The sequence below is a fragment of the Burkholderia sp. AU30198 genome (assembly GCF_020419825.1).
Taxonomy (GTDB): Bacteria; Pseudomonadota; Gammaproteobacteria; order Burkholderiales; family Burkholderiaceae; genus Burkholderia.
The window spans coordinates 1-57,671 of the sequence record NZ_JAIZSA010000010.1; the positions used below are offsets into that span (position 1 = coordinate 1).

The window sequence follows — 57,671 nt, forward strand, 5'->3', positions numbered from 1 at the left end:
TCGACTTGCACCACCACCGACAGCTTAAAAGCCAGGCTGTAGTCCCGCTGCGTCCGCTTGATCCCTTGCTCCATCTGGCACCTCCTCGCCTCGGCGAAAAAGTGTCAACCTATTTCAGGATGGGTCAGGTGCAATAAAAAAAGCGTGGCGGGTGCCACGCTTTTTTTTCGTCCGGTGCCGCCGTTACGCGTTGCGATGCGAGACCGGGGTTTCGGGCGTCGGGTATTGCGCGTCGCGGAACGTATCGAGGATCGCGCGGTTGGTGTCGCAGTACACCTGCCAGTAGTTTTCCGGTTGCGTGGACGGGCGCACGAACAGCAGCGGGCCTTCCGGCGTGAACTGCAGCACGCCGACGTCCGGCGCCGGGGTGGTCAGCACGTTCGGGATCTGCTGGATCGACGTCTTCAGGCGGTTGATCGCGTCGACCGCATCGACGCCGTTCGCGATCTTCGCGGTCAGGTCGACACGACGGTACGACGTCGCGCTGTAGTTCGCGATGTTGTCCGAGAAGATCTTGTTGTTGCCGACGATCGTCACGATGTTGTCCGGCGTGATGATCGTCGTGCCGAACAGGCCGAGTTCCTTCACGGTGCCCGTGACGCCGCCGGCATTGATCACGTCGCCGATCTTGAACGGACGCAGCACCTGCATGAACACGCCTGCGGCGAAATGCGCGAGCAGGCCGCCCCAGGCGGTACCGATCGCGAGGCCGAGGCCGGCGAGCAGGGCGGCGAACGATGTCGTCTGCACGCCGAAGATCTGCAGGATCGCGAGGATCAGCAGGATCGTCAGCAGCACGCCGACGACGGAGGTCAGGTAGTCGGTCAGTGTCGGGTCGACCTTGCCGCTGCGGCGCACGACCTTGCCGAGCAGGCGGGTACCGATGCGGATTGCCCAGCGGCCGACGAACCACAACACGATCGCGGCGAGAAGGTTGAGGCCGAAGTCGAGACCGCGGGTCATCAGGAATTGCTGGGCTGTGGCGAGATCGATCATGCGTTCTCCGAAGTCGAGGGTAGAAAGGGCGGCGCATGCACCGGGTGGGTGGCGCTTTTATAACCTGACCTGTGACGGGCGGGCAACCTGCCTGACATTGCTTGACGTAATGGAAAACGGGCAGCAAGCGTGTGCTTGCTGCCCGTTATGGGTGCCGGTCGTGGCCTGTCGTGGCGCTTGACCCGGAAGGTGCGTTGCTTACGACGCTGCGCGGCCGTAGGTGTCTTCGAAACGGACGATGTCGTCCTCACCGAGATACGCACCCGACTGGACTTCGATCAGTTCGAGCGGGATCTTGCCCGGATTCGTCAACCGGTGGGTCGCGCCGAGCGGGATGTAGGTCGACTGGTTCTCGGTCAGCATGAGTTCCTTGTCGCCGTTCGTGACCATCGCCGTGCCCTTCACGACAATCCAGTGCTCGGCACGATGGTGGTGCATCTGCAGGCTCAGCTGCGCACCGGGGTTCACGATGATGCGCTTGACCTGGAATCGGTCGCCCTGGTCGATGCCCTCGTAGGAGCCCCACGGGCGGACGACGTGGCGATGCGTAACCGATTCGTGACGACCGGAGGCGTTCAGCCACTCGACGATTTTCTTGACGTCCTGAGCTTTGTCGCGATGCGCGACCAGCACGGCGTCGGCGGTTTCCACGATGACGATGTCGTCGAGGCCGATTGCGGCAACCATCCGGTGTTCCGCGCGGATGTACGAGTTCTTCACCGTGTCGGTGAAAATGTCGCCGATGAGCGCGTTGCCCTGCTCGTCGGAGTCTGCAATTTCCGCAAGCGCGCTCCACGAGCCGATATCGTTCCAGCCGAGGTCCGCCGCCGCGACGACTGCGGCGCGTTCGGTCTTTTCCATGACCGCATAGTCGATCGAGACGTTGGGGCAGGCTGCGAACACGTCCGCGTTCAGACGGACAAAGTCGTTGTCTCGCTTGGCGGATTCGAAAGCGAGTTCCGCCTGACGGGCGATCTCCGGTGCATGGCGATGCAATTCCTCCATGTATGTGGACGCCTTCAGCATGAACATGCCGCTGTTCCAGTAGTAATTACCGTCGTTCAGGAAGCGCTCGGCCGTCGGCGTGTCGGGCTTTTCGACAAACGCGTCGACCTTGTAAACCTGCTTGCCGTCGGCGACGGCCGGACCGCGGCGGATATAGCCGAAGCCGGTGTGCGCTTCCGTCGGCGTGATGCCGAACGTGACGAGGCGCTGATCTGCTGCGATGGCCGCTGCCTCACCGGCTGCAGCGATGAATGCCGGCTCGTTGAGGATGACGTGGTCCGACGGCAGTACCAGCAGCAGCGCGTCGGGCGATTCGCGCATGGCGAGCAGCGCCGCGATCGCGATGGCGGGCGCGGTGTTGCGGCCGACCGGTTCGAGCACGATCGACGACGGCGTGATGTTGACCTGGCGAAGTTGTTCCGCGACCAGGAAGCGCTGCTCGTTGTTGGTGACGACGATGGGCGCCGCGGCACTGGGAATGTGCTGAAGGCGAATCGCCGTCTGCTGGACGAGCGTCTGGTCGCCCGTCAGCTTCAGGTATTGCTTCGGATAGCCGCCACGCGACATGGGCCACAGGCGGGTGCCACTGCCGCCACACAGAATTACCGGGTAAATGTTCATAGATAGATGTCAGGCAGTGCAAGATCGAACAATTGATTCGCATTCTGCCACGCCGGGCTGTGCGAACGCTTTGTGGGCATCGGATTTTTACGTAATTTTTCCTTCAAATCCTTCATTCTCGTGACCGCAGTGTGACGTTGAAGCAAATACACAAGCTTTCAAAGAAACAATATTTTCGATGTGCGGGCCGCTTGCATACATGCTGGTCGAGGTGATTTGTCATTTCGGCAAGGTGCCTGAATGCAATGGTGCCTTTGCAGCGGCTACGGACTTGCCTGGAAAACCCAAGCGGCATGTCCAGCCTTGAGTGGCCGACCCGCCTGGGGCATGCCAGTGTGCGGCCTGACGGTGTTGAGCCGGGATTTCTCGGTGATCGACCGAACCACCCAGGCAGTAATTTCCAGAAGGAACGAACATTGAATTTTTCAGTATCCGAGTCCCCCTCGGTTCAACGTTGATTGGTCTACTTGCCATGAACCGAGCGAAATGTCCGTTGTGGCGTCGTGTTCGGTTGCGTTCGCCATTCAAAACTTTTCCGACATTGCCACGCGAGGTACCACAGGCCGTTTCTGCTCCAGCGGATGGCTTTACGCAACAGCCGCAGGCGGTCGCCTTCTATTTTTTCCAGAGGCCGAGACGCTGTACGCGCAAGCTGTCGCACGATTGCCTCCGGCGTGGTGAACAGACGGAGCGACCAGTCCCAGTAAAGGGGATATCGGAGCAGCACCCCGGCCGTCAGCATGTCAAGCGTGAGCTCGCGGGCGCGCCACGGTGGCTCGAGCGCGTCGTGTGTCAACCCCCAACCGGAATAGAAAGGAAGTCCATACGTATGGACGCGCTTTCCGCGAATCAGCGCCTCAAAGCCGGACAGCGACGAGAGCGTATGCACTTCGTCGGCGATCTCGATAAGGGAAATGAGGTCGGAGTCGCGATCTACGGCATTGGCGAGCGACGCCGCGTCGATCAGGCCGCGTCGATTGCCCGAGAGGACATCGGGATGCGGCTTGTAGACGATGAACGCGTCCGGGCAGCGCAGGCGTACTTCGTGCAGCAGATCCTCGGCAGTCGCGATGTGCTGCGTGCCAAGGCGGACAGCCGCGTCGTCGGCGACCTGGCCGGGCACCAGCACGATGCGCCGGTCGCGCGGGGCGTTCCACGTGGGGCGACGACGACCGAGGTTGTATTTGGTGACGCCCAGGTTGGCGATGTCGTGACGCAACTGGCGCGCGCGGGACAGTTCGGCGTCGGTGAAGTGCGCAGTGTTGAGGATGGCGGTCAGATCGCTCGGACGGGTCGCGTCGAAGTAGATGCCGCGCCGGTCGATGATCTGGCTGCACGGCGCTATGTGATCGGAGCCGAGGCCTGTCGAGTGAAGAAAACCGTCTTCGAGCCGGATCATGGGCGTGTCTTTCGGCAGCCCGGTTGCGCTACGTCCGCCCCATAAAACCGCGTGTTCATCCTTGCGCGTCTGCTCCGGCCTGTCGATCCAGCGCAGGGAGGCGCCACCGGCTGTCAGGTATGGCGTGGCGTAGGGGCGCTTCCACCATTGGAATCGGATGCCGGCGAGGCGAGGGAAGTCGGCGAGGCGCAGTATCGCCGCACGATGAGCTTCGATCGTGGCGAGAAGCGCGTCGAGCGTGCCTGGATTGCGCGTGACCGGATCGACGTGGCGCGCGAAGCGCAGGAATACGGTGGCGAAGAGTGTGTCCAGCGACGCCTGCGTGTTTCTCACCGGTTGCGGGACATGGTCGTGCGTCAGGCCCCACCCCGCGTAGTACGGGGTTCCGAACACATGCAACGGAATGCCGTGAAGCAACGCCTGCAGGCCTTCCCCGGCGGAAACCGTGTAGACGTGATCGAAGTGTGCGATGGATGCGCAGAGGGACCCGCTTGCGTCGAGTTGCCGAAGCCGCTTTGCCGGCAGGGAAACATGCGAAGAGAGGTATTCGCCAGCGCGTCGGACGCCGCTACGGGCGAGCCAGATTTCCGAGTCGGGATGTTCGCGATGAACGGCGTCCACCATATCGGCGAACTGCCTGATTCGCCCGGATTTCGAGCGGCTCAAGCTGTCCGGCAGCGGCTCGTCGATCAGGAGCACTCGCGTGGTACGGGTGGGTTCGAGCAGATCGGGGTGAACGCGCGGCGCAAGATCGGGCGGATCGAATACGCACGCATCGCGGAACCGCTCCATCAACGTGCGTACATCCTGGGGGGCGTGCGGTGTGCGGCGTTCGGCCAGAGCGGCGTCGATGCAGGCGATCCAGGCCTGCGCGGTTTGCTCGGCAAGCGGTGCGGCGAACCAGGACAACTCGGGGCCGGCTCGACGAGGCATGATGCCGTTCGACCAGAGATGCGGGCGCGAGCGGGTGGGGCCGAACGTTGCGACGTTCATTGGGAAAACGTTTCCAGAAAACGATCCACCTGCTCGAAATGCTGATGCCACGTCGGTGCCTGGAAGTGAGCGATACGAGCCAGCTGAGCTGTGCGCTCGGCACTGTCGCTTTGCGAATAGGCGCGAATCCGTGCAATCCAGCCCGGACCGTCGAGCGGGTCCAGATAATCCGGGGTGTCGCCCGCGATCTCGTGAAATACGCCGATATCGCTGGCCAATACCGGAACGCCCAACGTAAGCGCCTCGACAAGCGGCATGCCATAACCCTCGACGAACGAAGGGAAGACCAGCGCACGCGCGTGTTGCAACCAGGCGCGCAGACGTGTGTCGCTGCAACTCGATTCTTCGATGACGACACTTTTGATCGCATCGCAGCGCTCGAGCATGTCCACGACGTTCTCGCATTCCCAGCCGCGGCGCCCGATGACGACGAGCTTGGGTGCACGTTCACCGAGCGTTTCGACGAGCCGGCGCCAGACGTGCAGCATGAACCAGTGATTCTTGCGTGGTTCGATCGTACCGAGCATCACGAAGTACGGATCGTCGAGCGGAGGCGGCGCGTTGTCGCGGGAGGTAATGCCTGGTGCGAGCCGGGCCACGACGCTGGGCGGCAATGGAAGACCGGCGCGATTGGCCTCGGTTTCGAGTGCGCCCAGCGTGTCCTGGGAGTTCGCGATCAGGCCGTCGGCGTGACGTAGTGCAGTATGGATACGTTGGCGATGCGCCGAGTCGATGCCGGGGCGACAGTATTCCGCGTGAGTGAGCGGGATCAGGTCATGCACCATGAAGACCGACCGGATATTGCGCTGTCGCATTGCACGGTGGTAGCGGACGCGCTCCATGCCGCTGTGACTCGTATGCAACAGAACCGCATCGTCGAGTCGCTCGCGACGCGGCGCCAGGATGCCACGCATGACGAGCGTTCGAATCGTGGTGCGGGTCGGTGTCGGACCGAGCAGCAGATCGAAAGCGCGTTCAGAGTCTGCTCGCGAGAGCACTTTCGAATAGCCGAGTTCACTCAAAATCGCGCGGGCACGAGGTCGATAATGCTCGACATATGCGAGGCCGACGCGATCGACGCCAGTTGGCAACAAGCCGTCAGCAAGGCGCGACAGCAATCTGGATATATCTAGACAGATATTCAACACGGCGGAGTGTAATGTCTTTGTGAGCGACCTGATTGCAGGCCGGGCCGTTCGAATCCCGCCATTCTACGAATTCTGACTAAGAAACGCAAAATTAATCTACCTCGTGAGACAATCCGGGTCGCAATTTGAATGACGTGAACGGACCTCCAAAAATATGTCAAGTGTATATCGCAGTGCGTGGGCGACGCTTATTGCCGGTGGTGTGATAGGACTAAGCGCCTGTTCGAGTATCCCGACTTCGGGGCCGAGCCGCTCGCAGATCAGCGATGCCGGTGCGCAGAATAGTCCCCAGGGAATCCAGATCGTTGACTTGACGGAGGACGTCGCCCGCCGACTCTACGCTGACCGTAACAACGCGGATTTTGCGTCTGTATTGGGTGACGATACGTCATTTCAGCAGCAACTTGGCGTAGGTGACGTCGTGGAGGTGTCGATCTGGGAGGCGCCGCCGGCGACCCTGTTCGGGGGCAGCACGACTGACCTGGCCACCGGGAGTGTGCCAACCGGCGCGCGCGTGACCAAGTTGCCGGTTCAGGTCATCGATGGTGACGGGAACATCAACATCCCGTTCGTCGGAGCGGTTAAGGCGCGAGGTCGATCGCCGAGTGAATTGCAGGCTTATATCGCCGGTCGTCTGAAACCCATTGCGCACGACCCCCAGGTTCTGGTTCAACTGGCTCGCAACGAAACATCCTATGTCACGGTTGTGGGGGATGTGGTCAGCAGTACCCGTATGCAGCTCAGCGCGCGGCGGGAGCGTGTGCTTGATGCGCTTGCATCTGCGGGCGGAGCCAAGCAGCCTGTCGACAAGGTGTTGATCCAGGTCACGCGCGGTCAGGCGGTGGCATCGGAGCCCTTGCAATCGATCATCCGCAATCCCCGTCAGAACGTGCATCTCCGCGCCGGGGATGTCGTGACTGCGCTCTACGAGCCTTACAGTCTCACGGCCTTTGGGGCAACCGGCAAGAATGCGGAAATCAACTTTGAGGGTCAGGGCATAACCCTGGCACAGGCAATGGCGCGGGCGGGCGGTTTGCAAGATTCTCGTGCCGACGTCCAGGGTGTATTCGTTTTCCGGCTGGAGGATAAGCGGGCGCTCAACTGGCCGACCGAGCCGGTTCGGACGACTGTTGACGGAAAGGTTCCTGTCATTTATCGCGTTAACTTGAAGGATCCGAATTCCTTCTTTGTGGCGCAAAGCTTCATGATGAGCAACAAGGATCTTCTCTACGTCTCGAATGCACCGATCACGGAGCTTCAAAAGGTGCTGAACCTGGTGTTCTCTGTCGCGTATCCGATTGTGTCCGGCGTTCAGACGTTCAAGTAAGCAGGCGTGGTAGGTTGCCGGAAATTGGCTGAAAAGCGGAAAATATTTATCAAAGATCTATCGCGGACTGTTTATGAATTTTTTGCGGCGTATTAATCGGTTGTTTCTCTTTACGGTCGTGATCCCTACTGGAATTTCATTGGTATATTTCGGTATGATTGCAAGTGACGAATACACGTCCGTAAGCAGTTTTCTCATTCGCAGCCCGGCAACCTCCAATTCACCGACGTTGGGCGGGTTGCTGAAAGGTGTTGGAGGCTTCTCGCGATCGGCGGATGATTCGTATACCGTGCAGAATTACATCCTGTCTCGCGACGCGATGATGCTGTTGAACAAGGAGCAGAACATCAAGTCGGCGTTCCAGCACGGCCCGATCGATCTCTTCAATCGCTTCGCCGGGTTCAGCTGGAGCGATAGCCTCGAAGAGTTTTATCGTTACTACACGGAGAAAATTGTTGACGTACAGGTTGACGCAACCGCTTCAATCGTTACGCTCAACACTCACGCCTTCGATCCGAAACTCGCGTGGAATATTAATAAGCGCCTGTTGGATTTGAGCGAGCAAGTCGTCAATCAAATGAATGAGCGCGCCCGCCTCGACCTGATCAGCTCGGCTCAACGGGATGTCGACATTGCCAAGGAAAATGATCGTGTCGCGGCGCTGGCACTGGCGAAATATCGAAATTCGGCCGGAGTGATCGATCCGGAACGTCAGTCTTCGATTCCGTTGCAGCAAGTCGGCAAGTTGCAAGATCAATTGATCACGACGCGTGTACAAATTGCCGAAATGGAGCGGTTGTCGCCTGCAAACCCTGGGCTTCCCAATTTGCGAGAACGGGCGATTTTGCTGCAAAAAGCGATCGATCAGGTTAGTCAGCATGTCGCCAGTGAGTCTGGAAATTCGCTCGCGAGCAAGGCTGCGGAATTTCAACGACTGACATTGGAGAAAGAGTTTGCTGATAAAATTCTCGCCAGTGCCATCAGTTCGTTGGAGCAGGCTAGAACTGAAGCCGAGAGAAAGCAACTCTATCTGGAGCGAATTGCGGCCCCCAGTCTGCCTGACTACGCGATGTCCCCGCGCCGCGGCCGCAATATTCTTGCGACCTTCTTGCTTGGGTTGGTGTTTTGGGGAGTGTTGACCATCGTGATTGGTGGGGTGAAAGAGCATTATGACCGCTAATTCCCGTTCGCCTGTATTTCTGACCCAATTACGCATTCAGTGCCGGGTAATTTGGGCTCTGGTTATGCGTGAAATGATCACTCGTTTCGGGCGGGAAGGGATCGGTGTATTGTGGATGATGGCCGAGCCGGCGATGTTTGTCGTCGGCGTCATGTTGATTTTTAGTCACACCGAGAAGATGACGGGGTACTCGGTTGCCGAGTATCTTGCGGTTAGCTATCCGACCATATTGTTCTGGCGAAATACGGCGGCCCGCTTGTTGAAGGCAATTGAATACAATCGGGCGCTGCTGCATCACAATCCCATCCGGCCGATGGATATTCTCTATGCGCGCATCATTCTGGAGTTTGCAGGCGCGACTGCATCATTTCTCGTTTTGTATGCGGTGCTGGTCGTAATAGGGATTTGCCATCTTCCGGCAGACTTGCTGGCGATGCTTGTCGGGTATTTTCTCGTAATGTGGTTTTCATTTTGCTTTGTGATAACCATGGCTGCGTTGTCGGAGCTGAGTGAAAGTGTCGAAAGAGTGTCCCACGTAATCTTGTATTTGATGTTGCCGTTTACCGGGGTTTTCGTGCCGACATATCTTCTGCCGCCTCATATCGGCGAGATGATGATTTACTTCCCGCTGGTTGATGCGGTTGAATATTTCCATCACGGATATTACGGGGCGCGGATGCCTACGATGTATAACCTCGAATATACGTGTTTTGTGTTGTCACTTTTCACGCTATTCGCTTTGTCGATAGCTCATGTTGCCATCCGGCGCGTGCAGTTGCACTAGGAGTGCTCCATGATCGAATTGCGGAACGTCTATAAACGTTATCCCATACATCACGGGAGAGCGGAGCGCGAAGTGCTGAAAGGCATCAATTTTCGCGTTCAGTCCGGAGAGAAATGGGGGATCCTTGGTCGCAATGGCGCAGGCAAGTCGACGCTAATCCGGATCATCAGTGGATCGGACCGGCCGCATTCGGGTGAGATCGTCAAGACCATGTCGGTTTCATGGCCTTTAGCTTTCGGCGGGACATTCCAAGGAAGTCTGACGGGGAAGGACAACATACGTCTGATTTCGCGTGTCTACGATGTAGATTATCGAAAGACACTCGCTATGGTTGAGGATTTTGCCGAGCTTGGCGGATATCTCAACGAGCCGGTCAAGTCATATTCGTCCGGTATGGCTTCCCGTTTGGCATTTGCTATTTCAATGTCGATCGAGTTCGATTGCTTCCTGATTGACGAGGGCATGTCTGTCGGTGACCATCGATTCCATCAGAAATGTAATGTTGAATTATTTGAAAAGCGTGCCGATAGAGCCATGATCATCGTCGCGCACCAAACCGATCTAATTCGCAATCATTGTGACCATGCCGCAGTACTGAATAAGGGCGTGCTCGAGGTTTGCGACACGGTTGACGAAGCAATTAAAATTTACGAATCGCTCTAATTTTTCAAGAGGGGAATTTGATGGCTGGCAGTTATATTTATCCGCCGATTCCGCACGTGGCGGCAAAGAAGGCGCGACACGCATTGATCATCATGCCGTTTTTCGGCCCGGATGCTGCAAGCCTTATTTTTAATGAATTCTCTCGCGCACTGTATGATTTGGGCTACATTGTGCACGCGCTTACGTATAACGATGCGAGTTATCGTCCAGGCAACCACTATTGGCATCATGTCTATTGCCTGAAAGCCCAGTCGGTCGAGCTCTGGAAACGGCCGGCTGACGCCACAGCAGATTATTCGAACGGTATCGACGATTGGGCCGGTGAGGAACTGCCGTCGTTTGTCGAACAGCTCGATGCCGAGTTCGATTTTGATATTTGCGTCTGCAACTATATTTTCCTGTCTCGTGCATTCCTGGGGCTGAAAGAGAAAACTAAAAAGATTCTCTGTACCCACGACGTTTTCACTAACAGAAACAAGAAACTGTCGGATCGAGGGGTAACTAATCTCGATTTCTCGGTTACTCGTGAATCGGAAGCTGTAGCCTTGAATCGCGCCGACTATGTCGTTGCGTTGCAGCCTGAAGAAGCAGAGTTTTTCAGTAAGCTCGTGCAACAGGAGAAGAAGGTTGATACCGTCTACTACCTGCCGCCGAAGCGCTACTTGGATCTGCGTCCGGTCGACAAAAAACTTGTGGTCGGTTATATCGGGTCCAGCCACGCGCCTAATGTTGTCGCGGTACTGGATCTGATCTCAAAAATCGATTTTTCGCTGCCGATTAAATTTAAGATCGCCGGTTCGATATGCGCCTCGTTAAAAAACGAGACGCTGCCGCCGGAAGTCGAAATTGTCGGTCGAGTGGATAATCTTGCGGATTTTTATCGGGATTGCAATGTGTTCGTCAATCCCGACACCTTGATTTCCGGAATCAAAATAAAATGCATCGAAGCATTTTCATTTGGCGTTCCGTTTATCTGCACGAAACATGCAAGTACCGGCGTTCCGGTTTCCGCTCCTTATCATCAGGCTGATTCCATTAAGAGCGTTGCCACATTCATCGAAGACCTGGCGGCGAACAACGGTCAGCTCGAAAGCATGTGGCAAGAAAGTCGTGCAGTCTTTGATAATTTGACGAAAAAACTTTCCTTTGGAAAGTATGTCGAGCAAATTGCCGATGTGCGACCCTTGATCTCGGTGGTGATGCCGACTTTCAAGGTCGAGAAATATTTCGAGCAATGTATCGCGAGTGTTACCAATCAGACTCTTAGAAATATTGAAATTATCCCGGTCGACGACGGAAGTCCTGATCGCTGCGGCGAAATCATGGATAGGTTCGCGTCGGAAGATTTCCGGGTTAAGCCGATTCACCAACCGAATCGGGGATATGGCGCAGCCGTAAATGCGGGTTTGATGCAGGCTCGTGGCGAATACATCGCGATCGTCGAAACCGACGATTGGATTGAGCCGGATATGCTTGAGACTCTTTATGAGAAGGCAAAGGAATCCGACGCCAATATCGTGAAGGGCAGTTTTGCGAAGCATCACGATGGCAAGCCGCCCGCGGCTCATAATTTCCGGCACGTGGTTCGACCTGGCGAAAATTCGGTGAAACCGGTCGAGTCACTTGAATTGATGATCTATGAGTCATCGATCTGGTCGGCCATCTACAAAAAGAGCTTCCTGGATGAGCATCAGATAACGATGCTTGAAACCAGTGGCGCGGCATTCCAGGACGTCGTCTGGAAGTTCGTTACCTACGCCAGTGCTGACGAAGTGATCCTGGTTGATCGTCCTTTCTACAACTATCGAGTATTTGCTGCTGGATCGTCCAGCGCGGCTAACGGAAAGGAAAAGGCGCACTTTGTAAATTACGGAAAAATCAAGGATGAACTCCAGCGTATGGGGTTGTTCGAGAAATTTTCGAATTTTTATTACATTCACCAGTTTTTCGATTTCGTCTTTCATTCAAACCGCTTGAAAGGCGAGGCGCTTCTCAGTTTTTACGCGAGCGCCAAGGCAACGATCGATGAGGCCGTGTCAAAAGGGTGCAATCCAGATGAGCTGAATCTGCATCCGGATTTGAATGACTATTATCAGAAAAGCGTGTTGCCGATCATTCGCGTGATTACGAGCCCCTCGCTTTCTGAAATCTTGGCTGCGGTCACCGCGAACGAATCAAAGCCCAAGGGGACCGAGATCGCGATGCCCGAGATGGCGCCTGTTGAAAATAAGGTGACGCTGCCGGCCTCTCCGTCATTAAGTTTGAAATTTACCGAATTTCTTAACTTGGATCCGCATTTCTTTACGGAAATCGAGTACCTGTCCGGCAGGCGGGAGCTTATCCCGGTGGTGAAGTCGGCATACGATGAAAGCGATTTGCGAAATCTGATGAAGCTTCACGACGCTGATTTTATCCACGCTGTCTATTGGGTACTGCTGCGACGAGCGGCCGATACTGATGGGTTGAGGCATTACACCGATCTCTTGCGCGCAGGGGTTGCCAAGGCGGATATTCTTGAGCGGCTGCGTATTTCAGGTGAGGCGAAAGGGAATAAGATACCATTTGAGGCATTGGATACCTATCTTCGGAAAGGCAAGATATTCCGTACGCCTCTCATGCGTCTGCTTGTCGGTATTCTTCCGATTCGGAATGAGTTTATCGGAAAGGTTCATTCCAGAGTTATGGAAAATTCGATTTATCTGATCAACAAGAAATTGTATTCGTAGTTTTTGCGTTTCCAGCCTCGGCAGAGGCTGGGCGTAATGTTTGAGTCATTTGAATATTATTTCAGAATATTGGGGTTGTTGACGTGAAAAAAATTTGCGTTATTGGTGCTGGATTTTCTGGTGCAGTCATCGCTCGCGAACTCGCTTTGGCAGGCATGACCGTCGATATCTTTGAAAGCCGTGATCACCTCGCGGGAAATTGCCACTCGGAAAGGGATCCGGAAACCGGGGTGATGCTCCATGTTTATGGGCCCCACATTTTCCATACCAGCAACGAAAAAGTCTGGAACTATGTCCGGCAATTCGATGAATTTATGCCGTTCACGAACCGGGTAAAGGCGATAACCGGTGGCAAGGTATATTCGCTGCCGATCAATCTGTTCACGATTAATAATTTTTTCAATAAGACTTTTTCTCCGGATGAGGCGAAGGAATTTGTCGCGGATCTGGGTGACAAAACTATCGAAGATCCTCAAACGTTTGAAGAGCAGGCGCTTAGGTTTGTCGGAAAGGAGCTCTATGGCGCGTTCTTCAAGGGCTACACGACGAAGCAATGGGGATTGCATCCTTCGGTTCTGCCCGCGAGCATTCTGAAAAGATTGCCGATTCGATTTAATTACGACGACAATTATTACGCAAGCAAATTTCAAGGGATGCCGAAGCACGGGTATACGTACATCGTCGAGAAGATGATTGACCACCCGAAAATCAAGGTGCATCTCGGTACGAAGGTCGAAAAAGACACCCTTGAGAGTTACGATCACGTGTTTTACAGTGGCCCGTTGGATGCATGGTACGGCTTCGAATACGGCCGCCTGGGCTATCGGACGCTCGATTTTGTTACCGAACGGCACGAAGGGGATTACCAGGGGAATGCTGTAATCAACTACTGCGAAGAAAATGTGCCCTGGACGCGTATCTCGGAGCACAAGCATTTTTCGCCGTGGGAGGAGCATGAAAAGACGGTGATTTACAAGGAGCATAGTCGGACTTGTGGTCCGGACGACGTCCCTTATTATCCTGTCCGCCTGGTCGACGATAAGGAGTTGCTCAATCGCTATGTCGCGCTGGCGCAAAAGGAAGAAAATACGACATTCGTCGGGAGATTGGGCACCTATCGCTACCTGGATATGCATGTAACGATTGGCGAGGCGCTTGATGTTGCGGAGCAGTATCTGTCCGCAGTTAAATCAGGGGCTCCGATGTCGCCTTTTGTAGTTGATCCCCTCGCATAACCGTCGAGGTTATATTCCGGTCGCCCTGTAAATTGCAAAATTTACAGGGCGGGAATTAGTGCGACGAATTTTTTTATTTGTGATCGGGGCGTTGTGCTTGGTCGGGATATTCGACGGATGGTCGAAAGAATAAGCTCGCCAAAGACGCGCGCGTGTTTGTTGAAATGGCAGATAATCTCGAGCTGTTGCGTTCGGATGCTATCTTCGCATTATAAATAAAAATACTCTCGGCGAGATCCAGCAGGTACGACCGCCATCCTTTCGCAATTCTCTTTCTGAAAAGGTTGTTTCTTATTCCGTAGTAATGTTTTTTGAATTTTTCGGGTGGAGCGCGAAGTAGATCGTCACTCTCGTTTTTGTCCGTAAGATGCGTAACGACACTCTTGAATGCGTAAATCCCGAGCATTTTCCCGTTTGTAATTCTCTCGGTATATTCTATATCGTCGCCCCAAATAAACATTTCTTTAAATGGGAGGCCGAATTTTAGAACCGCTTCCCTGGAGATGAGGGCGGAAACGAACGAGCAAGAGCGTACGAGGAGACCATTGTGTTCAAGAAGCTTGTTGAACGGTTGGCCCGAGGAGTGCAGCCGAATTCCTGGAAGATTCATTTCATGCGGGCTATCGTCTTTCCAAACCACATGGCTGCAGACGAATCCGATATTGTCAAGCGGTCCGATGGCGATTTTAGCTAACTCGGAAAGAGCGGCAGGATGGGCCACGCAGTCGTCGTCGAGAAGCCAAAGCCAGTCATAACCATCCTCGATGGCTTGCCGCATTCCGCGATGAAATCCTCCAGCCCCACCTTCGTTGTGTATTGAATTGATTACTTTGAAGCGAGGGTCGGAGTTGTAGCCGCTGCTGGCCAGGTACTCTGCAGTGCCATCGGTGCTAGCGTTATTTACGATGTAGATTAAATCGGTCTTCTTAATTTGACTTTCGAGCGAATTGATGGCGTGCTTCAAGTAGTCGCATCTATTGTGCGTCACAAGGATCGCAGCCGTGCGCGGCTTAAGAAGAGAACTGATCACGCGGGTTTCTGTATGCATCTCGAATTCGTCTGTAAAATTTGACTTGCCTATGCCACCATTTTTTATAAATATAAATGTTTTTGTCAAAGACCGAGGATTTTTTGAGGGCGGTATTGTAGGATAAAATGATTGACAGTAGTGGTTCTTGAGCCTTGAACGCAGGCAAGTGGCTGGAAAAAGATTCCGGTTGCTCCGGGTTAAATCCGCTGAAATGAATAAAAATAAGCTCGCGTTCGTTGGCTGTAAGTCGCCCTTGTATGAGAGCGATATGTCGTTCGTGTAAGTTCCAATATCCTACATTCATGCCTGGGTGTCGAGAGATTTTGCAGCTCGGATATAACGCCGGAACCAGATCGAGCCAGCGTTGATCGCCGCACATCCCCTTGTCCGGGTCGTTTCTGCCGTGTCTGACTACCTGACTCTCCCACCAATCAAGGAACGAAGTGCCCTGGGCGCATCGTCGAACTCCAATGAATCCGGCGTTGAAAACGCCACCGCGGAGTAAGCTAAGCGCCTTGACTCCAAATGGAGTTTGGTGATTGAACGGTTCGAGATAGTGTGGCGTGAGCAATATATCGGAATCGCTAAATTCCGTAAAAATGTCGGCGACTTTTCCGGTAAACCATATGTCGGTGTCGAAATATAGCGCCGATTCGTATTTCTCCAGTATTCTTTTAAACAGTACCGGTTTGAGTGACCAGCATAGTTCGGCGGGAGTGTATCGATTCGAAAGCTGCTCGATAAAGTGGGGCGGGGTTACGCTTTCCGCACGAATGACTTTGTCGCAGAATGATTCGTCAAGTGAAAAATTGGCGGGTGCACCGACTATAAACAAATATCTGTCGACGTCATCTCGGTTTTGAGGATCCGCATCGTTCAGGCTGTTGAAAAATACGGATGCCTGCCCGATATGGTTGGGTGTGCAGATCGAAAAAATAGCGCTGTTGGCCATCGAGGTGGGTTCTCTTCACGAAGCGTTGCGGCAATAGGATCGCATGTCCCGGAGCATCGAATTTTTGAATGTCCCAACAAACTCATGCGGTCTGATGGCGCTGTTTGCTGCCCGTTCGGGGTGCACCCACACGGCTCGGATTGCGAAAGCAGATACCGGATTCGATCCGAGATCTCAAAGCGCCGATGCCGATGCAAATTTGGCTCTTGGCCGAAGTGATCAACACTCCGATGGTGGATCGATTACCCTTGGCAAGCTTGTCGGCGCCGGTCAGTGGGGCCGGCGCCGCATCAGCAATTCGCGCGCATCATGGTCAACGAAGCCGTCTCCGGAGGTCAGCAAGGTAGCGAACGGCGGAGCGGTACCCCATGTGATATCCGCTCCGATATTCTCACTGCATTACATTTCTTGACGCACGAAACGAGCCAATTTTCGTTGAAATTTAGCGCACTTCTCTAAGTGACATTTTTGAAATTTGAATCTCTCCGCTTGGGGCAGAGCAGCGGAATGTGAAACATGCGTTGTCACGAGGGAATGCGGGGTAAACAAAGTCAAATGATATCGGAGCCCATACCAACGGAACAAAATTTTCCATGTATATGCCGCCGCCATTTGGAATAATATTTCCAAATGAATACTCAAGGCGAAGCATCTTCAGATCATTTGTAGCCGACGTAATGGGGGTTTCGCCTTTGTAAGTCGATCGATCGATGAACTCTTTATTTTCACCGATGCTGGAATCGATTTTATCGGGGTCGACAAAGGCCGGGGGGAAGCAGCGGGCCCATACGGTCAAGCGATAGCGGCGCTCCAGCACAGGCCGCTGCAATCGGACTGATTGACCGATAGCAGTGCCAATATCCAGACGATAAGCCGAATGGCCATCGGTTCCATCCGGAGCCAAGGGCAAATTGACTGCGTCAATCGGCTGGATGCGTTCGATTTTCCCCGCGATCGACCAGCCGTCAGTCAGATCGAGGCCCGGATTCTCCAGCATTTCTCCGCCAAACTCGCGGAATACAGGTTTGGCCGGGAGAGAGGGTTTACCCAGGCTGCCTCGGTACGAGATTTTGACATCCATTAACTTCCAGGGCGACGGGCTTTCGATGAGCAAAGATATACTGTCATTGCACATGGCATGAGGTAATTCTTTCTTCGAAATATAGATCGGCTCATTTGAAACCCCGATCTCCCTCCATGCACCATTAACTACCCCGCGTCCTGATTGATACTTTTCCTGGTTGGAAATGAATGAACCGGCGTCGAGATGATCATGAACAAAAATTCTGACGCCTTGCTCGAAAGTGTCAATTTCGATTTTAACTTCATCTAATGTTCTTGGCGTGCCGGGTAGGGTTACCTCTATCAGGCCTACATTGGGGAACAAGAGAGACTGCTTGCTTTCAAGCAGAAAATATTCGTCGGTCTTTCTCGAGTTGTCGCCTACCGACATCTTATCTACACAATCATAATCTCTCTGCTTCGATCGATGCAGATGACTGTGGGTGATTGATATCTCTTTCCATTTCTCCAGCAGATCGAAGTTGTCAAGATTAATTAGATCTTCGATCTGATAGGTCGTAGCCTGATGGCGGGGCCGGTAAATTTTTAATGATCGGTCTGGTGCCGGCAGGCTGTTGAGTGCGGATGCGATATTGAACCACAGTATCCCATTGGATCTTGTGCCGGTATGAATTTCGTTGGCGCCAAAGAACGGGCTTGGCGTCAATTCTCCAATTTGCTGGTTGTGCGTCATGGAGTCGACGAACATCACGTTATGTTTATCCGCGATATATCGAAGTGCTGAGTACTCCGTTGCACTGCCTCGAAATTCCGTGGCGAGGATGGGTTCGATTCCAAAGCAGCGGACGGTGCGAATTAAGCGCTCAATGGCGAATTGCCAGTGTCGCATGCCAGCGGCCCGCATCCACTGGTCATTGTCTCTGCTAATGATTACAGCGAATTTCGCGTTAAAGTCGCTGAATCTCTTCCCATCAAAATAAGGCTCGTCATCGATGATTCGCTTCATCATCGTCAGACAGTCGTTTCCGGCGACCGAGAAATTCTTAACCTGATATTTCGTCAGCGAGGAAAGTAGGCTAATGGCGGATTTGTCTCGCAAGGAGAAATAGCCGTCCATGTGGCTGTCGCCGATGACAACGATGGCATCACTATTTTCAATGGTGACGCTTTCCCAGTTTTCCTGTGCCTCTGCTGCTACTTCACTTTCCTGCTTTTTCTTCAAAAAAGCAATCATTCCATCACCTGTCTAATGCGCGAATTAGTATATGTAGTCGAGATCGAGCCTTTTTCCGCCCAGCTCTTCTAGAATTCCGTTTGATATTACGTCGAGATTAAATAGCGTCATGCAGCCGTCGAAGTGGTTCATTCCAAGTTTATGCGGGAAAGCATACACCTGCTTCAGGCCGGTCAGCATCTCGGCATAATACTGCTCTGCAGCATTGAGGCTGTCGTAAAATATTTTATGCTTTAAATTTGCTCGATCGTCGCGATTGAGGATAATGTTTCTTATATCGGTTTCGTCGTGAGAGCGCGCTGCATAGCAGTCATCCGAAATGATCGCGGGCAAATTCTCCTTGATGCTTTCACGGAGGAATTTTCTATGTTCCGGTGCGTGACCCGTTTGTGGATTAATGGCCAGGCTAACAAAATTAACGGTGGGGTGCAGTTCGGATAATTTCTCGGAATAAAATATTCCGGCATAGCCTCCCGAGCTCATTCCGCACATGAAGACGTGCTTGTATTTACTGCTGTTTATTAGGCCGGTTATTGAGTCAAGTATGTATTGGACGTCGTAAAGATACCAGTGAGCGGGGCCGCTTTCGGAAAATCGGGCGAAATCCATGCTGAGGGCAATTGGGAGGCCAAAAAATTCCCATCTTGTTCCTCCTGGACCTCTTGATCCAAAGGAGCAGCCTGCCGAGTTAAATATAACCAGAAGCGCTTCGGATTCGAAATTTTTCCCGATTTCGATGTTGATTTTACTAACGAGATGGTTCCAGTGACCGGCTGTCAGTGGTTCAAGAATGCGAATTGAACGATTTTTCTTCTCAAGCGAAAATCCGCTTCCGTACATCTGCCACCGTTCAGGGGATTCGAATTTTATCGAATCGAATCTGGTGCAATTTTTACCTTCTTTGTCAAAAAACAGGAGCGCGCCGTCTTCAGTTTTCCACGAAATTTCGTCGACTCCGCCTTCAATTTCGCCGCCGCTTCGCAGTATCAGGTTGCTTTTTGAAATGCTGCCGTCACCCAGCTTAAATCGAAGCGGATTATCAATTATGCTTTTGATGTCCATTTGCACGCCTCTTTGTTAATTCCGCTTGTAAATAAATTCCAAAATATGTCTCCGTCTTTCTGCTTGGAGTGGATTGATGGCGCTGTAAATATTCTATCCTCTGTCGAAACCCGGCTCAATGATGGGGGCACTGTCGCGCAAGCCCTCAATTCTCCGGGCTGGCCGATGTCATCCGAAGCGCGCCGGCGATGGAAGTGAGGTCATGCCGAGAGGGCGCCCGATCGTTGTGTCCTGATAGTCCGGGAGAGGGGCACTCATGCTGAGGTTCTCATCAAGTGGCGTTGCACGCGTCAACCCCGTATTTCCACGTGCGGCTGCCGTTCTGCTGGGGGCGTAGTCCATGTTGTCAACGCTCATCACTTGCTCGCGGCCATATGCTTCCAGCACGTCGCCGGTCGAGCCGGAACCTGACGTCGAGATTGCACGCCGCTCAACCGCGGTCAGCGGCTTCAGGCCATAGGCGTTGTCAGGTCGATAAACGATCTTCACCGTTGAAGTTGTCGATTGCTGTTCGGGGCGCGACAGGTCGTTGAGGCATTGCGCCTGGACGGCGGGGACGACGATTTCTCGAGCTTGCTGACGGGAGCAACTGCGCTCGACCCAAGACGCGTTTCGTCTTCGTGATAGACCACCCGTGCAGCGGTTCGACGCGATGTTGACGGTCCGGTGTGTCGCCTTGGCCATAAGATGAGATTCCGAGTGCTGCGAAATTTGATGCGTCCGCTATTTTAACCGGACGGCTCCTGAGCAAGAGACTTGTGACGTGCGAGGTTGAAGGGTGCGCATCACGGATTCTTGCACCGATTTCGTGCATGTCGTCCATGCATCGAATGCTTGGCGGTGCGGGCTCGATACGAGCGGAATCGACCTCTCTCAAGTTGAGGGGGGCGGATCAAGCCTCGGATCGCGCTGGCGTTTCGTTTTCAGCTCGGGTTGCTCCTTCTGAGAAATTCTCAGCCGTTGCTGTCGCCGAAGGATGTTGCCGCCAGTCACGGCTCAAAGCCGCGCCGGTCACGCTATCAATTGACAATATTCATGGCTCAACGCCTGGCTTATCGGGTCGGGGGAGGCCTATTCAGGCGCGTTGATACGATCGGTGTCGTGTACGGTGGCGATCGAGCTGGAGTCACCGAGACTTGTCACCCTATGAGGAAGTCAGGCGAGCACCGTAAGAGCGATGTGGTTGACGCGGTTGTACCATCGACCAGGTTGTGGGCGTCGCGGCACGCAATCTCTGATCCACGAGATGAGCGCCTGCTGCGGCTTACAGCTAGCGCCGCACTCGTCAGGGTTCGGTGAACCGTAACCGAGCGCGTGTCTATCTCTTCGAGCTCGATACGGGACAGCTGCAAAAACTCGGCAAAGTGGTCGGGCAACGTCTTAGTCAAGGTCAGTGGTGTCGAGAGCATGCCGCAGGGCGTCACATCGTAATATCGCGAATTCCAGTTCGGCTTCGAATTGGGAAAAACGCCAGTCTTTATCGTGATTTCTCTTCGAGGTTAGAATCCGATGGCGTAGAGGCTGGTGATGGAAAAGATGCGCAAGTTCGACGCGAGAACGGTGAAGGGGAGGCAGAGAGGCTTGGTCGTCGTCGGGTGATCCAGGCGTCGAGACTGATGTTCAGCGGCGTGGATTATTTTTAGCAAAATTAAGAAAGTTTGACAATTCTATTGATTATGCGACTGTGGCGTATTCCGAAAAAACTGAAAGAAATCCGAGCGAGAAAGCAAATGATGCGAGTTCTGAGGATCGATTTTCGGGATGAAGTGTTGCCGTGTACAAGCAGTGGTATATGTTCCGCGGAGTCGTTCGGTCGATGGACTGATGGAACGATCGCCAAGGTTGGCCTGCCGGCCGAAGTTGTCTCTACCCGCGCCATCACGAAGATCGAGGTGAATGTTTCGGCATTCATATCTCCGAGTGTTGGGTGTCAAAGGGCCGATGTTTTGCTAAATGGTGTTAGGGCAAAGACATTGTCTTTTCACGAAGGAGGTAAGAATAAAACGGAAAGCATCTATTTTAAGGTGCCGAAGGATGGTGGGGTGGGTAATGTAACCCTGGAATTTATTATCCATCATCCAACCAGGCCGATGGATGTTAACCAGTCGCTTGACGATTCTCGTTCACTTGGCCTTGCGCTCAAATCGCTGGATGTTTATCAAATTGAGGCGGGAGAGCATGTCGACGGCGATGTCCTTGATCTTGGGCTGCTAACCGGGACGTGGTACCCGTCGGGTAACACGAGAATGCGCCCTGATCCGAAATGGATGTTTCCAAGTGAATTGGATTTGGATGAAGGTGAATCAAAACATTTCGCTGTTATCGGGACATGTACGGCAGAAATGCTGACGGATATTATTCGCAATACTTCGCACAAGGCAGACCATTTTTTAATGAATTCGTGGTTGCCCAACGAAATTCCGGATATTTCAGGGCGACACTACGATGCCGTCTTGGTTCAGTTGACATTGCGTTTTGTCCTGTATCAAGTCATTTCTCGTCACGAGGATGACTTGATGCATGTGAAGATGTCGGAGGAGGAGCAGGCGTCCATATTGAGAGATGCTGGCGAACTCCTGGAGAAACTTGTAAACAAGTTCATGTCGGCCCTTCCGGCAGGTGTGCCGGTCTTCTTCACTTCATTTATCGAGCCGATAGCGAGTCACCGGGGATTGTTTTGGAACAATCGGAAAACATCTTTGTATGTGCTCGTTCGTTCCATGAACGATCGTCTGGCCGAGATTCTGGATCATACTCCTGACGGATACTATGTTGAGTTAAATGACCTTCGTCAGCATTATGGCGATATGTTCAGCTACGACGGGTATTTCAATCATTTTACTCATGCCGCCAACGATAGTTCAGAGTTTTATTTGGCATTGATCGCGCGCGTTGATCAGGCGCTAAAGGTTTTGAAGTCAAAGAACCCAATAAAATTGATTGTCACCGATTTGGACAATACCTTGTGGAAAGGGGTTCTGGCCGAGGAGGATGAGATTGTCAGTGCATCGCTCGTCGAAGGTTGGCCTATTGGATACGCGGAAGCACTGATGGAGTGCAAGAGGCGAGGTATTCTCCTGGCGATATCAAGCAAGAACGATGAGCAATTTATCCTTGAGAATTTTTCAAGGGTTTGGGGGAGTCGTATCGCTCTCGATGATTTTTGCTCAATAAAGGTGAATTGGGGAGCGAAGTCCGAGTCAATCAGGGAAATTCTGCGCGAAGTCAACATACTTCCGCAGAATGTTTTGTTCGTCGATGATAATCCGGCGGAGCTTGACGAGGTCAGGCGAGCGTTCCCGGAGATGCGGATGCTCACGGGCGATCAACGTCGATGGAGGATGATTCTTCACTATTCGCCAGAAACGCAGGTGTCGGTCGTGACAGATGAGTCGAAGGCGCGTACCGGGCTGATTCGAGCAAAGATCGATCGAGAGCTCAATTCTCGAGGTGTGGACCGTCTGGCCTATTTGCAATCCCTGGAGATCCGGGTAAGGCCAGGAATAATTAATCGCCGAGGCGATGCAAAATACGCCAGATCATTCGAATTGTTGAACAAGACGAATCAATTCAACACAACCGGAAAGCGTTGGACTGAGCAGGAGTGCGAGGCGCTCTTCGCTACGGGGGGAGAGTTCTTAGCTTTTGACATGGTGGATAAACATGCTGGGCACGGGATCGTGGCGGTCGCAGTCATTCGCGACAGTATCATTGAGCAAGTGGTAATGTCTTGTCGCGTCTTCGGCTTGGGCGTTGAGATGGCGTTGTTAAACTACGTGATGACTCGGTTACTCGCTGTCCACGATGTGGTGAAAGCTGTTAGTAAGGTTACCGAGAGAAATGTGACATGCCAGAACTATTTCTCGGATGCAGGGTTTCATGTCCGTGACGGCATGTGCCATGGTGGTGCAGTTCCGGAACTTCCGGCGTGGATCGCACTTACGTAATCGCAATAATGTTGAATTTTACTTATTTTCAACGTGTGTCAGCAGATTGCGCTCGCGGTCTCGGTCGGGATGGTGCAGAATTACGCATTCTCGAATGCGGGCGTGCCACCGACTTCACGAACGATGTGATTCAATGATGTACCCGTTGTCAATGGGGCGCTGGATGCTTTGGGCAAGGCGAGGCGATTCGAGATGGTGGCTCGTCGGAGTTAAGTCTGTTTTTGTCGGCTTTGTCGAGTTTTGTACCTTAATTTGAAGGGGAATGTGTTATGCGGTCCGATGTTGTTCCGGGGAAAATAAGGCAAACTTTGGTTGCTGATTTTTCCAAAGATCCTGTTTCGATCGCTTGTGAAGGCCTGTCGTTTGCCGAGTCGTTCGGGCGGTGGTCCAAGGAGGCGGTGGTGAGGCTCGTCGTGCCCGGGCACGCGCTTGCTGCGCGGACGCTGATGAGAATTGATGTCAACGTTTCGGCATTCGTCCCGCCTACTGTGACAGAGCAGAAGGTTGATCTCTTTGCGAACGGTGTTCGAGCTGCGGGATGGACGTTTGCCGAGAAGAACATGTGGGTTCAGGAGCAGATATTCTTCAAGCCTTCGGAGGCGGATACCTCGAATGGTATTACATTGGAGTTTCTGATTCATCACGCTACGCGACCGTCGGATCTTGGAAAGAGCGATGATGAGCGAGCACTTGGGCTGGCGTTCAAATCGCTGGAGGTTTACCAGGTTGAGTCTCTCGGGAAGAGAAAGGCAGATGTTATTGATTTTTCTCTTTTAAAGAAGCTTGGTCTGTCGGTAAAGCGACCTTTTGAATAAATTCGAGGGCTGGAGATCGGCTGAGAATTGCCAGTTTTGAGAGTAAAGAAAAAACAAAAGATCTGGGCAATCGGGCTGATATCCGATCGGTGACGGGAAAGGTGGTTCGCCGGATTTGACGGGCACCGTCCCTAATTTCCCTCCCTTGTCTGCGTGTTCCAATCTGCGTGAGTGGCAATAAGTCGCGACCCTGGATATTGCGGGATTCGGTGGAGTTTCGACGGATCACCAATTTTCGCGATGCGTCACGATCGATTTGATTCGGTTCAGTTTCGCGACCTACCGGCACGATTGGTGCGCTATTTGGGTGATGCGGGATGGTTTGAATCCGTTCCGCCGTTACTCAAATGGTTTCCGTAGTACGCCCGGCAAGCATGTTTCTACCGCTGCCGTTTTTTTTGCCCGGCGCGCAAACGTTTGTCGATGACATCTTCCGGCTCCGGCTCTGGCTTCGTGCAGATACGCTTCAATTGATGCAAGCGCTCGCGCCATGTTTTACTGATGGTTGGGGTAGTTTGTATGTAATTGAGTCTGGTCAAGAGCATCAACCCACACTCCATCAATCACCAGATCTCACGACACTTCCGTCGGTGAGGCATCTGAATTGCATCTCCGAACCTGTCGGGCATTGCAACGGTCGTGCCACGCTTGCCCGGGAATTGGCGCCTGAGGCGTGACCGGGACCCGTTTGCGGTGCCGTTGGCTTGTTTGCCGTCCAGATCCGTTTCGGCCGATCTTGACGGAGGAATCCCGCGTTCAGTATCAGCATCCCAGGTCGTCAGCGATTGAATCGAGTCTGACGATTCATGCCTATACGGGGTCGATTGTCAATTTCGCCCTGTTCATCTTGCGATCCGGTCAATTTGAGCCTGTCAAGGAGTGCGGCGTGCATTTCGTCTCCCCGTGGCTTAATTGCAACGTCAACGCCGGGTTTTGTTTTGTTTTCTTTCTTATTTGTCGAGATATCTTGATCTGATGTGTCAATATATGCAAATTGTAAGGTTATATGTATGGAAAGCATAAGACTGTAGATAGCCCGATTCGTCTGACGATCGAGTTGTGCTACTGCGGCCGAAAGGGGGGGGGCGAGCACGTAACGTGTTGCTCCAGCCGGCGCGATCGTGGCAATCAAGAGATCATGAGCATCAGCGAAATTTTTCGAGTGGGTGGGACCGACATTACCGAAGCCGGGCAGGCTCCAGTCTCGGTTTTGCGAAAGCCTAAAATTTTGAGCATCGGTGGGTGCGTTACCGAAGTTCTTGCCGGAAGAATGAGCCGGTTGGCGGATGTTACCCACTTGTGGCGTGTAAGTGTGCCTTGTTTGATGTCGAATAAGGTCGACGGGCGCACATACTTCGGATCCTCCGATCACCAGTTGTCCGAGCGGATCAATTTCGAGCTGACAAAGCAGGCGCTGCACAAACTCAAAAAGGGTGCGTACGAGTTTTTGCTTTTCGATCCGACTAGCGATTTCACGAACGACTATTACGAAAAAGACGGCTGCATTATTTCCGACATGGAGTCGGGGGCGCTGGGCCCGCACTGGAAATGGCCGGATGGATTCATGGATGGTAGCTGGACCAGAATTTCTCCGACCAGCCACCAGTACCTGGAGATTTATCTCCACTATCTGAAAGACCTCATTGCCTTATCTGAAGAGATTGGCGTTCCGCTTATCATTATGAGGCGGCGGACTTGCGTCAATAAAATCACTGCCGATGGCGTAACCGGATTGGGCGACCCAGAGTCATCCGAAATCAATTGGTGGGTTGATCTGCTCTGGAAGAAGATTGACGGTTTGATGGCGAAATTGAACGTTCTTGATTTGAATGGGCGTTTTTCTGTCACATCTTTTGATGCTCCGTATGGTGAGGCAAAATTTCACCCGATCGAAGAGTTTTACGATTACGCGGCTTACAAATTAATGGGGCTGATGAGATTTAGCGATGATCTGATCTCGGAAGTCACATTCAATGTATATAGGGAAAGAGCAAGCCGCCGTCTGGCTATTCATTCAGAGCGGGACGGATTGGTTCACGAACGGGATGGGCTGATCCATGAGCGAGACGGATTGGTTCACGAGCGGGATGGGCTGGTCCATGAGCGAGACGGGTTGGTGTACGAGCGGGATGGACTGATTCATGAGCGAGACGGGTTGGTGCACGAGCGGGATGGGCTGACTCACGAGCGGGATGGGTTGATTCATGAGCGAAACGGGCTGATCTACGAGCGGGACGGGCTGGTACACGAGCGAAACGGGCTGACCCACGAGCGGGATGGGCTGATTCATGAGCGAAACGGGCTGATCCATGAGCGGGACGGACTGGTACACGAGCGAATCGGGCTGATCCACGAGCGAGACGGGCTGATTCATGAACGAAACGGGCTGATCCACGAGCGGGACGGACTGGTACACGAGCGAATCGGGCTGACCCACGAGCGGGACGGGATGATTCATGAGCGAAATGGGCTGATCCACGAGCGAGACGGACTGATTCAAGAGCGCCAAAGCTTGGTGCATGATCGGGATGCGCTGCATTCGTCTCTCAATAACGTTGTGACCGAGCGAGAACTCATATCGGCACGCGAGATCGAAAGCGCGCGTATTGCAAGCGAATCTCATAGGCAGGAACTGGCGATGATCTCGGAAGCTCGAGACGAGGCGCTTGCTGAAAAGGCTGCAAACATCCTGGCATTAGAGGAATTGCAAAAATCCTACGACGATCTCTCGCGCAGACATGATGAGCTGAGCGCTCGACAGAACCGTCTGTTTAACGAATTGCGGTTGGACGAAGGGCCCATGGCCTTGCGCGATGTGCTTCCGCTGGCCAGGGCCTGGCGGCCTGTTATCAAGGGAATCGGGAAGACCAAGCGATTCTGGCGGCGATTGATCGCGGTGTAGCGGTAGAAAGGCGAGCGTCCCGGCGAGCTTTGCGCATCGGAATTTCATGAGCCTGTCAGAGCGTTTTACTGCGATCACTAGCCCATGGGCAGTGCGACTTCAAATGTCATGCGCGATTTCGATCTCGTTGTCGACCACGCTAACTAAATAAGCGCTTGCGGCGGGGCGAGGGTGTGCGTCACCCCGCCGAAGCCGCATCGCATGGTGTGGCGTTCACGAGACGACCGCGCGCAACGCCCGCATCGTGCCGGGCGATGCGGCCAGCGCGTTGTGTCGACGCTGGAATCTTGCCGCTACCGGGTTTTTCGAGAGGCCGTTCTCGTTCCCCCTGGCTGGCGCGGCTCAATGGCTTGCAATCGTCAAATGAACGAGCGCGGAAGCCAATCGGCACGGGTGTCGATACCCGGGGCGGCAACTTCACTGCCGCCCAAGCCTGAAGCTGGCCGGTCCTCTGTCATGCACCTGATGAGTCCCTCGCCACTCCGTTTGGGAGTCGGTGTGCGGTAATGCATTTGTCAGGGTGTGACGCAAATGAGACAAAGATATCTATCTGCCCGACTGCAGGGCGCTCTGCCACGCCCGATGGCGTGTTGCGGCGAGCGAGATAGTTCGTGCAGCCCTAACGGCTCAGTGGCGGAATAAGGCATACTTCAGGGCGCTGCTTTCCGTCACATCCACTGCCTGGCAGTGATGCTCCACTTACAGATCCACAACAAGTGTCCGAATAAAAATAGCCATCTCTCAATGTGACAATCGATGAACAGCGGCAAGTTGAAAGGTGAGACGCGTCAACTCACTGATCTCCACCAAGATCGACACGACTCGGCGAGACGCCGGTTCACCGAACGCACCCATTGATATTGCCTGGATGGCGATGTTTGCCGGTTTTCCCATTACTGCATCGTTGATCTATGAGTCGTTCTTTCCTTGCCTTGCAAGGCACGGCGTCCCCGTTTTTCAGCCAGCTCGCGCATGTTCTTGGCAGCCGCGGCCACCGTGTGACCCGCGTTAATTTTTGTGGCGGCGACCTGGCCTACGCCGGTGGGGGCGCGGCTTGGAATTATCGTGACAAGGCGGAAGGCTTGTCGGCCTGGTACCGTCAGATCGTCGAAGCCAACGACTTTACCGATGTCTTCCTGTTTGGCGATTGCCGTGAAATCCATCGACCGATACATGCTGTCGTTCAGGATCTCGGCCTGCGCGTACATGTGTTCGAAGAGGGCTATGTTCGTCCCCACTGGATCACGATGGAGCATCATGGCGTCAATGGCCGCTCGTTGCTGCCGCGCGACCCCGATTGGTATCGCGACCAACGCAAGCATGTCCCGCCCGCGGCCTTTGGCCACCCGACCGGCTATAACCTGAAGGTACGCGTGTACCACGATATCGCCTACCGTCTGGCGAACGCGCTGCACGCCCGCCGGTTTCCGTACTACAGGAGCCATCGCCCCAAAAATGGTTTCCAGGAATACGCTGGCCTGGCCTATCGCGCCGCCCAGTCGCGCGTTCATGCCTGGGAGGCCGATCGGATCGCACGGGAATTGCTGGACGAGAAGCGAGAGTATTACCTGTTCCCGCTCCAACTGAACTCCGACGCGCAGATCGTCGCGCATTCCCCATTCGACGGCATTTGCGCGGCTATTTCGGCCGTATTGCGTTCATTTGCTCGCTACGCCCCGTCTCGCGCGTGGCTTGTCATCAAGAACCATCCGCTGGACACGGGCCTGATCGCCTACAAGCAATTCGCAGCGGCACTGGCTCGGGAACTCGGCATCGACCAGCGCATGCTTTTTATCGATGCCGGTCACCTTCCCACCTTGCTTGACCATTCCCGCGGGGTAGTCGTCGTCAATAGCACCGTGGGTTTGTCTGCCTTGCACCACGAGCGGCCCCTGATCGCGCTTGGCACGGCGATTTACGCGATACCCGGCCTGACCTGGCAGGGTAGTCTCGACGATTTTTGGACGCAGGCGGACAGCCCGGACATGCATCTCTATCGTGCCTTTCTCGATTACGTGATGCATCACACGCAAATCAACGGCGATTTCTACACAAAGTCCGGTATCGAGATGGCCGTCGCGGGCGTCGTCACCCGCGTGGAGGAGGTGCATGGGTAGCCTTGCTCAACCACGCCATGTCGTGATCACGGGCGCAAGCGCCGGTATTGGCCGCGCGCTTGCGCTGGCTTATGCTCGGCCGGGTGTCGTGCTCGGCCTCGTCGGCCGCGATATCGAGCGGCTCGACGCAAGTGCCTCGGAATGCCGTACACGTGGCGCGGTCGTTATTACCGGGCAGTTTGACGTGCGCGATGCCGACAGCGCAAAAGCGTGGCTTGACGGCTTCGACGAGGCCCATCCGATTGATCTGCTGATCGCGAATGCGGGTGTGGCGAGTACGCTGGCCACGACGAACGACTGGGAGGGGCTGGAGCGCACGGCGCGGGTGGTCGACACGAATTTTTATGGCGCCCTGCACGCCGTGCTGCCTGTCGTCGACCGGATGCGCGGGCGACAGCGGGGCCATGTCGTCATGGTCGCGTCGCTGGCCGCGCTGCGCGGGATGGCGATCTCGCCGGCCTATTGTGCGAGCAAGTCGGCGATCAAGGCGTATGCCGATTCCGTCAGACCCTTGCTCAAGCGCAATGGCATCCGGATGTCGGTGGTCTTGCCCGGATTCGTTGAAACGTCCATGAGCGACGTATTTCCCAGCGACAAGCCATTTCTCTGGACAGCGAACAAGGCAGCGTCATATATCCGTCGCAAACTCGAAGCCGGACGCCCCGAAGTTGCGTTTCCCGGTCTGCTGGCGTTCGGAATGCGCTTGTTGCCGCTGTTGCCGCCGTCACTCGCCGACGCCATTCTCGACAAGCTGTCTTATTTTCCCAAGGAGGAAGACGCCAAGTGACCGCGATGCCCTGGCTGACATGTATTGCCGCCGCTGTCCTGTCGTTCGCGCCCGATCGCATCGCAGTGCCCCGTTTCCCGCAGCGTCGTTCGCTTGCCGGGGCATCCGTCCGCGCGCTCGCTGTTCTGTTCATCGCGTCGCTGCTCCTGTTTGTCACCGCTCGTCCGATTTTTTCCGCGTTCGTCGCGATCGCACTCGTTGGCTTGGTCGAGATAGTCAGCAACGCGAAATACGAATCCTTGCGCGAACCTTTCGTCTTCACCGATCTTAGCCTGTTCAGCCAACTGTTTTCGCACCCGCGACTCTACTTGCCGTTCCTGAGTCTCGACAAGGTGATTGCGATCGTGGCGGGCGTGCTGATTGTGCTGATTGGTTACCTGTCCGAGCCCGCTATCTCTCCGCGCCCATGGCTGGCTTTCGCGATCGTCCCGACGGTCACATTTTTACTGTGCCGAGGGCTTGCCGCCCGCCTGCCGCTGACGCTGGATCCGATAGCCGATCAGCAGCGCCACGGCTTTTTTGCGGTGTTCGTGGCCTATCTGCTCAATGGTTTGCGTCCCACGACGTTCGACTCGTTCGCGCGTGCCAACGAATCCAGTCCGTTTGCGACCGGCGAGCCGGCGAGGCGTCCCGACGTCATCGTGATCCAGAGCGAGTCGTACTTTGACGTGCGCCATGTCAGCGGGGCGGTGGAGTCGGCGGTGTACACGCGCTTCGATGAGGCGCGGCGCGAGTCGGTGTGCCACGGCAAGTTGACCGTACCAGCCTGGGGGGCAAACACGATGCGCACCGAATTCGCGGTGTTGACGGGCGTGCCCCAGGCGGCGTTAGGGTATGCGCGTTTCTATCCTTACACTTTCGTGCGCGGTGTCTGCGCATCGCTTGCCCGCTGGTTCGGGCGCGGAGATTACGAAACGCTTGCAATTCATCCCTACTATGCGGATTTCTTCGGGCGTAATCGCGTATTCCCCTTGCTTGGATTCGAGCAATTCCTCGATATCGAACATTTTGCGGCGGCGTCGCGCTCCGGGCCGTACGTGTCCGATGACGCCGTGACGGATGCGATTATCGCCGCGCTCGATGCGCCTCGTGGCCGCCCGCGCTTCATTTTCTCGATGACGATGGAGAACCACGGCCCACTGCATCTGGAGCAGGTATTACCCGGAGAATCGTGTTCAAGGCATACTCTCGGCGAAGATGCCTCATGGCAAGACCTTACAGCATACTTGCGGCACATTGAGAATGCGGACGCAATGATCGGGCGACTGCTCGATCATTTGCGTACCAGCAATCGTGAAACGGTCGTTTGTTTCTACGGCGATCACGTTCCCGCGCTGCCTCATGTTTTTCATAAACTGGACGTTAATCCGCAACACAGCGATTATTTCATCTGGCGGAATTACGGCGCAGTTGCTCCCGAATGCCGAAATTTGCCGGCGGAGGAGTTAGGGGCGGTATTGCTGCACGTGACACAAGACGACGGAAATCGTACGGAAGAACCGTGCGCATCCGAGAAAGCGACATAAGAGATGAACAGTAAGATTGCAATAATTGGGATAGCGTGTCGATTTCCCGGGGGGGCAAACAACCCCGGCGACTTCTGGCAACTGCTGCGCGACGAACGCGACGCAGTGACCGAAATCCCGGCCGACCGGTTCGGCACCGATTTCTACCAGCACCCGTCCAAGCGCGAACCGGGCAAGAGCTACACGTTCTCGGCCGGCGTGCTCGACAACGTCGCCGGCTTCGATGCCGCGTTCTTCGGCATTTCCCCGCGCGAAGCGGCCCAGATGGATCCCCAGCAGCGCCTGCTGCTCGAACTCGCATGGGAAGCGTTCGAGGACGCGGGCGTGCGCCCGGCCGACATGCGCGGCAGTAACTGCGGCGTGTTCGTCGGTGCCGCCAGCATGGATTACGGCAACCGCAACATGGACGATCTGAACGTGATCGATCCGTATTCGGCGACCGGCAATACGCTGAGCATCGCGTCGAACCGCGTGTCCTACCTGTTCGACCTGCGCGGCCCGAGCATGTCCGTCGACACGGCCTGCTCGTCGTCGCTCGTCGCGCTCCACCAGGCCGTCAAGGCGCTGCAGTCCGGCGAAGCCGACGTGGCGCTCGCGGGCGGCGTCAACCTGCTGCTGCACCCGTTCGGCTTCGTCAGCTTCTCCAAGGCGTCGATGCTGTCGCCGCGCGGTCGTTGCCGCGCGTTCGATGCGACCGGCGACGGCTATGTCCGCTCGGAAGGCGGCGCGTTCGTGCTGCTCAAGCCGCTCGATCGCGCGCTCGCCGACGGCGACACGATCCATGCGGTGATCGCCGGCTCCGGCGTGAACTCGGTCGGCCATTCGCCGGGCGGCATCAGCGTGCCGGGCGCGGCCTCACAGGCGTCGCTGCTGCGCAGCGTGTACGCGCGCGCGGGCATCGATCCGCAGTCGCTGGCGTATCTCGAGGCGCATGGCACCGGCACGGCGGTTGGCGACCCGATCGAGGCGCGTGCGCTGATCGACGTCGTGTCGGGCGAGCGCCCGGCGGATCGTCCGCTGCTCATCGGTTCGGTCAAGACCAACATCGGCCATCTCGAGACCGCATCCGGCATGGCCGGGCTGCTGAAGGCCGTGCTGTGCCTGAAGCATCGCGCGGTACCGCGCTCGCTGCATTTCGTCACGCCCAATCCCGGCATCGATTTCGACGGCGGGCGTCTGCGCGTCGTCGATCGCTACATGTCGCTCGACGCGGGCGACGCGCCACTGACGGTGGGCGTCAACTCGTTCGGCTTCGGTGGAACGAACGCACACGTCGTACTGACCGAGGCGCCGGCTGCAAACGACGCGTCGACAGCGGCATCCGAGCCGATTCACGCGCAGCTGTCTCCGCTCGTCCTGACCGCCCGCAGCGCGAACGCGCTCGGCGCGCTCGCGGGCCGCTATCTGGCGACCCTCGACAACGGCGGCGACTGGCAGGCGCTGGCCGCCGCGGCCGCACGTCGTCGCCAATGGCTCGAGCATCGCGCGATCGTCGCGCCGGCCGACGTGTCCGAAGGACGCGCGGCGCTCGCCGCGCTGGCCCAGCCGGCGCCGGAAGGGCTGCCGGCCTGCGTGGCGACCGGCCAGGCTCCGGCCGACGCGGTGCGCACCGCGCTCGTCTTCTCGGGCAACGGTTGCCAGTGGGTCGGGATGGGCAACGAGCTCTATGCCGAGAACGCGGTCTTTCGCGCTGCGCTCGACGAAGTCGACGCGCTGTGGTGTGCCGACGGCAGCCCGTCGCTCGTCGACGTGATGCGCGGCGGCCCGAGCGCGGAATGGCTGGCCGGCGCGGGCGCCGAATGGCTCGCCGCGACGGAGAACGCGCAGCCGCTGCTGTTCGCGATCCAGGTCGGCATGATCCGCGTGATCGACGCGCGTGGGATGCGTTACGACGCGGCGATCGGCCATAGCGTCGGCGAAATTGCCGCGGCGTGGGTGACGGGCGCGCTGTCGCTGGCCGACGCGGTTCGCGTGATCAAGATCCGCAGCCGCGCGCAGGCCATGACGCGCGGCAGCGGCCGGATGGCGGCCGTCGGCATCGGCGACGCGGCGGCGCGCGAACTGATCGCGCGCCACGGGCTGGCGCGGTGCGTCGAGATCGCCGGCATCAACAGCCCCGATGCGGTGACGCTCGCGGGCGAGCTGCAGGGATTGCAGGCACTGGAGGCCGCGCTGCGCGGCAGCGGCAAGTTCTTCCAGATGCTGGATCTCGACTACGCGTTCCACAGCAGTCACATGGACCGCATCGAGCCGGTCGTGCTGGCCGAACTGGCCAGCCTGCGGCCGCAGCCGGGCAACGGCGCATTCGTGTCGACCGTGACCGGCGGCGCGCTTGCCGGCACCGAGCTCGATGCCCGCTACTGGTGGCGCAACATTCGCGAGCCCGTGCGCTTCGGCGACGGCATCGCACATCTGATCGAGCAGGGCGTCCGGCTGTTCGTCGAGGTCTCGCCGCATTCGATCCTGCGCACGTACGTGAAGCAGGCCTTCGCGGCCGCCGGTGCGACCGGCGTGGCGCTGCCGACGCTCAAGCGCGATCACGGCAGCGCGGCGACGCTGCGGCAAGCGATTCTCGCGGCGATCGCGCACGGTGCGAGCGTCGATCCCGACCGCTTCGCGCCGGGCGAATCGCGTGCCGCATTGCCATCCTATCCGTGGCAGCGCGACCGTTTCTGGCTGACGCCGACCGTCGAAGGCTACGGCCTCGTCAATCGCCGCCGCGAGCATCCGCTGCTCGGCTATCGCCTGCATGAGCACGCATTCGCGTGGGAAAACCAGCTCGATCCGGCGAAGCTGCCGATGCTGGCCGATCACGTCGTCGACGGCGGCGTGGCGTTCCCGGGGGCCGGCTATGTGGAAATGGCGCTCGCCGCGGCACGCACCTTCTTCGATACGCCGGATGCGGCACTCGAAAACGTCGAGATCCGCGTGCCGGTGGTGTTCCAGCCGCAGCAGGCGAAACTGTTCCGGCTCGTGATCGAGCCGCGCACCGCAACCTTCACGATCGAGACGCGCGACCGGATGTCCGACAGCGCATGGACGATGAACGTGACGGGGCGGATGCTGGAAAGCGGCAACGCGCTCGGCGATGCGAGCGTCGTGCCGTCCGATGCGCTCGCTCGTCTGCTCGCACTGCCCGCAGCCGACGGCGACACGCTGTACGCAAACACGGCGGCCATCGGCCTCGGCTACGGGCCGGCGTTCCGCTGGGTCCGCACCGTGCGGGTCGCCGCGGATGACGGCATGGCGCTGGCCGACGTCGCCGCGCCGGCCGCGTGCGGCGATGCGCGGGCAGTGTCCGCCTATCTGCTGCATCCGGCGCTGATGGACAGCGGGTTTCATCCGCTGTTCGCGTTGCTTGCGGCGCACGCACGCGAAGGCGAGCATCCGGCTTACGTGCCGGTGCAGATCGGCCGGGTCGACTATCTGCGCGGCGACACGGTCGAGCGGGTGCTCGTGCGGATCGACCGGCACAGCCCGCATTCGATCGTCGCGCATTTCGAATTCCTCGACGCGCACGGCGCGATCGTCGCGCGGCTCGGCGCCTGCCGGTTCCGGCGCGTCGATCTCGTCGGCCGTCGGCAGAACCTGCCCGCGCGCTTCGTCTACCGCCTTGAAGAAGTGCCGCTGCCGGGCGACGTCGACGCAGCCGGTTTGCCGGCCCCCGACGCGCTGCTCGCACAGGCCGTCGCGCGGCTCGATGCGACCGGGCACGACGGTCGCCGGACGCAGCATCTGACCGAAATCCTGCCGCTGCTCGACGTTCTGGCGAGCCTCTACGCGCTCCGCGCGTTCGATGCGCTCGGCGCATTCGCCGGCACGTGGCAGCCGGCGGCCGGGCATGCGGCGCTGGCCGCGCGTCTTGCCGACATGCTGGTCGAGGATGGTCTCGCTCATCGCGATGGCGCGCTGCTCGTGCGCGACGATGCGGCGTGCGCGGCGTTGCCGCCGCTCGACGAGCTGTGGCGCGGGCTGCTGGCCGAATCGCCGGGGCACGTCGCCGAGCTGACGCTGCTCGCGCATTGCGGCGCGGCATTGCCCGACGTGCTGGGCGGCGCGAAGGATGGCGCCCGCCTGCTGTCGCCGACCGGGCACAGCCTGGTCGAACAACTCCTTGCCGCGTCGCCGACGTGGCAGCACGTGCACGCGTTGCTGAGCGCAAGCGTCGAGCAGGCCGTCGACGAATGGCAACCGGCGCGCCGGTTGCGCGTGCTCGAACTGGGCGCGACGGATGGCGACGTGCTGCAGACGCTCGGCATGCATCTCGCGGCCGCGCGTTGCGATCACACGATCGCAGCGACTACCGGCCAACTGGCCGGGTTCGACGCGGATGCGGAAGCGGCGGTGCGCACGGTTGCGCTGCAGTCGGGCGAGCGGCTGTCGCTGGTGGCCGACGAAGCCGGCCCTTACGACCTGATCGTCGCGAACCGCGCGTTGAGCGGCCGTCACGATGTGGCCGACGCGCTGAATGCGATGCGGTCGTGGCTGGCGCCGGGCGGTTTGCTGCTGCTGGCCGAGTCGCGCCGCGGCCGCTTCTCCGACATCGTATTCGGCGCGCAGTCTGCGTCGACGGAAGCCGACGCGGCCGTGCCGCTGGCACCGGCGGATCTCGATGCGGCGCTCGAGCGCGCGGGCTACGTCGACGTCGTGCGGCACGTCGAGCAATCGCTCGATCTGGACGGCACGCCGACGTTCGTCATCGCACGTAACGCCGCGAGTGCCGTTGCCGCGCAACGCGGCGACGATCCGAGCGATCTCGATACGCTGGCGCGCAGCGAGCAATGGCTCGTGATGCACGCACCGGATGCCGCCAGCAGTTTCGGCGGGCAACTGGCCGATGCGCTGGCACGCGCGGGCTATCCGGCCGATATCGTCGACATGACGCACGCGGCCGATGCGATCGCGTCGCTGCCGGCCGGGCAGCCGGCGCATATCGTGTTCTGCGCGCCGGAAACGCCGCTCGCCGAATTGGCGACGGGAGACGGCCTGATGGCCGCGCAGCGTAACGGCGTGATCGCGCTGGCGGCGCTCGTTCGCGCGCTCGGTGCGCAGCCGAACGCGGCCACGCGGCTGACCGTCGTCACGCGTGGCGGCGCGCCATTCGCCGGGACCGCGAACGCGCATCCGGAACAGGCCACGCTGTGGGGTCTCGGTCGCGTGCTGGCGAACGAGCATCCCGAGCTCGCGTGCCGCCTGATCGACGTCGATCGAGCGGCAGACCGGATCCCCGACGCGCTGATTCGCGAACTGACCGGCGCAGCGGTCGAGGAAGAAGTCGTCCTGGGCGCACACGGGCGGCAGGTGCCGCGCATGCTGACCGCCGCGCAGGCTGCGGCCCGCAACGATGGCGCGATTGCGCGTGCGGCCGTACTCGCGTTCGATGCACCGGGCTCGTTGCGCAATCTCGAATGGTTTGCGTTGCCGGAAACCCCGCTGGGCGCGGACGAGGTGGAAATCGAACCCGTTGCGACCGGCCTCAATTTCCGCGACGTGATGTATGCGATGGGGCTCTTGTCCGATGAAGCGGTCGAGACCGGCTTCGCGGGCGCGACGATCGGCATGGAGCTGTCCGGCCGCGTCGTCCGGGTGGGCAACGCCGTGACGGAATTCGCGCCGGGCGATGCGATTCTCGGCTTCGCGCCGGCCTCGTTCGCGACGCGCGTCAGGACGCGCGCACAAGGGATCGCGCTGAAACCCGAGCGCCTGTCGTTCGAGGAAGCGGCGACCGTGCCGACCACGTTCTTCACCGCGTATTACGCACTCGTCGAACTCGCGCGTCTGCGTCGCGGCGAGCGTGTGCTCGTGCACGGCGGCGCGGGTGGCGTCGGGATCGCCGCGATCCAGCTCGCGCGCCACTTCGGCGCGGAAGTGTTCGCGACGGCCGGCAGCGACGAGAAGCGCGAGTTCGTGCGCCTGCTCGGCGCCGACCACGTGCTCGATTCGCGCAGCCTCGCGTTCGCGGACGAGATTCGCGCGCTGACGGGCGGCCAGGGGATCGACATCGTGCTGAATTCGCTCGCCGGCGAGGCGATGGTGCGCAGCATCGATACGCTGCGGCCGTTCGGTCGTTTCCTCGAGCTCGGCAAGCGTGACTTCTACGAAAACAGCCATATCGGGCTGCGGCCGTTCCGCAACAACATCAGCTATTTCGGCATCGACGCCGACCAGTTGATGGGGGCGCTGCCGGAGCTGACCGAGCGCCTGTTCGGCGAAGTGATGGCGCTGTTCGCGGCAGGCGTGCTGCATCCGCTGCCGTATCGCGCGTTTCCCGCCGAACGGGCGGAGGATGCGTTCCGCTACATGCAGCAGGCGCGCCAGATCGGCAAGGTGCTCGTGACCTATCCGTCCGGCACGCTGGCTCCGACGCGCGGCGTCGCGCGCGCGGGTTCGCTCGCACTCGATCCGCATGGTACGTACCTGGTGGTCGGCGGCACGGGCGGGCTCGGCTTCGCGAGCGCGCGCTGGATGGTCGAGCGCGGCGCACGCCGGCTGACGCTGGCGAGCCGCTCCGGCGAACTCGCTGCTGCCGCACGCGAGGAAGTCGAGCACTGGCGCAAGACGCTCGGCGTCACGGTCGATGTCGTGTCGTGCGATGTGACCGACGCGGCGGCAGTCGACGCGATGATTGCCGTGATCGTCCGGCGCGACAGCCCGCTCAAGGGCGTGCTGCATTCCGCAATGTCGATCGACGACGGCCTCGTGCGCAATCTCGACGATGCGCGCATGGCCGCGGTGCTCGCACCGAAGGTGGCCGGCGCGTGGAACCTGCATCGCGCGACGCGCACGTTGCCGCTCGACCTGTTCGTGGTCTATTCGTCGGCGACGACCTATCTCGGCAATCCGGGGCAATCGAACTACGTCGCGGCCAACAGCTTCCTCGAGGCGCTCGTCGAACACCGCCGCGCGGCAGGCTTGCCGGGCACGTTCATGGCCTGGGGGCCGCTCGAGGACGTCGGCTTCCTCGCACGCCATGCGGATACGCGCGAGGCGTTGCAGTCGCGGATCGGCGGTGCGTCGATCACGTCCGACGAGGCGATGGTCGCGCTCGAGCGCGCGCTGGTGGCGGGCGCGGCCGGCGAGGCCGTGGTCCGGCTCGACTGGCACGCCGTTGCGCGCGGGATGCCTGCCGCGAAGGCACGCCGGTATTCGCTGCTGCAATCGCATGCGAAGGGTGGCGATGCGCGCGACGGCGGCACGCAGTTGCGGGAAGAAGTGCTGGCGTTGCCGCGTGACGAAGCGATCGCGCTGGTCGCCCGGACGCTGCAAGGGCAGATCGCGCGGATCCTGCACATGACGCCGGATCGCATCGCGCTCGACAAGTCGGTGCTCGACATGGGCATGGATTCGCTGATGGGGATGGAGCTCGGTCTCGCGGTCGAGGAAGCGTTCGAGGTCAAGCTGTCGGTGATGGCGATTGCCGAGGGCGCGTCCGTGACGACACTGGCCGGACGCATCGTCGATTCGATCGGTGCGTCGACCGATGCCGATGCCGACGCCGGTTCCGCAGCCGATGCCGTCGCCGCGCTGGCGGCGAAGCATGCGATCGACGGCGAAGCGCGCGCGATGCTCGATACGCGGCCGGCGGCCGTCGCGGGCCAGGCCTCGCCGACGCTGGAGGTCGCGCGATGAGCGCGCCGTCCGGCTGGGCGACGCGCCAGGGTACGCTGGCGCGTCCGCTGGCGATCGACGGTCACGGGCTGCACACGGGGCGCCGGGTGGGCGTGCGGATCCTGCCCGCGCGTCCGGAAGACGGCGTGACGGGCATCGCGTTCCGTCGCGTCGCGCAGGGGCGCACGCTCGCGACGCTGCCGGTCGATCCCGCGCTGCGCCGCGCCCAGCCGCTGTGCACGATGCTGCGTAATGCCGACGGCGTCGGCGTTCGCACGGTCGAGCATCTGCTCGCGTCGCTGCTAGCGTGCGAGATCGATCACGCGATCGTCGAGATCGATGCCGAGGAAGTGCCGATTCTCGATGGCAGCGCCGCGCCGTGGGTGGACGCCATCCGCGCGTGCGGTCGCGTCGCGCTCGATGCGCCGAAACGCTTCATCCGCGTGCTGCGGCCCCTCGTCGTCACGGACGGCGACGGCGATCAGCGGCGCGAAATGCGGATCGAGCCGGCGCCGCGTTACGAACTGAGCGTGCGCAACGACCTGCGCGGCTTCGGCGACATGCACTGGGATGGTGCGCTGACGCCGGCTGCTTTTGCGACCGAAATTGCGCCATCGCGCTCGTATGGTCGCGTGAAGTGGGCGGTACCCGCGATCGTCGCCGGTTATCTGCGCGGGGTACCGATCCTGCGCGGCGCGCGGCCGTCGTGCACGGCGTCCATCGTCGGCAATCGCGTGCTGGGCGGGATGCGGCTGCCGGAGGAGTTCGTCCGGCACCGCGTGCTCGACCTGGTCGGCGATCTGGCACTGGCCGGTGCGCCGCTGCTGGCGCGCGTGAGCGCGCTGCGGCCGAGCCACGAGATGAATTTCCGGCTGGTGGACGCGCTGCTGGCCCAACCCGATGCGTGGCAGTGGGCCGAGTTTCCCGACGCGTGACACCACGCTTTTTCATGACGCGCGGCGTAACATAGCGTCTTTTCGAGATACAGCGAAGGAAGCAATGGCACTGGGAGAGCATCTTCGCCAGCAACTGGCGGCGAAAGCGCTGAAACGGCAACTGGAGCGCGCGACCGATGCGGCCGCGGCACCGGGCGTGCCTGGCACGCTGGCAGCGCAGACCGCATCGGCGCGCAGCCGCTTCGAGTCGATGCCGCAGTATCAGCAGGTCCGGATCATGCGCGAGATGGGCGAGAAGCTGCGCGTCGACTCGCCGTTTTTCCGCGTGCACGACGGCGTGGCCGGTGCGACGACGCAGATCGGCGGCCGCGAATACCTGAACTTCGCGAACTACAACTACCTCGGCCTGGCCGGCGATCCGGCCGTGTCGTCGCGCGCGAAAGCAGCGATCGACCGCTATGGCACGTCGGCCTCCGCGAGCCGGATGGTCGCGGGCGAGCGCCCGGTGCAGCGCGACCTCGAGCGCGCGCTGGCCGCGTTCTACGAGACCGACGACTGTGTCGCATTCGTGAGCGGCCACGCGACGAACGTGACGGTGATCGGCGCGCTGTTCGGCCCCGGCGATCTGGTCGTCCACGATTCGCTCGCGCACAACAGCATCGTGCAGGGCGCGCAATTGAGCGGCGCGAAGCGGCTGAGCTTCGCGCACAACGACTGGCAGGCGCTCGACGAACTGCTGTCGCGCGTGCGCCGCGAATACCGGCACGTGCTGATAGCGATCGAAGGGCTGTACAGCATGGACGGCGACTTCCCCGACCTGCAGCGCTTCGTCGATGTGAAGACACGCCACGGTGCGTTCCTGCTGGTCGACGAGGCGCATTCGCTCGGCGTGCTCGGCGCGACCGGCAAGGGCATCCGCGAGCATTGCGGCGTCGCGCCCGACCAGGTCGACATGTGGATGGGCACGATGAGCAAGACGCTGGCCGGCTGCGGTGGGTTCATCGCCGGCTGCCAGCCGCTCGTCGACATGCTGCGCCACCTGGCGCCGGGCTTCCTGTACAGCGTCGGGCTGGCGCCGACGCTCGCCGAAGCGTCGCTGGCCGCGCTCGAGCGCCTGCAGGCCGAGCCGGAGCGCGTCGCGCAACTGCAGGCGCGCGGGCGGCAGTTCCTGACCGAAGCGCGCGCCGCCGGGCTGAATACGGGCACGAGCGCCGGGTTCGCGGTCGTGCCGGTGATCACGGGGAGCTCGCTGAAGGCCGCGCAGTGGGCCAATGCGATGTTCGACGAAGGGATCAACGTGCAGCCGATCTTCTATCCGGCCGTCGAGGAAAAGGCTGCGCGCCTGCGCTTCTTCATCTGCTCGACGCACGAGCCGGAGCAAATCAGCCGGACGGTTGCGGTGTTGTCGCGTCTCGCGGGGCGCAGCGCATGACGCTGGCCGGCGCGCTCGCGCAAGCGGCGCCGCGCGCCGGCGAGCGCGTGCGGTTTCGTGCGGCGGATGCGGCTGACGCGGCGGCGTGCGCGCCGCTCGTGTTCGCGTCCGGCGTGGCCGAATTCGGGTTCTTTCTCGGCGAAAGCGACGCGCGTTGCATCGCCTTCCTGCAGCAGGCGTTCCGGTCACGTCATGGGCGTTTCTCGTGGCGCCGGCATCGTGTCGCGATTGCCGATGACGGCGCCGTGCTCGCCGTGATGGCGATTCACGACGGGCAGCAGACGATGTTCGACGACGTGCATGTCGTGTGGGCATTGACGCGCTTCTTTGGCGTGCGCCGCACGATTGGCCAGTTGTTGCGCGGGCTGATCCTCGAAACGGAAATTCCGGCGCCGAAGCGCTCGCAGATCCTCGTCGCGCATTGCGCAACCGACGAGCGGCAGCGCGGCACGGGCATCTTCAGCGCGCTGTTTCGCGACGCGCTGGACACCGGCGCATTGCCCGCCGACGGCAGCCGCGACGTCGTGCTCGACGTGCTGACCCGCAATGTGCGGGCCCGCGCGCTGTACGAACGGCTCGCGTTCACTGCACTGCCGCGGCCGCGCGCTCGTTCGCGCCGGCTGCCCGCCGAACTCGATTCGATCCGGATGCGGTTGTCGCGCCGCGCCTGACGGCGCGTCGGGTGCCCGCGGTGCTACTTGTGCCGCGGGCTGAACGGCCGCTGCTGCACATCGGCGCCCTGCGCGACGATCGCCATCCCCTCCGGCACTTCCTCCCATGCCCCCCGCAGGTCGACGAGCGGCTCTGAGACGACCATGAACGCGTCGTCGCCGGCTTCGGCGATGCGCGGGTTGTGCGGATACAGCTCGTGCAGGTGCTTGAACGACGTGCTGTGGAACAGCGAACGCGATTGCCGCTCGCTCGAATAACGCACCGCGACGATCCGTTCGCCGTCGGTCGCGCAGATCGTCATGTTGAGCGGGTCGGCCACGCGATGCCGCGCGGCGGTTTCCTCGACCACGCCGACCATCCGCTCGAGCGCGGGCAGCGGTGTCTGCTCGAGGCCGTAGGTCAGCGCGAGGCGGAACATCAGTTCGGAGTCGGTCGACCCTTCGAGCGTCGGAAACAGCGCGGGATCGATCTTCAACGTCAGGTCGCGGCGCAGCTTGTGGAAGTCGCGGATCAGCCCGTTGTGCGCGAACAGCCAGCGGCCGTGGCGGAACGGGTGGCAGTTGGTTTCCTGGACGGGCGTGTCGGTGGCCGCGCGGATGTGCGCGATGAACATCCGCGAGCGGATCGCGCGCGCGGCTTCGCGCAGGTTGCGGTCGTTCCACGCGGGATGCACGGAGCGATAGCGGAACGGGAGTTCGTCAGGGTGCCCGTACCAGCCGATGCCGAAGCCGTCGCCGTTGGTGGTCGTCGCCCCCAGCTCCGAATGCAGGCTCTGATCGATCAGCGAATGCTTCGCGCGGAACAGGACGGTCTCAAGATGAAGCGGATTACCCGTATAGGCGAGCCAGCGGCACATGGAGCGCTCCTTCACGATGGATCGTTCGCGCATGGTAGCCGACTTCGCGGCGCATCCGCGACGGTGTGCGCCCGGCCGGCCATTCGGGCAGGTACGCTGGCCAATCTTCATACATCGCTTGCCCGGCGGCGCGCTGCGCAACCGGGCGGCCAGGCAGCCATTCGGCCGGGCGCCGCCACGCGACGGCAGCGCCGCGGCCGTCAGGTTCAGTCGCCGAGCGCGTCCATCACGCGTGCCGAATAGACGAGCGCCGCACCGGCGTTCAGCGCAATCGCGACGCCGAGCGCTTCCGCCACTTCTTCCTTGGTCGCGCCATGCTTGGCCGCTTCCGCGGTGTGCACGGCGATACAGCCGTCGCAGCGCGTCGTGACGGCGACCGCGAGCGCGATCAGTTCGCGCGTCTTCGCGTCGAGATGGCCCGTCTTGGCACCGGCGCCGGACAGCGCCTTGTAGCCGGCCAGCGTATCGGGCGACAGCTTGGCGATCTCGCCGATGCGCGTCGAGAGTTCCTTCCGGTATTCGTTCCAGTTCAGCATGATGTGTCCTTTCGAGAAGAGGTGAGGAGGGCGGCGCACGCCGCGATCTCGGGCGATGCAGGGCTATTCTGATCGTTCGCGCTGAGGGTTTCGATACGCTAGAGTGTCAATTTTTAGCGCGATCGTCTCATGGATGCGTTGAGTCAATTGCTGTCGCTGGGCCGCAGCCATGTCGAGCTCGACGTGCGCTGCCTGCTCGACGGGCCGTTCGCGATGCCGCACGACCCGTTGCCGCCCGGCGAGGCGGCGTTTCACCTGGTGCTGGCCGGAACCTGCCGGCTGCGTACCGCGGACGGGCGCACGCTGCAGCTCGCCGACGGCGATTTCGTGCTGTTGCCCGCGGGGGGCGCGCACGACCTGCTCGACGCAGGGGCGGGCCGGTCGCGGCCGGTTGCGGCGCTGCGCGAGCAGGGCGCCGGCGGCGGCGCGGTGCTGCCGGTCAAGTCGAATCTCGATCCGGCGGAAGCGGGCGGCGCGAGCGTGGACCTGCTGTGCGGACGGTTCGTCTATGCGCGCGGCGCGGGCGAACTGCTGATGCGCACGCTGCCGCACGTGCTGCACGTCGGGCTGCGCGAGGCATCGGGGTTCGCGCCGCTGCAACTGCTGACGAGCGTGCTGCGCGCCGAGGCGTCGAACGGGCAGCCGGGCGCCGGCGCGATCGTCAATGCGCTCGGCCAGGCGCTGCTCGCGTACGCGTTGCGCGCATACGGTCGTGGTGCGCGCGTGCCGTCCGGCTGGCTCGCGCTTGCGGCCGACGCGCGGCTCGGCCCGTCGGTGCAGGCCGTGCTGCAGGCGCCGGAGAAACCGTGGACGGTCGAGTCGCTCGGCGACGCATCGGCGATGTCGCGCGCGACGTACGCGCGGCATTTCCGCGAGCGGGCCGGGATGAGTGTCGGCGCGTTCGTCGCGCAGATCCGGATGATGCATGCGTGTGCGCTGCTGCAGGACACGCAGCGCGGGCAGGCGGAGATCGGGCAAGCGGTCGGTTACCAGTCCGAGGCCGCGTTCGGCAAGGCGTTTCGCGCGGTGCTCGGCACCACGCCGGGCCGCTGGCGGCGGGCGCAGCGCGAATTGTAAGACTGCAAGCAAGCCGTCTTGCCGTGTGCCAAAGCTGCTACCATGCGCGAAACGCAGTTCAACGAAAACGATTTCGAACAAGAAGAAAGAGAGGGCAAAGCAATGAACCAGACCACCATCCAGCAGCCGTCGTTCGCGTTCGTGGCCGCATCGTGGGCCGCGCTGCTCGCCGGTTTTGCAGCATTCCTGATCGGTCTCTGGAACGCTGGCATGCAGCTCAACGAGAAGGGCTACTACTTCACCGTGCTGGTGTTCGGCCTCTATGCGGCGATCTCGCTGCAGAAAAGCGTCCGCGATCGCGCGGAAGGCATTCCCGTCACCGGCATCTACTACGGCCTCAGCTGGATCGCGCTGCTGCTGTCGATCGCGTTGCTGATCGTCGGCCTCTTCAACGCGACGCTGCAGTTGAGCGAGAAGGGCTTCTACGCGATGTCGTTCGTGCTCGCGCTGTTCGGTTCGGTAGCGGTGCAGAAGAATACGCGCGACCTGCAGAACGCGAAGCCGCGCTATACCGACGCCGAATCGGCGCCGTCCGTCCAGGAGTGACGGCACGCGAAGCGGGCGCCTTCCAGGCCGCCCGTTTTGCGACGACGGTCGCGGGCGCCCCGCATTCGCCAATGCGCCGCGGGCTCCCCGCCCATTCGTTTCATCCATGCCGATGCGCATGACGATGGAGATATTCCGGATGCCAGACTTCCCTGAAACCACACGGCACACCCGTGCGGCTGCCTGTTCCGTGGCGGCGAAAGCCGCGCTCGTGCTGGAGACGAACAACCTGCGCGGCGGCGCCGGCCTCGCGCAGGCCGTCGACAGCCTGAAGCGCCTCGTCTCGGCGCTGTCGAAGCAGACCGTGCCGCCCGCGGCACTCGCACAATGGATCATCACGCACGACGGGCTGCCCGCCGACGCGTGCGCGGAGATCGCCGCGCTGGCCGGCCGCCCGATCGACTTCGTCGAGATCGGCGCGAGCACCGGCTACTACGATGCGAAGAACGACGGGTTCGACCGTGTCGACGCGGCCCGCTGCGACATCGTCGTGTTCGGCGATGCCGATTGCCGGCCGGCTGACGACTGGCTCGAGCACCTGCTCGCGCCGTTCGCGCGCGACGCCGGCGATGCACCCGTCGCGGTGGCCGGGCGCACCAGCTATGCGCCGAACGTGCTCGGCATCGCGCTGACGTCGATCGATTTCATGTATTTCCCGAGCCCGTTGCGCGATGGCGCAACGCGCAACTTCTACGCGAACAACGTCGCGTTCCGGCGCGACGTGTTCGCGCAATTCCGCTACGAGCCGCTCGACGGCGTCTATCGCGCGCATTGCCAGGTGATGGGGCTGCGGATGCAGGCGGCCGGCGTGGCCGTCGAGTTCGCACCGGCCGCGCACACCGAGCATCGGCTGCCGGACACACATCGCGAATCGCTGAAGCTGCGCTGGATGCGCGGCGAGGACAGCGTCGGGCTGACGCCGTATCTCGTGAACGCGTACCTGCCGCGCGGGTGGCAGTGGCTCGGCCGCAGCGGCCCGCTCGGCCCGTTCTGCGTGATGGCCATGCGGCTCGGCTACAGTCTGCGCGCGCTCAATCGCCAGCAGCTGCCGCCGCTGGGCGCGGCTCGCTATCTCGCGGCCGTCGGCGTCACGATCGCCGCATCCGCCGTCGATACGCTCGGCGCGCTCGCACGCGGGTTCGGTCTCGCCGGGCGCGCGTCGGCCCGGCGCGATCTCGAAGCGCTGTCCTATCACCGCCATTGAACCGGCGCCGCGCATCGCGCGCGGCCATGACACGCCGCCCCCGGCATCCATCCCGACGACGATCATGACTTCTCTCGCCACCCGTGTTGCCTGCCTCGCCCTGTTTGCCGTCAGCGCCGGCGTCCATGCCGCGCCGGTCGATCACGCAGGGCGCGGGATCTTCCACTTCGCGTCGCAAAGCGGCTGCCCGTTCGCGAGCGCGGCCGCGACGGACTGCAACCGCATCGCGCTCGATGCGCCCGACGTTCACGCGCGCATCGATGCCGATACGCACGCGATCGTCTTCTCGAGCGATGCGGCGCGCCGCACGAAGGACGTGCTCGGCGACGTGCTGCTGCAGGGCACGGGCGTCGACGGCGAGGGCCGGCGCGTGCCGCTGAGCGTGCATGTGCTGTTGCGTCGCGACGGCACGAAATGGGACCGCGACGTGTACGTCCATGCGCCCGTGCACGGCACGTTCACCGATGTCCGGATCGATCCGTATCGCGTGCGCGTGAAGGAGGGCGAGGGCGAGCGCGACGTGCTCACGCCGGACGAAACGCTGGCGCTGTTCGCGCATCCGTCGCTTGCATCGCGGCTCGCACGGCATCTCGTGAAGGTGAGTGCGACCGATCCGAAGCAGCCGTCCGCGGACGACATCACGGTCGCGCTCGGCGTCGGCGGCCTGACGAAGTCGGTTGCGCGTGCGAGCTTTACGTCGAACGCGCCGCACGATGCCGACGTCGATCGCGCACTCGCGTCCGGCACGTGGGCGATTCGTTTCGACGCATTGAGCAATCACATTCCGGTGTGGGTTGCACAGCGCGAGCTGTTCCTGTTCGGCCTCGACGGCAGTGCGCTCGTGACGGACATGCGCGCGCGCGGCTTCAGGAAGAACGACAGGATCGAATTCGGCGCACGCGACGGCGACGGCTACCTGCGCGTGAACGGTCGCGAGGAGGCATTCGCGGGTGCGGCAGCTTCCGCCCATGCGTTCATGCAGGAAAGCTTCATCGGCCTTATCCTCGGATGGCGTCGCGATCCGGCCGCCGCTGCGGCATCCGCGACGAAATCCGCGTCCGTACCGGGCGTGCCGGCATGACCGCGGCAGGTGAACTGCCGGCGTCGCCGCAGGCGGCGCACGACGCGCGCTTCGACTGTCTCGATGCGCCCGTGCCGCGCGGCGCGGCGCGGGTGCGCGCATACCTCGTCGATCGCATCAAGCGAGCGGCGATCCGGCAGCTTCATCGCAGCACACATGGCGAGCGCTGGGTGCTACGCATGTACCTGATCGGCGAGGAAGCGACCGAGTGCGCGTTGCACGAGGACTGGACCGGACAGCCGCCGGACTGGCTCGCGCCGCGCATCGAGCAGCATCTCGCGGACGAACGCCGCCACGCGGCCGCGTTCGCCGATGCGCTGCGGGTGCGCGGCGTCGCGCCGTCGACCGAACCGCACGAGCCCGACTGGCTGAGCCGGCGCAAGATCATGCGATGGCGCCGGCTCGCGCAGCGCCATGCACCGCATTTCGCGCAAGGCGTGCTCGTGCCGGCCTATGCGACGGGGCTATGCGCGGAACAGATGGCGATGCGCGTGCTCGCGCGCCACTGCGAGACGATCGGCGATGTGCATCCGCTGTATCCGCTGCTCTCGCGCGTGCTCGCCGACGAGACGCGGCACGTCAGGCTCTGCGCGGATACGCTGAGGCGTCTCGTTGCACCGTCCGAGGCCGCGCATCTCGCCGTGTTGCTGAACGAGATCCGCGCGATCGAAGCCGGTTTCGGCGTGACGGGCGCGCTGGCGATGGTCGCGGCCGGCTGGATCCAGTCGCTTCGTCCGCGCGCATGATGCCGCGGATCGTCTACTTGGCGACGGCCGACGCGCGCGGTCACCTGATGCGCGCGCAACTGCTTGTGCATGCGTTGCGCGCGGCCGGCGCAGCGGTCGACGTGCTGACGACGTCCGATGCGGGGCAGGCCTTCCTGGCTGCGTTCGGCGTCGACGCGACCGTGCTGTCCCGTCACTACGCGGTGCAGTTCGACGAACGGCAGAACATGCTGCGCGATGCGACCGATCGCAATGTCGCGCACTACGTGTTCAGGCCGACGCGCATGCTGCGCGACATCGCGCGGCTGCGTGCAATCGTCCGCGATGCCGATCTCGTCATCAACGACTCGTTTCATCCGGCGCTGCTGTTCATGGGCGCGATGCCGGGCTGGCGGCGCCGCGTCGTCCACGTGTACGGCGGCAGCCTGCGCCGTGCGTTGACCGCGAATTTCGATGCGCGGCTGCCGCGCGCGCTGGCCCGCGCGTTCGCACGGATCGTCGACTGGCAGATCGATTCGGCGCGGTGCTGCATCGAGCACGATTTTGCGTATGATGCCGCCGACGATGTGCAGCGATCGCACCTCCATTGCCGGCTGCCCACGCCGGTGGCGGTCGTCGCTGAGCGTCCGGCTTCGGAACCGGCCGCCGCAGCCGTCTATCTGAATCCGCATTTCCGCGACATCGCGCTCGCCGACGCGTTGTCGGCCGGCATGCGCGACGCGGGGCTTGCTTCACACCGCGTGGGCGAGGGCTATGCCGGGCACGACGGCTGGACCGGCGTCGATGCCGACTGGGCGACGCGCGCTGCCCATGCACCGTTGATCGTGTCGGCACCCGGCATGGCCGCGTTGTCGATTGCGCGCGTGTATCGCCGCCCGATCCTGCTCGTGCAGTCCGATCAGCCCGAGCAGGCGAGCAATGCCGCGCGCGCCGCACGGCTGCACCTCGTGCACCGCGTCGTCACGTGGCGCGGCGATGCGGTCGCGTTCCGGCGGGAAGTCGGGCAGGCCGCCGCCGAACTGATGCGCCATCCCGGCACGCAGGCAGGAACGATTGCCGGCCGCGAGCATGCGCGAGCGCGCGTGGAAGCGTGGACATCGCGCCTCCTCGCGCTGCGTCCGCGGGCGCAGGTGGCCGATGCGGATACGCGATGCGAGGGGTCGGCGCCACGATGAATTCACTGTCGTTTCGTGACGATCGCCGGCCCGATATCCGGCAGATGCTGGCCGCGACGTTCGGTATGGCAGCCGGCCTCGCGATCTTCTTTCTGCTGGAGCGCAGCGTCACGCCGCGCTACGTCTTTGCCACGGCGATCGATGCGCGGATTCCGTTCATCGCATGGTCGTGGTTCGTCTATGTCGGCTTCTTTCCGTTCGTGATTGCGCTTGCCGCGTATGCGCGGCCGCCCGCATTCGCTGCGTTCAAGGAGGCCGTGCTGATCGCGTTCGTGCTCGGTGTCGTGTGCTTCCTGCTGTTTCCGGAAAGCGTGCCGCGGCCCGACGTCGCGGAGATCGGCAACACGTTCGTGCGCCACCGTCTCGCGCGCATGTGGCAGCTCGATCTCGCGGCCAACGGCTTTCCGAGCCTGCATGTCGCGGTGACGTGTCTTGCCTGCCGGATGCTGGCGGACCGGCGGCGGAACGTGACGGTGGCGATCGGTTTGCTGATCTGCACGTCGACGCTGACGCTCAAGCAGCATACGGTTGCCGATGTGCTGGGCGGCGTGGCGCTCGCGGTGGCCAGTGCGCTGTGGGTCGAACGGCGTTCGCTGCGCGGGAGGCTCGCGTGACGGATACCCGCGTTCACCCTGCCGGGCCGAAGGCCGAGCTTGTGCGGTTCGTGCCCGATCCCGCGCTGTATCGTGTGAGCGCGTTGCGCGTCGGTGCAGCGCTGGCAGGCGACTGGCTGATGATTGCCGCTGCGTTCGCGGTGGCGATCGCGTTGCCGCATCCGCTCGTGTACGCGTTGGCCGCGATCGTGATCGCGCGCAGCCAGCTTGCGCTGGCGGTCATGATGCACGAAGGCGCGCACGGGTTGCTGGCGCGGAACCGGCGCGCCAACGATGCGTTGGGCCAACTGTTCGCGGCCGGCCCGCTGTGGCTGTCGCTGCGCACGTATCGTGCCGGCCATCTGAAGCACCATCGCGCACCGATGCAGTCGGACGATCCGGTCGCGCTGCTCTTTGGGGTACACGACTATCCGCTATCACGCGGACGGCTGATCGGCCGCCTGCTCGCGTACGCGTGCGGGATCGGCTACGTGACGAGTGTCGTGAAGCTCGCGCGCGGCGAGTTTGCGCATGCGTTGCCGAAGGTCGCGAAGTCGCGTGCGTATGCCGCGTGGGAAGTCGCGTCGATGCTGGCCGGCAACGGCGCGCTGTTCGGTGCGCTCGCATTGGCCGGACATCCGCTGCTGTACGTCACGCTGTGGATCGTGCCATCCGTCACGCTGCTGCCGCTCGCCGGACAGGTGCGCGCGATCTTCGAGCACGCGGGACTGCCCGCATGTGCCGATCAGAGCCGCAACGCGCGCACGATCGTCCGGCGTTCATGGCAGACGTTTCTGTTCGGCCCGCACGCGATTCATTTTCATATCGAACATCACCTGTTTACGCGGATGCCGTTCCATAACCTGCCGGTCGTGCATCGGCAGCTCGCGCAGCGGCAGTTGCTGCCCGACGGCAATCTGTACGCGGGATATGGTGCGGTGCTGCGCGACGTGAGTGTGCGCTGATACGCGGGTGGGGCATTGCTTGCCCCGTCCGGTGCGGGAGTCATGAGCGGATCGAGACCGGGAAACAGGATGGCCGACGAGACCAGCAGGTTCAATTACGTGGCGCTGGTGATCGGCGCGATCCTGGCGATGTGCAGCGCGACATCGATCGACGAACGTTTCGCTTTCATCGGGTCGTCCGTTGCCGTGCAGGGAACGGTTGTCCGGTTGACCCACGGCGAGCATCACCCACTGATCGCGTTCGTGACGAACAGCGGCGAGCACGTATCGTTTCCGGGGAGCTTCGTGACGGTGGAGGTCGGTGATACGGTTCCCGTTCGCTATGACCCGGCCAGGCCGCGAGCCAGTGCAGAAGTCGATACGTTCACGAACACCTGGCTCGAGTCGATCATCTTGATCGCTTTCACGATCGCATTTCTTTACGCAGGATTGACGGGGCAATCGCTTCGACCGGGATCGGGCGCCGGGCGCGACTGAGTGCGTCGTGAGCGTCATCGGGATTGCGCGCTCGACACGGCAAGCGACAGACGCAAAAAAGCCTCCGCATGGGAGGCTTTAATTTGCACTATCAAAGATAGTTGGTAGGGTGGGAGGGACTCGAACCCTCGACTCTCTGATTAAAAGTCAGATACTCTAACCAACTGAGTTACCACCCCACGTTCTTGAAACCTGTTGGCTCGTTGCTTCAATAACTTCTGCAGCGACCCAAAGAGCAAAAGATTATAGCGACGGGATGCTGAACTGTCAACAACCCGCCGCGATAATTATTTGATCGTCTCAAGCTTGCCCTGCGCCGTCTGCGCAGCGTTCGACCCGGCGTACTGCGAGACGACCTGCTCGAACGTCTTCTTCGCGGCCGCCTTCTGCCCTTGCTCCAGCTGGTTCGTGCCGATTGCCACGAGGGCGTCGGCTGCGCGCGGATGCTGCGGGAACTTGCTGACGATCCCTTGCCACGTTGCGGTCGAACCGCGGTAGTCGCGCAGCGCGTATTGCGCATTGCCGTACCAGTACTGCGCGGTCGGCTGGTAGGGGCTCTGCGGATACTTCGCGATGAACGCGCGGAACGAAGCCGCCGCCGCCTTGAAGTTGCCGTTGCGGAACTGCTGCTGCGCCGCACTGAGCGCATCCGTTTCACCCGGCTGCACGGTGCCTTCGACACCATCGATCGTCGCCTGCTGCGGCTCGAACTTCTTGAGCCGCGTGTCGAGATCCTGGTAGTACTCCTTCTGCTGCCGCTCGAGCGTCGTCAGCCGGTTCGTCAGATCCTCGTTCTCGCCGCGCAGCGTCGCAACCTGCTGGTTCAGCTGGTCGAGACGGCCGGATTGATCGAGGATCGTACGCTGGGCGGCCGACAGCTGGCTCGCCAGGTTGTCGGTCTTGCTGCGCAGATCGAGCACGGCGCGGCGCGCTTCGTTGTCGTCGAACACGCCGGCGTGCGCCGGCGCGGCCGACCACGCCGCGCCGGCGACGCAGAATGCTGCGGCAACGCGCAGCCAGGATACACGGTGCGTCATACGGCGATTCTTCCGTTACTTACTGTTGGTAGACGAGGTCGGCGCGACGGTTCTGCGCCCACGACGATTCGTCGTGACCCGATGCCTGCGGCTTTTCCTTGCCGAGGCTCACGGCTTCCATTTGCGAATCGTTCACGCCGAGCAGTGCCATCGCACGGCGGACGGCTTCCGCACGCTTCTGGCCCAGCGCGAGGTTGTACTCGCTCGTGCCGCGTTCGTCGGTGTTGCCCTGGATCAGCACGTGGCGCTGCGGGTGGCTCTTCAGGTACTGAGCGTGCTGCTGCATCAGCGGCTGGTACTCGTCCTTCACCGAATAGCTGTCGAAGTCGAAGTAGATGCTGCGCTTCGCGAGCGGGCTGTTCGGGTCGTTCAGCGGATCGACGTTCACTTGCGCGACGTTGTCGGCGCTCGGCTGCGTGCTGACCGCGCCCGCGTTGTTTGCCTTGTCGTCGAGCTTCACGCCCGACTTGCACGCTGCGAGCGCGCTGATCATCATCACGGCCAGGGCCAGACGAGCTTTATTCGACATCATGGTTACTCTCCTTGTGGTCATTGCATGAAGGGCCCCCACGACGGCTCACGAACGGAGCCGCCCTGGACGGACAGGATTTGCGGCGGCGCGCTGCCGTCGGAGGGCACTGCTGCCAGAACATTGCGACCACCCGACTGGGTAGCGTACAGAAGGTACTGGCCGTTTGCCGCGAAGCTCGGCGATTCGTCGCGATTCGTATTCGTGATGGCGTTCGCCGCGCCGGACTGCAGATCCTGAACGTACAGCTTGAAGCCCCCACCCGTGCGGGAGATGTAAGCGAGCAGCTTGCCGTCCGGGCTGATACGCGGACTCGTGTTGTAGCTGCCCGTGAAGGTCACGCGCTGCGCGGCACCGGCGCTTTCACCCTGTGCGGGCATCCGGTAGATCTGCGGCGCACCGCCGCGATCGCTCGTGAAGTAGATCCAGCGACCGTCCGGCGAGTAGAACGGCTCGGTGTCGATCGAGCTGCTCTGCGTGAGGCGGCGCAGGCCGCCGCCGGTCGAGTTGACCGTATAGATTTGCGTATTGCCCGACAGCGACAGCGCGACGGCGAGCGTGTTGCTGTCCGGTGACCAGGCCGGTGCACTGTTGTTGCCCTTCTGGTCGGAGACGATGTAGCGGCGGCCGGTCGGCAGGTCGTGGATGTAGACGATCGGCTTCTTGCGCTCGAACGACACGTACGCGACCTTCGTGCCGCTCGGCGACCAGGACGGCGAGATGATCGGCTCGGTGCTCGACAGCGCGATGCGCGCGTTCTGGCCGTCCGAATCCGAGATCTGCAACTGGTAGCGGTTACCGGTCTTGATCACGTACGACAGGCGCGTGGCGAACACGCCGCGCACGCCGAGCAGCTTCTGGTAGATGTAGTCGGCGATCTTGTGGCCGGCCGTGCGCAGCGTGGTATCGGTGGCCGTCAGCGACAGGCCGCCGAGGCTTTGCTGCTTCACGGTGTCGTACAGGATGAAGTTGACCTTGTACTGGCCGTTCGCCTCGCGGTTCACGCTGCCGGCGACGAACGCATTGGCGCCCTTGGCCTTCCATGCGCCGAGATCGACCGAGGCGCTCTCCGGCACGGGCGTGCTGCCGGCGTCGATGTTGGTGAATTTGCCGCTGCGGGCGAGGTCGGCGCGGACGATCGACGTAACCTGCTGCGGCAGGTTCGCCTCGTTCGTGAAATTCGCGGTGGCAATGGGGAACTGGGTCGACCCGACACCGGTGATCAGCACGTTGACCTGGGCGTTAGCGGCGCTGCCCGCCGTAATCAGACACGAGGCCACGAGTGCCCTGAAACCTAGCTTTGTCATCAAACTCATGCTTGTTGCTTCCCGTATGACTTGGATCGCTGCGCAACGGCAGAGACAGTAAAAATACCCGATTCGTTCCCGTCCGACAGCGACGCCCGGAGTGTAAGCGCATTTCCTTTCACTCCGCTGCCTTGAAGGTAATCGTAATGTCCGACGGGGTACGACCGTTAGAATCGGGCGGCAACGGGACCGATGCGTGGATCGCATTGACCACGGCTTGATCCCACCCCGAATTCCCGCTGGAACGGGAAACCGATGCGCTCAATACGTCACCGGACGGCGTGCACCGAATCTTGACGACGGTGGTCAGGCCTGCTCGCTCACCGCCCCAAACGATGTTCGGTTTGACGCGGCGGCGCACCTTGTCGGCATAGCCGGGCGTAGCGGCATTGCCGCCTGAGCCCGTGCCGGTGCCACTTTTCGCGAGGCCCTCGCCGCCGCCTTCACCGGCGCCGGACAGGCCCTGCATCTGTGCCAGGCGCGCGCTGCGCTCGCGGTCGAGCTTCGCGTTCGCCGCCGCGCTGGCCTTCGCGCGCGCCGTGGCTTCGGCCTTCGCCTTGGCCTGGGCTTCCGCCTTTGCCTTCGCGGCCGCGTCGGCCTTCGCCTTCGCCGCCTGCTGCGCTTCGAGTTGCGCCTGCTTCTGCTGCTGAAGTTTCTGCTGTTCGAGCTTCTGCTGCTCGGCGAGCTGCTGTTGCTTGAGCTTGTCGGCCTGCTTCTGCTTGTCGCGTTCCGCGGCCTTCTGCGCGGCGAGCGCGGCTGCCTGTTGCGCCGCGAGCTGCGCGCGCCGGGTTTCCTCTTCCTGCTGGGCCTTCAGTTGCTGCGCGCGGCGCTGCTGCTCGAGCAGCGCTTCACGCGCGGCCGCTTCCTGCTGCCGCTTCTTCTGCTGCAGCGCGATGTCGGCCTGCTCGTCGCGCACCGGGGGAGGGGGCGGCGCGACCTTCACGGGCGGTGCGGGTGTGACAACGGGCCGCGGCGCGGGGACATCGGGCACCTCGGTCCACAACTCGGCCTCGGCACCGGCCGGCGTGCTGTTCTGCCACTGCACGCCGTGATACAGGAACAGCGCGAGCAGCACGTGCATCAGCGCGGCGAGCGCGAACGCGCGCCAGGTGCCGCGCTCGCGGGGAGGCCGAGGCGGGTAGGCGGAGCTGCGCGTGGATTGCTGCCGGTTCATTGCGATTTGACGAGGAGGCCGACGCGCTTGACGCCACGCGCCTTCAGATCGGACATCACGGTCATGACTGCATCGTACTGCACGGTCTTGTCAGCCGCGATCACGACCGGCTGGTCGGGATGATCGGCCTGCCGGGCGGCGATGAAGCTGTCGAGCTCGGCCTTCGTCATCGTGTCTTCCTGGGTCGCGCCCGAGTCGCCCTTGTACTTGACGCTCATCGTGCGGTCGGCCTTGATGTTGACGACGACGGGCGGCGTCTGCTCCTGCGGCGCGGCGTTGCCGACGGTCGGCAGATTGATGATCGACGGGGCGACGAGCGGTGCGGTGACCATGAAGATCACGAGCAGCACCAGCATCACGTCGATGTACGGCACGACGTTGATGTCGGCCATTGCGCGGCGCGAGCGGCCGCCGCGCATGCTGGATCGGATGGGACTTCCTGCCATGGCGCGCTCCTTACTGGGCCTGACGCTGCAGGATGTTCGAGAACTCTTCGATGAAGGTCTCGAAGCGGATTGCGAGGCGGTCGATGTCGTGTGCGTAGCGGTTGTACGCGACCACCGCCGGAATCGCGGCGAACAGGCCGATCGCGGTGGCGACGAGCGCCTCGGCGATGCCCGGCGCGACGTTCGCGAGCGTGGCCTGCTGCACGTTCGCGAGGCCGCGGAATGAGTTCATGATCCCCCAGACCGTGCCGAACAGACCGATGTACGGGCTGACCGAGCCGACCGACGCGAGGAACGCGAGGTTCGCTTCGAGCACGTCCATTTCACGCTGGAACGACGCGCGCATCGCGCGGCGTGCGCCGTCGAGCACGAGGCCCGGATCGCTGATGCGCTTTTCCTTCGCCTTCAGGAACTCGCGCATGCCCGATTCGAAGATCCGCTCGAGCGCGCCGATCGTGTGGCGGTTGTTGGCCGCGCTCTGGTACAGCGCCTGCAGGTCGCCGCCCGACCAGAAATCCTTCTCGAAGCGTTCGGTCTGCGCGCGTGCGCGGCGGATCGCAAACCACTTGCGGAAGATGAAGGTCCACGACATCAGCGACAGCAGCAGCAGCAGCCCCATCACGGCCTGGGCCAGCACGCTCGCGTTGAGGACGAGGGAAATGATCGACAGGTCTTGAGAAGTGTTCATAGAGGTTTGAGTAACGTCCCTTCGGGGCGCCCGGTATGCGTGCGGCGCGGCGCGCCGGCCATGCCTGGCGCCGAACCTTGCTTAGTATCGAATCAGAAAGGCAAGTTCATAGGCTTTGTCTAAACGGCGCTCATGCGAGCTTCGTTGACAGTGCAGTCTGCCCGTCGTTGATGACGGGCCCGCGCTGCAGCGCGTCGAGCACGGCCGGCGGGATGGCCGCGGGCCGGATGCCGGTACGGTCGACGCAGCCGAGACGGATGTGTCCGGCCACGAGCAGCGTGTCTCCGCACCAGGCTTCCTGCGCGAATTCCACCGATGCGCGGCCGATGCGTCCGGGCCGGCTCGTGATCGCCAGGGTGTCGTCGAGTCGCGCCGGCGCGCGGTAGTCGAGCGACGTGCTGCGGACCACGAAGATCGCGTCGGTATCGTCGGCGAGCTGACGCTGGTCGATGCCGCATGCGCGCAGCCACTCGGTGCGGGCGCGTTCGAAGAACTTCAGGTAGTTGGCATAGAAGACGATGCCGCCTGCGTCGGTATCCTCGTAGTACACGCGCACCGGCCAGATGAAGCCGGAGGGCGCTTCCGGGGAGCGGGTAGGCTGGGTCATGGCGCGCATTCTACCGGAAGGCAAGAGCCTGATTCGTAACCGATTCGTAACGGAATGTAGTATGCCGTAGCACACTGCGGGCCGGCCCGGAAGGGGCCGGGCCCGCGTGGCTTCAGCCGCGGTGGACGGTCGGGCCGCCGGGCGCTTGCGCGATCGGCATCAGCTCGATCGTGTTGACGTTGACGTGCGCCGGGCGCGTCGCGATCCAGTAGATCGTGTCGGCGATGTCCTCGGGCATCAACGGCTGGACATTGTTGTAGACGTTTGCCGCTTTTGCGTCGTCGCCGCGGTAGCGGATGTTCGAGAATTCGGTGCCGCCGCACAGGCCAGGCTCGATGTCGGTGACGTGCAACGGCGTGCCGAGCAGGTCGGCGCGCAGGTTCAGGCTGAATTGTCTGACGAAAGCCTTGGTCGCGCCGTAGACGTTGCCGCCTGCATAAGGGTACGAACCCGCGACCGAGCCGAGATTGAAAATGTGGCCGCGACCACGATCGATCATGCCGGGCAGCAGCGCGTGCGTGACCGTGACGAGGCCCGTGCAGTTCGTATCGATCATCGTGTGCCATTC

The 57,671-nt window shown here is 60.6% G+C and carries 44 protein-coding genes and 1 tRNA gene (1 of these 45 running past the window's edge); 25 read left to right on the plus strand and 20 right to left on the minus strand.

Annotated elements, in window-relative coordinates; genetic code table 11:
• Positions 1 to 183: 183 nt before the first annotated feature.
• The 4 genes from LGN19_RS21615 to LGN19_RS21630 all read right to left on the minus strand — a co-directional run bounded on the left by LGN19_RS21615 (position 184) and on the right by LGN19_RS21630 (position 6,162).
• Positions 184 to 996: a mechanosensitive ion channel family protein gene (locus LGN19_RS21615; RefSeq protein ID WP_226217019.1), complete on the minus strand. Its 813-nt coding sequence runs from the start codon at positions 994 to 996 to the stop codon at positions 184 to 186.
• A 198-nt stretch (positions 997 to 1,194) separates the two neighbouring features.
• Entirely contained in the window at positions 1,195 to 2,622 is a 1,428-nt protein-coding gene (locus LGN19_RS21620; RefSeq protein ID WP_174976854.1) for a mannose-1-phosphate guanylyltransferase/mannose-6-phosphate isomerase, read from the minus strand.
• A 463-nt stretch (positions 2,623 to 3,085) separates the two neighbouring features.
• A complete protein-coding gene (locus tag LGN19_RS21625; RefSeq protein WP_226217021.1) occupies positions 3,086 to 5,014 on the minus strand; it encodes a capsular polysaccharide biosynthesis protein in 1,929 nt (642 codons plus the stop codon).
• Complete coding sequence (locus LGN19_RS21630; RefSeq protein ID WP_174956994.1) at positions 5,011 to 6,162, minus strand: glycosyltransferase family 4 protein; 1,152 nt, start codon at positions 6,160 to 6,162, stop codon at positions 5,011 to 5,013. The genes LGN19_RS21625 and LGN19_RS21630 overlap by 4 nt, the downstream gene beginning before the upstream one ends.
• Before the next feature lie 154 nt (positions 6,163 to 6,316).
• Here LGN19_RS21630 and LGN19_RS21635 point away from each other — a divergent pair, with 154 nt between their 5' ends.
• The 6 genes from LGN19_RS21635 to glf all read left to right on the plus strand — a co-directional run bounded on the left by LGN19_RS21635 (position 6,317) and on the right by glf (position 14,077).
• A complete protein-coding gene (locus tag LGN19_RS21635) occupies positions 6,317 to 7,489 on the plus strand; it encodes a polysaccharide biosynthesis/export family protein (protein ID WP_226217022.1) in 1,173 nt (390 codons plus the stop codon).
• A 73-nt stretch (positions 7,490 to 7,562) separates the two neighbouring features.
• Positions 7,563 to 8,669 (plus strand): hypothetical protein, encoded by a 1,107-nt coding sequence (locus tag LGN19_RS21640; protein WP_174956996.1) that lies wholly within the window; start codon positions 7,563 to 7,565, stop codon positions 8,667 to 8,669.
• Positions 8,659 to 9,453, plus strand: coding sequence for an ABC transporter permease (locus tag LGN19_RS21645; protein ID WP_175222344.1), 795 nt, complete (start codon positions 8,659 to 8,661; stop codon positions 9,451 to 9,453). Before LGN19_RS21640 ends, LGN19_RS21645 begins: the two co-directional genes overlap by 11 nt.
• A 9-nt stretch (positions 9,454 to 9,462) precedes the next feature.
• A complete protein-coding gene (locus LGN19_RS21650; RefSeq protein WP_226217024.1) occupies positions 9,463 to 10,116 on the plus strand; it encodes an ABC transporter ATP-binding protein in 654 nt (217 codons plus the stop codon).
• A 20-nt stretch (positions 10,117 to 10,136) separates the two neighbouring features.
• Entirely contained in the window at positions 10,137 to 12,842 is a 2,706-nt protein-coding gene (locus LGN19_RS21655; protein ID WP_226217025.1) for a glycosyltransferase, read from the plus strand.
• A gap of 83 nt (positions 12,843 to 12,925) precedes the next feature.
• The gene (glf, locus tag LGN19_RS21660; RefSeq protein ID WP_174957000.1) at positions 12,926 to 14,077 is read left to right on the plus strand and encodes a UDP-galactopyranose mutase; all 1,152 of its coding nucleotides are present in this window, start codon (positions 12,926 to 12,928) and stop codon (positions 14,075 to 14,077) included.
• A gap of 73 nt (positions 14,078 to 14,150) precedes the next feature.
• Here the strand turns inward: glf and LGN19_RS21665 are convergent, their stop codons facing one another.
• The 5 genes from LGN19_RS21665 to LGN19_RS21685 all read right to left on the minus strand — a co-directional run bounded on the left by LGN19_RS21665 (position 14,151) and on the right by LGN19_RS21685 (position 20,062).
• The gene (locus LGN19_RS21665) at positions 14,151 to 15,125 is read right to left on the minus strand and encodes a glycosyltransferase family 2 protein (protein ID WP_226217027.1); all 975 of its coding nucleotides are present in this window, start codon (positions 15,123 to 15,125) and stop codon (positions 14,151 to 14,153) included.
• A complete protein-coding gene (locus LGN19_RS21670; RefSeq protein ID WP_226217029.1) occupies positions 15,088 to 16,059 on the minus strand; it encodes a hypothetical protein in 972 nt (323 codons plus the stop codon). Before LGN19_RS21670 ends, LGN19_RS21665 begins: the two co-directional genes overlap by 38 nt.
• A 442-nt stretch (positions 16,060 to 16,501) precedes the next feature.
• Positions 16,502 to 18,316: a PadR family transcriptional regulator gene (locus LGN19_RS21675; protein ID WP_226217031.1), complete on the minus strand. Its 1,815-nt coding sequence runs from the start codon at positions 18,314 to 18,316 to the stop codon at positions 16,502 to 16,504.
• Positions 18,317 to 18,340: 24 nt separating this feature from the next.
• Entirely contained in the window at positions 18,341 to 19,378 is a 1,038-nt protein-coding gene (locus LGN19_RS21680; RefSeq protein ID WP_226217033.1) for a hypothetical protein, read from the minus strand.
• Positions 19,379 to 19,546: 168 nt separating this feature from the next.
• Complete coding sequence (locus tag LGN19_RS21685; RefSeq protein ID WP_226217035.1) at positions 19,547 to 20,062, minus strand: hypothetical protein; 516 nt, start codon at positions 20,060 to 20,062, stop codon at positions 19,547 to 19,549.
• A gap of 1,046 nt (positions 20,063 to 21,108) precedes the next feature.
• On the opposite strand from LGN19_RS21685, the gene LGN19_RS21690 reads away from it, so the two are divergent.
• From LGN19_RS21690 to LGN19_RS21735, 10 genes are all read left to right on the plus strand, one after another.
• Positions 21,109 to 23,325, plus strand: coding sequence for an HAD-IIIC family phosphatase (locus LGN19_RS21690; protein ID WP_226217037.1), 2,217 nt, complete (start codon positions 21,109 to 21,111; stop codon positions 23,323 to 23,325).
• Positions 23,326 to 23,594: 269 nt separating this feature from the next.
• Positions 23,595 to 24,140 carry a hypothetical protein gene (locus LGN19_RS21695; RefSeq protein ID WP_226217039.1) on the plus strand — a complete coding sequence of 182 codons (546 nt, stop codon included), beginning with the start codon at positions 23,595 to 23,597 and terminating at the stop codon, positions 24,138 to 24,140.
• A gap of 1,138 nt (positions 24,141 to 25,278) precedes the next feature.
• Complete coding sequence (locus tag LGN19_RS21700) at positions 25,279 to 27,042, plus strand: hypothetical protein (RefSeq protein WP_226217040.1); 1,764 nt, start codon at positions 25,279 to 25,281, stop codon at positions 27,040 to 27,042.
• Positions 27,043 to 27,953: 911 nt separating this feature from the next.
• Complete coding sequence (locus LGN19_RS21705; RefSeq protein WP_175222335.1) at positions 27,954 to 29,159, plus strand: capsule biosynthesis protein; 1,206 nt, start codon at positions 27,954 to 27,956, stop codon at positions 29,157 to 29,159.
• Positions 29,152 to 29,946: an SDR family NAD(P)-dependent oxidoreductase gene (locus LGN19_RS21710; protein WP_226217041.1), complete on the plus strand. Its 795-nt coding sequence runs from the start codon at positions 29,152 to 29,154 to the stop codon at positions 29,944 to 29,946. The genes LGN19_RS21705 and LGN19_RS21710 overlap by 8 nt, the downstream gene beginning before the upstream one ends.
• Positions 29,947 to 29,951: 5 nt before the next feature.
• Entirely contained in the window at positions 29,952 to 31,472 is a 1,521-nt protein-coding gene (locus LGN19_RS21715) for an LTA synthase family protein (RefSeq protein ID WP_226217245.1), read from the plus strand.
• A gap of 3 nt (positions 31,473 to 31,475) precedes the next feature.
• On the plus strand, positions 31,476 to 39,101 hold the full coding sequence (locus LGN19_RS21720) for a type I polyketide synthase (RefSeq protein ID WP_226217043.1): 7,626 nt from the start codon (positions 31,476 to 31,478) through the stop codon (positions 39,099 to 39,101).
• Positions 39,098 to 40,015 (plus strand): UDP-3-O-acyl N-acetylglycosamine deacetylase, encoded by a 918-nt coding sequence (locus LGN19_RS21725; protein WP_175222332.1) that lies wholly within the window; start codon positions 39,098 to 39,100, stop codon positions 40,013 to 40,015. The genes LGN19_RS21720 and LGN19_RS21725 overlap by 4 nt, the downstream gene beginning before the upstream one ends.
• A 64-nt stretch (positions 40,016 to 40,079) precedes the next feature.
• The gene (locus LGN19_RS21730; protein WP_122944568.1) at positions 40,080 to 41,408 is read left to right on the plus strand and encodes an aminotransferase class I/II-fold pyridoxal phosphate-dependent enzyme; all 1,329 of its coding nucleotides are present in this window, start codon (positions 40,080 to 40,082) and stop codon (positions 41,406 to 41,408) included.
• On the plus strand, positions 41,405 to 42,079 hold the full coding sequence (locus tag LGN19_RS21735; protein ID WP_226217045.1) for a GNAT family N-acetyltransferase: 675 nt from the start codon (positions 41,405 to 41,407) through the stop codon (positions 42,077 to 42,079). Before LGN19_RS21730 ends, LGN19_RS21735 begins: the two co-directional genes overlap by 4 nt.
• 23 nt (positions 42,080 to 42,102) lie before the next feature.
• On the opposite strand, the gene LGN19_RS21740 is transcribed toward LGN19_RS21735, so the two are convergent.
• The gene (locus LGN19_RS21740; RefSeq protein WP_226217247.1) at positions 42,103 to 42,936 is read right to left on the minus strand and encodes a class II glutamine amidotransferase; all 834 of its coding nucleotides are present in this window, start codon (positions 42,934 to 42,936) and stop codon (positions 42,103 to 42,105) included.
• A gap of 206 nt (positions 42,937 to 43,142) precedes the next feature.
• Entirely contained in the window at positions 43,143 to 43,472 is a 330-nt protein-coding gene (locus LGN19_RS21745) for a carboxymuconolactone decarboxylase family protein (protein ID WP_043189451.1), read from the minus strand.
• A 129-nt stretch (positions 43,473 to 43,601) separates the two neighbouring features.
• On the opposite strand from LGN19_RS21745, the gene LGN19_RS21750 reads away from it, so the two are divergent.
• The 9 genes from LGN19_RS21750 to LGN19_RS21790 all read left to right on the plus strand — a co-directional run bounded on the left by LGN19_RS21750 (position 43,602) and on the right by LGN19_RS21790 (position 51,315).
• The gene (locus LGN19_RS21750; RefSeq protein ID WP_226217047.1) at positions 43,602 to 44,549 is read left to right on the plus strand and encodes a cupin domain-containing protein; all 948 of its coding nucleotides are present in this window, start codon (positions 43,602 to 43,604) and stop codon (positions 44,547 to 44,549) included.
• A gap of 102 nt (positions 44,550 to 44,651) precedes the next feature.
• Complete coding sequence (gene yiaA, locus LGN19_RS21755) at positions 44,652 to 45,095, plus strand: inner membrane protein YiaA (protein ID WP_027788274.1); 444 nt, start codon at positions 44,652 to 44,654, stop codon at positions 45,093 to 45,095.
• A 139-nt stretch (positions 45,096 to 45,234) separates the two neighbouring features.
• Positions 45,235 to 46,299: a glycosyltransferase gene (locus LGN19_RS21760; protein ID WP_226217049.1), complete on the plus strand. Its 1,065-nt coding sequence runs from the start codon at positions 45,235 to 45,237 to the stop codon at positions 46,297 to 46,299.
• Positions 46,300 to 46,363: 64 nt separating this feature from the next.
• Complete coding sequence (locus LGN19_RS21765; RefSeq protein WP_226217051.1) at positions 46,364 to 47,380, plus strand: hypothetical protein; 1,017 nt, start codon at positions 46,364 to 46,366, stop codon at positions 47,378 to 47,380.
• Positions 47,377 to 48,126, plus strand: coding sequence for a hypothetical protein (locus LGN19_RS21770; protein ID WP_226217053.1), 750 nt, complete (start codon positions 47,377 to 47,379; stop codon positions 48,124 to 48,126). The genes LGN19_RS21765 and LGN19_RS21770 overlap by 4 nt, the downstream gene beginning before the upstream one ends.
• Entirely contained in the window at positions 48,123 to 49,280 is a 1,158-nt protein-coding gene (locus tag LGN19_RS21775) for a hypothetical protein (protein ID WP_226217055.1), read from the plus strand. The genes LGN19_RS21770 and LGN19_RS21775 overlap by 4 nt, the downstream gene beginning before the upstream one ends.
• Entirely contained in the window at positions 49,277 to 49,894 is a 618-nt protein-coding gene (locus tag LGN19_RS21780) for a phosphatase PAP2 family protein (protein WP_226217057.1), read from the plus strand. The genes LGN19_RS21775 and LGN19_RS21780 overlap by 4 nt, the downstream gene beginning before the upstream one ends.
• The gene (locus LGN19_RS21785; RefSeq protein ID WP_226217059.1) at positions 49,891 to 50,838 is read left to right on the plus strand and encodes a fatty acid desaturase family protein; all 948 of its coding nucleotides are present in this window, start codon (positions 49,891 to 49,893) and stop codon (positions 50,836 to 50,838) included. The genes LGN19_RS21780 and LGN19_RS21785 overlap by 4 nt, the downstream gene beginning before the upstream one ends.
• A 69-nt stretch (positions 50,839 to 50,907) precedes the next feature.
• Complete coding sequence (locus LGN19_RS21790) at positions 50,908 to 51,315, plus strand: DUF3592 domain-containing protein (RefSeq protein WP_226217061.1); 408 nt, start codon at positions 50,908 to 50,910, stop codon at positions 51,313 to 51,315.
• Positions 51,316 to 51,417: 102 nt separating this feature from the next.
• Here the strand turns inward: LGN19_RS21790 and LGN19_RS21795 are convergent.
• The 9 genes from LGN19_RS21795 to LGN19_RS21835 form a co-directional block, all read right to left on the minus strand.
• Positions 51,418 to 51,494: transfer RNA gene (locus LGN19_RS21795), tRNA-Lys, on the minus strand.
• 108 nt (positions 51,495 to 51,602) lie between these two features.
• Positions 51,603 to 52,352: a tol-pal system protein YbgF gene (ybgF, locus tag LGN19_RS21800; protein ID WP_226217063.1), complete on the minus strand. Its 750-nt coding sequence runs from the start codon at positions 52,350 to 52,352 to the stop codon at positions 51,603 to 51,605.
• A 19-nt stretch (positions 52,353 to 52,371) separates the two neighbouring features.
• On the minus strand, positions 52,372 to 52,884 hold the full coding sequence (gene pal, locus LGN19_RS21805) for a peptidoglycan-associated lipoprotein Pal (RefSeq protein WP_122944576.1): 513 nt from the start codon (positions 52,882 to 52,884) through the stop codon (positions 52,372 to 52,374).
• Positions 52,885 to 52,901: 17 nt separating this feature from the next.
• Positions 52,902 to 54,197 (minus strand): Tol-Pal system beta propeller repeat protein TolB, encoded by a 1,296-nt coding sequence (gene tolB, locus LGN19_RS21810; RefSeq protein ID WP_174957022.1) that lies wholly within the window; start codon positions 54,195 to 54,197, stop codon positions 52,902 to 52,904.
• Positions 54,198 to 54,306: 109 nt separating this feature from the next.
• Positions 54,307 to 55,362 (minus strand): cell envelope integrity protein TolA, encoded by a 1,056-nt coding sequence (gene tolA / locus LGN19_RS21815; protein ID WP_122944578.1) that lies wholly within the window; start codon positions 55,360 to 55,362, stop codon positions 54,307 to 54,309.
• Positions 55,359 to 55,808, minus strand: coding sequence for a protein TolR (gene tolR, locus LGN19_RS21820; RefSeq protein WP_031399575.1), 450 nt, complete (start codon positions 55,806 to 55,808; stop codon positions 55,359 to 55,361). The genes tolA and tolR overlap by 4 nt, the downstream gene beginning before the upstream one ends.
• A gap of 10 nt (positions 55,809 to 55,818) precedes the next feature.
• The gene (tolQ, locus tag LGN19_RS21825) at positions 55,819 to 56,496 is read right to left on the minus strand and encodes a protein TolQ (protein ID WP_021157170.1); all 678 of its coding nucleotides are present in this window, start codon (positions 56,494 to 56,496) and stop codon (positions 55,819 to 55,821) included.
• A gap of 130 nt (positions 56,497 to 56,626) precedes the next feature.
• Positions 56,627 to 57,112 (minus strand): tol-pal system-associated acyl-CoA thioesterase, encoded by a 486-nt coding sequence (ybgC, locus tag LGN19_RS21830; protein WP_069247243.1) that lies wholly within the window; start codon positions 57,110 to 57,112, stop codon positions 56,627 to 56,629.
• A 103-nt stretch (positions 57,113 to 57,215) separates the two neighbouring features.
• Positions 57,216 to 57,671, minus strand: the 3' portion of a protein-coding gene (locus LGN19_RS21835) for an SDR family NAD(P)-dependent oxidoreductase (protein ID WP_226217249.1). Its footprint extends 291 nt past the window's final position; only the last 456 of its 747 coding nucleotides appear in the window; its start codon lies beyond the right edge, outside the window; its stop codon occupies positions 57,216 to 57,218.

Excerpts from the sequence above, each read along its gene's own strand:
- LGN19_RS21615 (WP_226217019.1), bottom strand. The coding sequence starts at position 996 with ATGATCGATCTCGCCACAGCCCAGCAATTCCTGATGACCCGCGGTCTC.
- LGN19_RS21620 (WP_174976854.1), bottom strand. The coding sequence starts at position 2,622 with ATGAACATTTACCCGGTAATTCTGTGTGGCGGCAGTGGCACCCGCCTG.
- LGN19_RS21625 (WP_226217021.1), bottom strand. The coding sequence starts at position 5,014 with ATGAACGTCGCAACGTTCGGCCCCACCCGCTCGCGCCCGCATCTCTGG.
- LGN19_RS21635 (WP_226217022.1), top strand. The coding sequence starts at position 6,317 with ATGTCAAGTGTATATCGCAGTGCGTGGGCGACGCTTATTGCCGGTGGT.
- LGN19_RS21640 (WP_174956996.1), top strand. The coding sequence starts at position 7,563 with ATGAATTTTTTGCGGCGTATTAATCGGTTGTTTCTCTTTACGGTCGTG.
- LGN19_RS21645 (WP_175222344.1), top strand. The coding sequence starts at position 8,659 with ATGACCGCTAATTCCCGTTCGCCTGTATTTCTGACCCAATTACGCATT.
- LGN19_RS21650 (WP_226217024.1), top strand. The coding sequence starts at position 9,463 with ATGATCGAATTGCGGAACGTCTATAAACGTTATCCCATACATCACGGG.
- LGN19_RS21655 (WP_226217025.1), top strand. The coding sequence starts at position 10,137 with ATGGCTGGCAGTTATATTTATCCGCCGATTCCGCACGTGGCGGCAAAG.
- LGN19_RS21665 (WP_226217027.1), bottom strand. The coding sequence starts at position 15,125 with ATGCATACAGAAACCCGCGTGATCAGTTCTCTTCTTAAGCCGCGCACG.
- LGN19_RS21670 (WP_226217029.1), bottom strand. The coding sequence starts at position 16,059 with ATGGCCAACAGCGCTATTTTTTCGATCTGCACACCCAACCATATCGGG.
- LGN19_RS21675 (WP_226217031.1), bottom strand. The coding sequence starts at position 18,316 with ATGATTGCTTTTTTGAAGAAAAAGCAGGAAAGTGAAGTAGCAGCAGAG.
- LGN19_RS21680 (WP_226217033.1), bottom strand. The coding sequence starts at position 19,378 with ATGGACATCAAAAGCATAATTGATAATCCGCTTCGATTTAAGCTGGGT.
- LGN19_RS21685 (WP_226217035.1), bottom strand. The coding sequence starts at position 20,062 with ATGGCCAAGGCGACACACCGGACCGTCAACATCGCGTCGAACCGCTGC.
- LGN19_RS21690 (WP_226217037.1), top strand. The coding sequence starts at position 21,109 with ATGATGCGAGTTCTGAGGATCGATTTTCGGGATGAAGTGTTGCCGTGT.
- LGN19_RS21695 (WP_226217039.1), top strand. The coding sequence starts at position 23,595 with ATGCGGTCCGATGTTGTTCCGGGGAAAATAAGGCAAACTTTGGTTGCT.
- LGN19_RS21700 (WP_226217040.1), top strand. The coding sequence starts at position 25,279 with ATGAGCATCAGCGAAATTTTTCGAGTGGGTGGGACCGACATTACCGAA.
- LGN19_RS21705 (WP_175222335.1), top strand. The coding sequence starts at position 27,954 with ATGAGTCGTTCTTTCCTTGCCTTGCAAGGCACGGCGTCCCCGTTTTTC.
- LGN19_RS21710 (WP_226217041.1), top strand. The coding sequence starts at position 29,152 with ATGGGTAGCCTTGCTCAACCACGCCATGTCGTGATCACGGGCGCAAGC.
- LGN19_RS21715 (WP_226217245.1), top strand. The coding sequence starts at position 29,952 with ATGCCCTGGCTGACATGTATTGCCGCCGCTGTCCTGTCGTTCGCGCCC.
- LGN19_RS21720 (WP_226217043.1), top strand. The coding sequence starts at position 31,476 with ATGAACAGTAAGATTGCAATAATTGGGATAGCGTGTCGATTTCCCGGG.
- LGN19_RS21725 (WP_175222332.1), top strand. The coding sequence starts at position 39,098 with ATGAGCGCGCCGTCCGGCTGGGCGACGCGCCAGGGTACGCTGGCGCGT.
- LGN19_RS21730 (WP_122944568.1), top strand. The coding sequence starts at position 40,080 with ATGGCACTGGGAGAGCATCTTCGCCAGCAACTGGCGGCGAAAGCGCTG.
- LGN19_RS21735 (WP_226217045.1), top strand. The coding sequence starts at position 41,405 with ATGACGCTGGCCGGCGCGCTCGCGCAAGCGGCGCCGCGCGCCGGCGAG.
- LGN19_RS21740 (WP_226217247.1), bottom strand. The coding sequence starts at position 42,936 with ATGTGCCGCTGGCTCGCCTATACGGGTAATCCGCTTCATCTTGAGACC.
- LGN19_RS21745 (WP_043189451.1), bottom strand. The coding sequence starts at position 43,472 with ATGCTGAACTGGAACGAATACCGGAAGGAACTCTCGACGCGCATCGGC.
- LGN19_RS21750 (WP_226217047.1), top strand. The coding sequence starts at position 43,602 with ATGGATGCGTTGAGTCAATTGCTGTCGCTGGGCCGCAGCCATGTCGAG.
- yiaA (WP_027788274.1), top strand. The coding sequence starts at position 44,652 with ATGAACCAGACCACCATCCAGCAGCCGTCGTTCGCGTTCGTGGCCGCA.
- LGN19_RS21760 (WP_226217049.1), top strand. The coding sequence starts at position 45,235 with ATGCCAGACTTCCCTGAAACCACACGGCACACCCGTGCGGCTGCCTGT.
- LGN19_RS21765 (WP_226217051.1), top strand. The coding sequence starts at position 46,364 with ATGACTTCTCTCGCCACCCGTGTTGCCTGCCTCGCCCTGTTTGCCGTC.
- LGN19_RS21770 (WP_226217053.1), top strand. The coding sequence starts at position 47,377 with ATGACCGCGGCAGGTGAACTGCCGGCGTCGCCGCAGGCGGCGCACGAC.
- LGN19_RS21775 (WP_226217055.1), top strand. The coding sequence starts at position 48,123 with ATGATGCCGCGGATCGTCTACTTGGCGACGGCCGACGCGCGCGGTCAC.
- LGN19_RS21780 (WP_226217057.1), top strand. The coding sequence starts at position 49,277 with ATGAATTCACTGTCGTTTCGTGACGATCGCCGGCCCGATATCCGGCAG.
- LGN19_RS21790 (WP_226217061.1), top strand. The coding sequence starts at position 50,908 with ATGGCCGACGAGACCAGCAGGTTCAATTACGTGGCGCTGGTGATCGGC.
- ybgF (WP_226217063.1), bottom strand. The coding sequence starts at position 52,352 with ATGACGCACCGTGTATCCTGGCTGCGCGTTGCCGCAGCATTCTGCGTC.
- pal (WP_122944576.1), bottom strand. The coding sequence starts at position 52,884 with ATGATGTCGAATAAAGCTCGTCTGGCCCTGGCCGTGATGATGATCAGC.
- tolB (WP_174957022.1), bottom strand. The coding sequence starts at position 54,197 with ATGAGTTTGATGACAAAGCTAGGTTTCAGGGCACTCGTGGCCTCGTGT.
- tolA (WP_122944578.1), bottom strand. The coding sequence starts at position 55,362 with ATGAACCGGCAGCAATCCACGCGCAGCTCCGCCTACCCGCCTCGGCCT.
- tolR (WP_031399575.1), bottom strand. The coding sequence starts at position 55,808 with ATGGCAGGAAGTCCCATCCGATCCAGCATGCGCGGCGGCCGCTCGCGC.
- tolQ (WP_021157170.1), bottom strand. The coding sequence starts at position 56,496 with ATGAACACTTCTCAAGACCTGTCGATCATTTCCCTCGTCCTCAACGCG.
- ybgC (WP_069247243.1), bottom strand. The coding sequence starts at position 57,112 with ATGCGCGCCATGACCCAGCCTACCCGCTCCCCGGAAGCGCCCTCCGGC.